The organism is Streptomyces marokkonensis (genome assembly GCF_008312835.1).
Taxonomy (GTDB): Bacteria; Actinomycetota; Actinomycetes; order Streptomycetales; family Streptomycetaceae; genus Streptomyces; species Streptomyces marokkonensis_A.
Genome location: NZ_VSKS01000026.1, coordinates 57526 through 102535 on the forward strand (window position 1 = coordinate 57526; position 45010 = coordinate 102535).

Annotated in this window: 40 protein-coding genes, 4 tRNA genes and 2 pseudogenes (1 of these 46 cut by a window edge); 33 read left to right on the forward strand and 13 right to left on the reverse strand. The window is 70.8% G+C overall.

Annotated elements, in window-relative coordinates; all coding sequences use genetic code 11:
* The 4 genes from F1615_RS31730 to F1615_RS31745 all read right to left on the reverse strand — a co-directional run.
* On the reverse strand, positions 1-1558 hold the 5' portion of the coding sequence (locus tag F1615_RS31730) for a 2-oxoacid:acceptor oxidoreductase subunit alpha (protein WP_149552490.1). The gene continues 374 nt to the left of window position 1, outside the view; the window shows 1558 of its 1932 coding nt (coding positions 1-1558); it begins with the start codon at positions 1556-1558; its stop codon lies beyond the left edge, outside the window.
* Between the two features lie 131 nt (positions 1559-1689).
* Positions 1690-2349: a response regulator transcription factor gene (locus tag F1615_RS31735; RefSeq protein WP_280118915.1), complete on the reverse strand. Its 660-nt coding sequence runs from the start codon at positions 2347-2349 to the stop codon at positions 1690-1692.
* A 262-nt stretch (positions 2350-2611) separates the two neighbouring features.
* On the reverse strand, positions 2612-3976 hold the full coding sequence (locus tag F1615_RS31740; RefSeq protein ID WP_149552492.1) for a sensor histidine kinase: 1365 nt from the start codon (positions 3974-3976) through the stop codon (positions 2612-2614).
* A 108-nt stretch (positions 3977-4084) separates the two neighbouring features.
* Positions 4085-5344 carry a sensor histidine kinase gene (locus tag F1615_RS31745; protein WP_149552493.1) on the reverse strand — a complete coding sequence of 420 codons (1260 nt, stop codon included), beginning with the start codon at positions 5342-5344 and terminating at the stop codon, positions 4085-4087.
* 240 nt (positions 5345-5584) lie between these two features.
* Here F1615_RS31745 and F1615_RS31750 point away from each other — a divergent pair, with 240 nt between their 5' ends.
* From F1615_RS31750 to F1615_RS31810, 13 genes and pseudogenes are all read left to right on the forward strand, one after another.
* Positions 5585-5977 (forward strand): NADH-quinone oxidoreductase subunit A, encoded by a 393-nt coding sequence (locus F1615_RS31750; protein WP_037929428.1) that lies wholly within the window; start codon positions 5585-5587, stop codon positions 5975-5977.
* Positions 5968-6627 (forward strand): NADH-quinone oxidoreductase subunit B, encoded by a 660-nt coding sequence (locus F1615_RS31755; RefSeq protein ID WP_149552494.1) that lies wholly within the window; start codon positions 5968-5970, stop codon positions 6625-6627. Before F1615_RS31750 ends, F1615_RS31755 begins: the two co-directional genes overlap by 10 nt.
* Positions 6624-8231: an NADH-quinone oxidoreductase subunit C gene (locus tag F1615_RS31760; RefSeq protein WP_149552495.1), complete on the forward strand. Its 1608-nt coding sequence runs from the start codon at positions 6624-6626 to the stop codon at positions 8229-8231. The genes F1615_RS31755 and F1615_RS31760 overlap by 4 nt, the downstream gene beginning before the upstream one ends.
* On the forward strand, positions 8228-9196 hold the full coding sequence (locus F1615_RS31765) for a complex I subunit 1/NuoH family protein (RefSeq protein ID WP_149552496.1): 969 nt from the start codon (positions 8228-8230) through the stop codon (positions 9194-9196). Before F1615_RS31760 ends, F1615_RS31765 begins: the two co-directional genes overlap by 4 nt.
* Positions 9196-9747 (forward strand): NuoI/complex I 23 kDa subunit family protein, encoded by a 552-nt coding sequence (locus F1615_RS31770; RefSeq protein ID WP_149552497.1) that lies wholly within the window; start codon positions 9196-9198, stop codon positions 9745-9747. The genes F1615_RS31765 and F1615_RS31770 overlap by 1 nt, the downstream gene beginning before the upstream one ends.
* The gene (locus F1615_RS31775; protein ID WP_149552498.1) at positions 9744-10379 is read left to right on the forward strand and encodes an NADH-quinone oxidoreductase subunit J family protein; all 636 of its coding nucleotides are present in this window, start codon (positions 9744-9746) and stop codon (positions 10377-10379) included. The genes F1615_RS31770 and F1615_RS31775 overlap by 4 nt, the downstream gene beginning before the upstream one ends.
* Positions 10379-10786, forward strand: coding sequence for an NADH-quinone oxidoreductase subunit NuoK (nuoK, locus tag F1615_RS31780; protein WP_149552499.1), 408 nt, complete (start codon positions 10379-10381; stop codon positions 10784-10786). The genes F1615_RS31775 and nuoK overlap by 1 nt, the downstream gene beginning before the upstream one ends.
* Positions 10783-12780, forward strand: coding sequence for an NADH-quinone oxidoreductase subunit L (locus F1615_RS31785; protein ID WP_149552500.1), 1998 nt, complete (start codon positions 10783-10785; stop codon positions 12778-12780). The genes nuoK and F1615_RS31785 overlap by 4 nt, the downstream gene beginning before the upstream one ends.
* A gap of 6 nt (positions 12781-12786) precedes the next feature.
* Positions 12787-14361 carry a complex I subunit 4 family protein gene (locus tag F1615_RS31790; protein ID WP_149552501.1) on the forward strand — a complete coding sequence of 525 codons (1575 nt, stop codon included), beginning with the start codon at positions 12787-12789 and terminating at the stop codon, positions 14359-14361.
* Positions 14358-15857 carry an NADH-quinone oxidoreductase subunit N gene (locus F1615_RS31795; RefSeq protein ID WP_149552502.1) on the forward strand — a complete coding sequence of 500 codons (1500 nt, stop codon included), beginning with the start codon at positions 14358-14360 and terminating at the stop codon, positions 15855-15857. Before F1615_RS31790 ends, F1615_RS31795 begins: the two co-directional genes overlap by 4 nt.
* A gap of 275 nt (positions 15858-16132) precedes the next feature.
* The gene (gene htpX, locus F1615_RS31800; protein ID WP_149552503.1) at positions 16133-16996 is read left to right on the forward strand and encodes a zinc metalloprotease HtpX; all 864 of its coding nucleotides are present in this window, start codon (positions 16133-16135) and stop codon (positions 16994-16996) included.
* On the forward strand, positions 16993-17388 hold the full coding sequence (locus tag F1615_RS31805; protein ID WP_149552504.1) for a YccF domain-containing protein: 396 nt from the start codon (positions 16993-16995) through the stop codon (positions 17386-17388). Before htpX ends, F1615_RS31805 begins: the two co-directional genes overlap by 4 nt.
* Before the next feature lie 127 nt (positions 17389-17515).
* Positions 17516-18089, forward strand: a pseudogene (locus F1615_RS31810) (SMI1/KNR4 family protein).
* A 20-nt stretch (positions 18090-18109) separates the two neighbouring features.
* Here F1615_RS31810 and F1615_RS31815 read toward each other — a convergent pair.
* On the reverse strand, positions 18110-19357 hold the full coding sequence (locus F1615_RS31815) for an APC family permease (RefSeq protein WP_149552505.1): 1248 nt from the start codon (positions 19355-19357) through the stop codon (positions 18110-18112).
* Between the two features lie 93 nt (positions 19358-19450).
* On the opposite strand from F1615_RS31815, the gene F1615_RS31820 reads away from it, so the two are divergent.
* Positions 19451-19717 (forward strand): GlsB/YeaQ/YmgE family stress response membrane protein, encoded by a 267-nt coding sequence (locus tag F1615_RS31820; RefSeq protein WP_149552506.1) that lies wholly within the window; start codon positions 19451-19453, stop codon positions 19715-19717.
* Between the two features lie 53 nt (positions 19718-19770).
* On the opposite strand, the gene F1615_RS31825 is transcribed toward F1615_RS31820, so the two are convergent.
* Positions 19771-20259: a YajQ family cyclic di-GMP-binding protein gene (locus F1615_RS31825; protein ID WP_024883143.1), complete on the reverse strand. Its 489-nt coding sequence runs from the start codon at positions 20257-20259 to the stop codon at positions 19771-19773.
* A gap of 233 nt (positions 20260-20492) precedes the next feature.
* Here F1615_RS31825 and F1615_RS31830 point away from each other — a divergent pair.
* Positions 20493-20574 (forward strand) — tRNA-Tyr (locus F1615_RS31830).
* A 108-nt stretch (positions 20575-20682) separates the two neighbouring features.
* Positions 20683-20895 (forward strand): hypothetical protein, encoded by a 213-nt coding sequence (locus F1615_RS31835; RefSeq protein WP_149552507.1) that lies wholly within the window; start codon positions 20683-20685, stop codon positions 20893-20895.
* A gap of 16 nt (positions 20896-20911) precedes the next feature.
* On the opposite strand, the gene F1615_RS31840 is transcribed toward F1615_RS31835, so the two are convergent.
* A complete protein-coding gene (locus F1615_RS31840) occupies positions 20912-21568 on the reverse strand; it encodes an SDR family oxidoreductase (RefSeq protein ID WP_149552508.1) in 657 nt (218 codons plus the stop codon).
* A gap of 101 nt (positions 21569-21669) precedes the next feature.
* Positions 21670-22932 (reverse strand): amidohydrolase family protein, encoded by a 1263-nt coding sequence (locus F1615_RS31845; RefSeq protein ID WP_149552509.1) that lies wholly within the window; start codon positions 22930-22932, stop codon positions 21670-21672.
* A 204-nt stretch (positions 22933-23136) separates the two neighbouring features.
* Between F1615_RS31845 and F1615_RS31850 the strand changes: the two genes are divergently transcribed.
* From F1615_RS31850 to F1615_RS31875, 6 genes are all read left to right on the forward strand, one after another.
* A tRNA-Thr gene (locus F1615_RS31850) sits at positions 23137-23209 on the forward strand.
* A gap of 46 nt (positions 23210-23255) precedes the next feature.
* Positions 23256-23328, forward strand: a tRNA-Met gene (locus tag F1615_RS31855).
* An 88-nt stretch (positions 23329-23416) separates the two neighbouring features.
* Positions 23417-23581: a 50S ribosomal protein L33 gene (gene rpmG / locus F1615_RS31860; RefSeq protein ID WP_003948671.1), complete on the forward strand. Its 165-nt coding sequence runs from the start codon at positions 23417-23419 to the stop codon at positions 23579-23581.
* A gap of 83 nt (positions 23582-23664) precedes the next feature.
* Entirely contained in the window at positions 23665-24117 is a 453-nt protein-coding gene (locus tag F1615_RS31865; RefSeq protein WP_149552510.1) for a MaoC family dehydratase N-terminal domain-containing protein, read from the forward strand.
* A gap of 8 nt (positions 24118-24125) precedes the next feature.
* Positions 24126-24554, forward strand: coding sequence for a MaoC family dehydratase (locus F1615_RS31870; RefSeq protein ID WP_149552528.1), 429 nt, complete (start codon positions 24126-24128; stop codon positions 24552-24554).
* Positions 24555-24607: 53 nt separating this feature from the next.
* Positions 24608-25663 carry a UDP-N-acetylmuramate dehydrogenase gene (locus tag F1615_RS31875; RefSeq protein ID WP_149552511.1) on the forward strand — a complete coding sequence of 352 codons (1056 nt, stop codon included), beginning with the start codon at positions 24608-24610 and terminating at the stop codon, positions 25661-25663.
* A 242-nt stretch (positions 25664-25905) separates the two neighbouring features.
* On the opposite strand, the gene F1615_RS31880 is transcribed toward F1615_RS31875, so the two are convergent.
* Both F1615_RS31880 and F1615_RS31885 read right to left on the reverse strand, forming a co-directional pair.
* The gene (locus F1615_RS31880; protein ID WP_149552512.1) at positions 25906-26979 is read right to left on the reverse strand and encodes an adenosine deaminase; all 1074 of its coding nucleotides are present in this window, start codon (positions 26977-26979) and stop codon (positions 25906-25908) included.
* A gap of 128 nt (positions 26980-27107) precedes the next feature.
* Positions 27108-28334 carry a pyridoxal phosphate-dependent aminotransferase gene (locus F1615_RS31885; protein WP_149552513.1) on the reverse strand — a complete coding sequence of 409 codons (1227 nt, stop codon included), beginning with the start codon at positions 28332-28334 and terminating at the stop codon, positions 27108-27110.
* A gap of 283 nt (positions 28335-28617) precedes the next feature.
* Here F1615_RS31885 and F1615_RS31890 point away from each other — a divergent pair.
* From F1615_RS31890 to F1615_RS31945, 11 genes are all read left to right on the forward strand, one after another.
* A tRNA-Trp gene (locus tag F1615_RS31890) sits at positions 28618-28690 on the forward strand.
* A gap of 109 nt (positions 28691-28799) precedes the next feature.
* Positions 28800-29084 (forward strand): preprotein translocase subunit SecE, encoded by a 285-nt coding sequence (gene secE / locus F1615_RS31895; RefSeq protein ID WP_149552514.1) that lies wholly within the window; start codon positions 28800-28802, stop codon positions 29082-29084.
* A gap of 80 nt (positions 29085-29164) precedes the next feature.
* Positions 29165-30016, forward strand: coding sequence for a transcription termination/antitermination protein NusG (nusG, locus tag F1615_RS31900; protein WP_149552515.1), 852 nt, complete (start codon positions 29165-29167; stop codon positions 30014-30016).
* A gap of 168 nt (positions 30017-30184) precedes the next feature.
* Positions 30185-30619, forward strand: coding sequence for a 50S ribosomal protein L11 (gene rplK / locus F1615_RS31905; RefSeq protein WP_006130605.1), 435 nt, complete (start codon positions 30185-30187; stop codon positions 30617-30619).
* An 82-nt stretch (positions 30620-30701) separates the two neighbouring features.
* On the forward strand, positions 30702-31427 hold the full coding sequence (gene rplA / locus F1615_RS31910) for a 50S ribosomal protein L1 (protein ID WP_037929493.1): 726 nt from the start codon (positions 30702-30704) through the stop codon (positions 31425-31427).
* A gap of 162 nt (positions 31428-31589) precedes the next feature.
* On the forward strand, positions 31590-32537 hold the full coding sequence (locus F1615_RS31915) for a hypothetical protein (RefSeq protein WP_149552516.1): 948 nt from the start codon (positions 31590-31592) through the stop codon (positions 32535-32537).
* A gap of 303 nt (positions 32538-32840) precedes the next feature.
* The gene (gene rplJ, locus F1615_RS31920) at positions 32841-33371 is read left to right on the forward strand and encodes a 50S ribosomal protein L10 (protein WP_037929502.1); all 531 of its coding nucleotides are present in this window, start codon (positions 32841-32843) and stop codon (positions 33369-33371) included.
* A gap of 114 nt (positions 33372-33485) precedes the next feature.
* On the forward strand, positions 33486-33869 hold the full coding sequence (rplL, locus tag F1615_RS31925) for a 50S ribosomal protein L7/L12 (RefSeq protein WP_149552517.1): 384 nt from the start codon (positions 33486-33488) through the stop codon (positions 33867-33869).
* Between the two features lie 598 nt (positions 33870-34467).
* The gene (gene rpoB / locus F1615_RS31935) at positions 34468-37953 is read left to right on the forward strand and encodes a DNA-directed RNA polymerase subunit beta (protein ID WP_149552518.1); all 3486 of its coding nucleotides are present in this window, start codon (positions 34468-34470) and stop codon (positions 37951-37953) included.
* Between the two features lie 95 nt (positions 37954-38048).
* Positions 38049-41948 (forward strand): DNA-directed RNA polymerase subunit beta', encoded by a 3900-nt coding sequence (locus F1615_RS31940; RefSeq protein WP_149552519.1) that lies wholly within the window; start codon positions 38049-38051, stop codon positions 41946-41948.
* Between the two features lie 177 nt (positions 41949-42125).
* Positions 42126-42656 carry a DUF1707 and DUF4190 domain-containing protein gene (locus F1615_RS31945; RefSeq protein ID WP_149552520.1) on the forward strand — a complete coding sequence of 177 codons (531 nt, stop codon included), beginning with the start codon at positions 42126-42128 and terminating at the stop codon, positions 42654-42656.
* A 65-nt stretch (positions 42657-42721) separates the two neighbouring features.
* On the opposite strand, the gene F1615_RS36910 is transcribed toward F1615_RS31945, so the two are convergent.
* The 3 genes and pseudogenes from F1615_RS36910 to F1615_RS36020 form a co-directional block, all read right to left on the reverse strand.
* A complete protein-coding gene (locus tag F1615_RS36910; protein ID WP_149552521.1) occupies positions 42722-44083 on the reverse strand; it encodes a M48 family metalloprotease in 1362 nt (453 codons plus the stop codon).
* A gap of 42 nt (positions 44084-44125) precedes the next feature.
* Positions 44126-44710, reverse strand: a complete 585-nt coding sequence (locus F1615_RS31955; protein ID WP_244328927.1) for a Pycsar system effector family protein — start codon at positions 44708-44710, stop codon at positions 44126-44128.
* Positions 44707-45010, reverse strand: a pseudogene (locus F1615_RS36020) (2-oxoglutarate dehydrogenase, E2 component, dihydrolipoamide succinyltransferase); the annotation flags it as partial. The pseudogene F1615_RS36020 and the gene F1615_RS31955, both read right to left, overlap by 4 nt.

A 45010-nucleotide genomic window follows, 5' to 3' on the forward strand; every position in this document is an offset into this window, starting at 1 on the left:
TGCGCACCATGAAGTCGTGGTTGGCGGGGTCGTACGAGATGTTGCCGGTGCCGTCCTGCTTCTCGATGCCGCCGATGCGGTGCTCCAGACCCGGCGTGCCGGGGACCGCCCACGGCCGGGCCAGAGTCTGCGGATCGCGCTTGTAGGGCCAGAACACCTCGGTGCCGTCGTCCAGGGCGTGATTGGGGCCCTGCGCGAACTGCACCCTCAGATCGGGCAGCTCCTCCAGGTCCGGGATCCGCCACGGCTCGCTGCCGTTGGCCAGGTAGCCGTCGGACAGGAGGAAGACGGGGGTGCGGTAGGACAGCGCGATCCGGGCCGCCTCCATGGCCGCGTCGAAGCAGTCGGCCGGGGTGCGCGGGGCGACGACCGGGACCGGGGCCTCGCCGTTGCGGCCGTACATCGCCTGCAGCAGATCCGCCTGCTCCGTCTTGGTCGGCAGACCCGTGGACGGCCCGCCGCGCTGGATGTCCACGATCAGCAGCGGCAGCTCCAGCGACACCGCGAGACCGATCGTCTCCGACTTCAGCGCCACCCCCGGTCCCGAGGTCGTCGTCACCGCGAGCGAGCCGCCGAAGGCCGCCCCGAGCGCGGCACCGATGCCGGCGATCTCGTCCTCGGCCTGGAAGGTGCGCACACCGAAGTTCTTGTGCCGGCTCAGCTCGTGCAGGATGTCCGAGGCCGGAGTGATCGGATACGAGCCCAGGAACAGCGGGAGGTCCGCCTGCCGGGAGGCGGCGACCAGCCCGTAGGACAGGGCCAGGTTCCCGGAGATGTTGCGGTAGACACCCGGCGGGAACGCCGTCGCCGCCGGCGCCACCTCGTAGGAGACCGCGAAGTCCTCCGTCGTCTCACCGAAGTTCCAGCCCGCCCGGAAGGCCGCGATGTTCGCCTCCGCGATGTCGGGCTTCTTGGCGAACTTCGACCGCAGGAACTTCTCCGTGCCCTCGGTGGGCCGGTGGTACATCCAGCTCAGCAGGCCGAGCGCGAACATGTTCTTGCTGCGCTCGGCCTCCTTGCGGCTGAGGTCGAAGTCCTTGAGCGCCTCCACCGTCAGCGTCGTCAGCGGCACCGGGTGCAGGTGGTAGCCGTCCAGCGAGCCGTCCTCCAGGGGGCTGCTGTCGTAGCCGACCTTCTGCATCGCCCGCCGGGTGAACTCGTCGGTGTTGACGATGATCTCCGCACCGCGCGGCAGGTCGCCGATGTTGGCCTTCAGCGCGGCCGGGTTCATCGCCACCAGCACGTTCGGCGCGTCGCCCGGGGTGAGGATGTCGTGGTCGGCGAAGTGGAGCTGGAAGGAAGAGACACCGGGCAGGGTTCCGGCGGGGGCGCGGATCTCGGCCGGGAAGTTCGGCAGCGTGGAGAGGTCGTTGCCGAACGACGCGGTCTCCGAGGTGAAACGGTCCCCGGTGAGCTGCATCCCGTCACCCGAGTCCCCCGCGAACCGGATGATCACCCGGTCGAGCCGGCGGACGTCCTTTGTGCCCGCCGCTGTGCGCTGCTCTCCCACGACTGCTCCGTCGGCATGCTCCGCTGTGCTGCTGACCTGGCTGGTCACTGAACTGGACCTCCTCGAGGGCGGCTGTCCGGGACGGCCTTCCCGCAGGCCCTCCCCGGATCAACCCTACGTCCGTAAGGGTCGCCTTCCTTGGGTCATTCGCATGTTGGACACGACTTCGAGACGTCCCACTAGGAGTTGAGGTAGGTGAGAACCGCCAGGACCCGCCGGTGATCGCCGTCGCTCGGGGAGAGCCCCAGCTTCAGGAAGATGTTGCTGACGTGCTTCTCCACGGCGCCGTCGCTGACCACCAGCTGCCTGGCGATCGCCGAGTTCGTCCGCCCCTCGGCCATCAGCCCCAGGACCTCACGCTCACGCGGGGTGAGCCCGGCGAGCACGTCCTGCTTGCGGCTGCGCCCCAGCAGCTGCGCGACCACCTCCGGGTCCAGCGCGGTCCCGCCCCCGGCCACCCGCACCACCGCGTCCACGAACTCGCGCACCTCGGCCACCCGGTCCTTCAGCAGGTAGCCGACGCCCCGGCTGGACCCGGCGAGCAGTTCCGTGGCGTAGCGCTCCTCCACGTACTGCGACAGCACCAGCACCCCGACACCCGGATGCGCCTTGCGCAGCTGCACCGCGGCCCGCACGCCCTCGTCCGTGTGCGTCGGCGGCATCCGTACGTCGGCCACCACGACGTCCGGGAGCAGGTTCTGCCCGTCCAGCTCGGTGATGGTCTTGATCAGCGCCTCTCCGTCGCCGACACCGGCCACGACCTCGTGCCCCCGGTCGGTCAGCAGCCGGGTCAGGCCCTCCCGCAGCAGCACCGAATCCTCGGCGATGACCACCCGCACCCTGTCCTCCACGCTCTTCGGCCCCCCACGCCTGTTCCGGGCCCGCCCTCCTGGCGGGCCCGGTCGTCAACAGGTCCAGCATTCCAGCATTCGCCGGGGGATGGGCCGGGGCTACGCGATCGGGGGTGTCGCCGCGGGTCGCCGTCCGTGTGTGCGTCCCGTGGCTCCGCTCCGCACGCGACCGGCGCGCGGACGGGCGGGTGCGGGCTCCTGGCCCCGCACCCGCCCGTCCGCGGCCCGGTCTCCCGGTCTCACCACGTGGTCACCGGGTGCGCTCCGCGCGCCACGGCAGTTCGGCGGTCACCCGGGTCGGGCCGCCGGCCGGTGAGTCGACCACCAGGATCCCGTCCACCGCGTCCAGCCGCTCCGTCAGACCCGACAGTCCCGAACCCCGGGAGGTGTCGGCGCCGCCCACCCCGTTGTCCGTGACCTGGAGCATCAGCCGGTTCTCCGACCGCCACACCTCCACGGCCGCCCAGGTCGCCCGCGCGTGCTTGCTGACGTTCTGCAGCAGCTCCGAGGCCGTGAAGTAGGCGATGCCCTCGATGGCCGGCGCGGGCCGCTCCGTCAGGTCCACCTCCACCTGCACCGGGACCGTGCACCGGGAGGCGACCGAGGACAGGGCCGCGTCCAGGCCCCGGTCGGTCAGGACCGCCGGATGGATGCCGCGCGCCAGGTCCCGCAGCTCCTGCAGCGCCGTCTTCACCTCGCCGTGCGCCTCGTCCACCATCCGCGCCGCGACCCGCGGGTCCTCCCGCAGCTTCTCCTTCGCCAGCCCCAGGTCCATGGCCAGCGCCACCAGCCGGGCCTGCGCCCCGTCGTGCAGGTCGCGCTCGATGCGCCGCAGGTCCGCCGCCGCCGTGTCCACCACGACGCCGCGGTCCGACTCCAGCTCCACCACCCGCGTGGCCAGCCGGGACGGTCCGAGCAGCCCGTGCACCATCAGCCGGTCCACCATCGTCAGCGCCCGCACGATCCACGGCGTGGCGAGCGTGAACAGCAGGCCCACCCCCGCGGTCACCGAGATCTCGAAGGCGTTGTCCAGATAGATCCGGTGCTGCTCGTCGCCGTACAGCTGTATGCCGTCCTGCCCGGCGTACGCGGGGAAGACCCAGAACCACAGCGGGTACGTCAGCAGCGACCAGCCCAGCGTCCACAGGGTCACGGTGACGGCGAAGGAGAGCACCGCCCACGGCAGCTGGATCACCGCGTACAGCAGCGACCGCCAGGACGCGCCGCTCTTGAGCACGGCACCGACCCACCCCATGAGCCCGTGCCGCTTCGTCCGCAACGGCTCCGGCTCGCCCACCTCCAGGCCCAGCAGCCCCCGCGCCCGCGCCCGCTCCACCGACCCGAGGCCCCGGCAGCCGGCGAGCGCCGCCGCCAGCACCGGGACGCCGAGGAACGTCACCAGCAGGCCCGCCCCCAGCGACACCATGGTGACCGCGTACGTGAAGAGCAGGATGCTGATCGGCAGGCTCAGCAGCACGTACCCCAGCTCGCGCCAGGTGCGTCCCTCGACCGGCGCCCGCAGCGCGGCCGGCATCCGGTGCCGCCGTCCCTCGGCGTTCCCGGTGTGTCCGGGCCCCGCGTGGAGCCCGTAGCCCTGTCCGTACTCCGTGGCCATCGGCGTCGTCCTTCTTCTCGTCCGGAGCTGTGCTGTCCTTTCCCCAGACTGCTCCGCCGCAGGTCGGCGGACCATGGAGGCCGTCGCAGTCTTGGGCGGGGGTTTTCCCTACCTCCGGCCGCGGACGGACGCCCCCTTGGCCGTCCGCGCGTCCGGGGCGAGGACACCGGAACGGTCCCGCCACGGCAGCTCCGCCGTCACGGTCGTCGGACCGCCCTCCGGCGAGTCCACGACGAACAGTCCGTCCACCGCGCCCAGCCGGTCGGCGAGGCCCCGCATGCCCGTCCCGCCCTCCAGGCTCGCGCCACCGCGCCCGTCGTCCCGGACCTGGAGGAACAGCCGGCCCTCCGACCGCCATGCCTCGACCGCGGCCGACCGGGCCCCGCTGTGCTTGCTGACGTTCTGCAGCAGCTCCGAGACGGTGAAGTAGGCGATGCCCTCGATGGCGGCGGCCGGGCGCTCGTCCAGGTCGACGGTCACCGTCACCGGCACCGTGCAGCGCGAGGCGACCGAGGACAGGGCGGCGTCCAGGCCCCGGTCGGTCAGCACCGCGGGATGGATGCCGCGCGCCAGGTCCCGCAGCTCCTGCAGGGCCAGCTTCACCTCGCCGTGCGCCTCCTCCACCATGGACGCCGCGGCGTCGGGGTCCTCCAGGAGCTTCTCCTTGGCCAGGCCCAGCCCCATCGCCAGATTGACCAGCCGGGCCTGCGCCCCGTCGTGCAGATCGCGCTCGATGCGCCGCAGGTCCGCCGCCGCCGTGTCGACCACCACGCCCCGGTCGGACTCCAGCTCGGCGATGCGCTGCTCCAGTTCGTCGGAGGGGGACAGCAGGCCGCGCACCATCGCCCGGTCCGCGTTGGTCAGGGCCCGCACGACGAACGGCAGCACAGGCCACAGCACGAACAGGCCGGTCAGCGTGACGACGAAGGTGAGGATCCCCCACGGCAGCCGGATCAGCTCGTACAGGACCGTGCGCCAGCCCACCGGGTCCTTCAGCGCCATCCACAGCTGAGGCCAGAACCCCCCGGGCCCGCGCAGGGGCAGCCGGCTCGGCTCCTCCACCCGCACCCCGAGCAGCTTCCTGGCCCGCGCCCGCTCCAGCCTGCCCAGCAGCCGCGCGCCCATCAGTCCGACGGCGAGCAGCGGGAACCCGATCACCGTGACGGTCAGTCCGAGACCGGTGGACAGCATGGTCACCGTGTAGACGAAGCCCACCAGCGACACCGGGAGGTTCGCCAGGAGATGGGCGATCTCCTTCCAGGTGTGCGCGTCGTAGGCGAAACGGGCCGGCGGCGGGCGGTCGCCGTGCCCTGCCGGTTCCGGCACTGCCGTGACGGGCGTGCCCGGGGGCGCGAAACGTTCGGTCATGTGGCACAGCCTGCCCGGAGCCGGGAGGCCGGCGCCATGGAGCGGACCGCCAGGGCGCACTGAGGAAAACCCTACCCCCGCGTGCGGAGCGGTGACGGGCTGCTTACTGTGCCTTTATCAGGGCCTAGACTCCCGTGCGTACAGATCGTCGAACCATGGCGTTCGGCGTTCACCGGCACGGATCGAGGGCACGGGACAGGCATGGGCCCGGGCGCCGATCCGAGGGAGTGAGGGGCGGACGTGCGGGAATCGACCGTCGTCGCGGCGGACTACTTCCAGTCCTACTCGGTCGTCGGACTGCTCGCCGTCGTCGGCCTGCTCTTCGTCGCCGTGGCCTTCGGGGCGGGACGCCTGCTGCGGCCGGTGGTCCCCACGCCCGAGAAACTCATGACGTACGAGTGCGGAGTCGACCCCGTCGGTGAGGGCTGGGCCCACACCCAGGTCCGCTACTACGTCTACGCCTTCCTCTACGTGATCTTCGCCGTCGACTCGATCTTCCTCTTCCCCTGGGCCACGGTCTTCGCCGCCGACGGCTACGGTGCGACCACCCTCGTGGAGATGTTCATCTTCCTCGGCTTCCTCGCCGTGGGTCTGCTGTACGCATACAAGAAGGGCGTCCTGACATGGACGTGACCCCGTCCGCCCCCGAGCCGGTCCTGCTTCCGGAACCGAAGAGGCTCGGCGCGCTCGCCCGGCTGGCGCCCGAGCCGATGAAGGTGGTCCTCAACTGGGGCCGCCGCTACTCGCTCTGGGTCTTCAACTTCGGCCTCGCCTGCTGCGCGATCGAGTTCATCGCCGCGTCGATGGCCCGGCACGACTTCATCCGCCTCGGCGTCATCCCGTTCGCCCCGGGACCGCGACAGGCCGACCTGATGGTGGTGTCGGGCACGGTCACGGACAAGATGGCGCCCGCGGTGAAGCGCCTGTACGAGCAGATGCCCGAGCCGAAGTACGTCATCTCCTTCGGCGCGTGCAGCAACTGCGGCGGCCCGTACTGGGACTCCTACTCCGTGACCAAGGGCGTGGACCAGATCATCCCGGTCGACGTCTACGTCCCCGGCTGCCCGCCCCGGCCCGAGGCGCTGCTCCAGGGGGTCCTGAAGCTCCAGGAGAAGATCGCACGGGAGTCGCTGGGGGAGCGGTACGGCACCCCGGCGCCCGGTGCCGCCTCCGCCGCGGGGCGGCCCTCGGCGGCGGCGCTGCGGAGCGGGCTGGTCGCGCCGCCTGCGCCGCCCGCGCCGTCCGGTGAGACCGGTGAGACCGGTGACAGGGGGGAACGATGACCGCGGTCGGCTGGCTCCCCGCCGGCGCCGAGGAACTCTTCGGTGCGGAGGCCACGGCGGAGGAGTCGTACGGCGTCCTGACCGTCGACGTACCGCCCGCCTCCTGGATCGACGCCCTGAGGGCCGCGCGCGACCGTGTCGGCTGCACCTTCTTCGACTGGCTGAGCGCGGTCGACGAACCCGGCACCGGATTCCGCGTCACGGCGCACGTCGCCGCCCTGGCTCCGGTACGGCGCCTGCTGCTGCGCACCACGGTGCCGCACGAGGCCCCGACGCTGCCGTCCGCCGTGGACGTCTACGCGGGCGCCGCCTGGCACGAACGCGAGACGCACGAGATGTTCGGCGTCGACTTCACGGGCCACCCCGGCCTGGACCACCTGCTCCTGCCGGACACCTTCGAGGGCCACCCCCTGCGCAAGGACTTCGTCCTCGCGGCCCGGGTCGCCAAGGCCTGGCCCGGCGCGAAGGAACCCGGGGAGCCTGCGGCGGGCGCGGCGCACGGTGGCCCCAAGCGCCGCCAGATGCTTCCCCCCGGCGTCCCCGACCCGAACGAGTGGGGTCCCCTGAAGGGCCAGCTCCCCCCGGCCCCCGCCCGCCCGGCCCGGGGCGCGGGCAGGCCGGCGGCAGCCGGGGCACGAACCCCCGGCGACCGCCCGCCGCGCCGTACCCGTACGGCGTCGGAGGGCTCGGCGAGCCAGGCGGCCACCACTGAGCCTTCCGCCCAGCCTCCGGCCTCCCCGCGCCGTGCCCGTACGGCGGCTGAGGGCTCGGCGAGCCAGGCGGGCGGTCCGGAGGCTCCGGCGCGTCGGGCGCGGAGCGCGAGTGAGGGGTCGGCGTCGCAGCGTTCGGATACGCCCGCCGCCGGCGGCCCCCGCCGGGCGCGCACCGCGTCCGAGGGGTCGGTGAGCCGGCGTGCCGCGGCGGACGGAGCGGCGGCAGCGGGTGAGGAAGCCGCCCCCACCGAGGGCAGGCCCGACCACAGGCCCCCCGCCGCCCCGCGCAGCCCTGACGCCCCCTGGCACCACGCCCGCCCGGCCTTCACCGAACCGGAACCGGAACGCAACCCGCAGCCCGGCGCCGCCCCCCAGTCCGGGACCGGCACCGAGCCCGGGACCGGCACCGAGCCCGGGACCGGGCCGCCCACCGAGCGCGAGCCCGAGTCCGGGCCCGGCACCGGAACTCAGGCCGGGTCTCCCACCGAGCCCGAGGCCGGGTCTCCCAGCGAGCGCGAGGCCGGGCGGCCCGAGCGTGAGCCTGAGGCCGGGTCTCCCAGCGAGCGCGAGGCCGGGCGGCCCGAGCGTGAGCCTGAGGCCGGGTCTCCCAGCGAGCGCGAGGCCGGGCGGCCCGAGCGTGAGCCTGAGGCCGGGTCTCCCAGCGAGCGCGAGGCCGGGCGGCCCGAGCGTGAGCCCGGTACCGAGCCCCAGGGTCGGCCGCCCACCGAGCGCGGGGCCGAACCCGGCGCCGATCCGGACCGCGCTTCCGTCGCCGAACCGGAGCCCGGGACCGACGGCGGATCCCGAGCCGCCGCCGACACCCGCCCGGGGACCGGTGGCGGCGACCCCGAGACCACCACCCCCGAAGACCCGTCAGGAGGCCCGCGGTGAACGACGTGCTCGACGTCGCCCTGCGACTCCTGGTCGTGTTCGTCGTCTTCCTCACCTTCCCCCTGATCGTGGGTCAGACCGAGCACAAGGTGATGGCCCACATGCAGGGCCGCCTCGGCCCGATGTACGCCGGTGGCTTCCACGGCTGGGCCCAGCTCATCGCCGACGGCGTGAAGTTCGCGCAGAAGGAGGACGTGGTCCCGGCCGGCGCGGACCGCCGCATCTTCCAGCTCGCCCCCGCCGTCGCCCTCCTGCCGTACCTCCTCGTCCTGCTCGCCATCCCGATCGGCCCGGGCGAGGGCGCGGTCGGCCAGGTGCTGGACGCCGGCGTGTTCTTCGTGCTCGCCGTCATGGGCGTCGGCGTCCTCGGCTCGCTCATGGCGGGCTGGGCCTCCGCCAACAAGTTCTCCCTCCTCGGCGGCCTGCGCACCGCGGCCCAGCTCCTCGCGTACGAACTCCCGATGCTGCTCACCGCCGCCTCCGTGGCGATGGCGGCCGGCACGGTCTCCCTCGTCGGCATCCTCGACGCCTTCGAGTGGTGGTGGCTGCCCTGGCAGATCACCGGCGCGCTCGTCTTCTTCGTCGCCGGCCTCGCCGAACTCCAGCGGCCCCCCTTCGACATGCCCGTCGCCGACTCCGAGATCATCTTCGGCGCGTACACCGAGTACACCGGTCTGCGCTTCGCCCTCTTCCTCCTCGCCGAGTACGCGGGGATCGTCGTCCTGTGCGGACTGACCACCGTTCTGTTCCTGGGCGGCTGGCACGGCCCCTGGGGCGCCGACGGACTCGGCTGGGCCTGGACCCTGCTCAAGACCGCGGTCCTCGCCTTCGTCGTCATCTGGCTCCGCGTCACCTACCCCCGGCTGCGCGAGGACCAGCTCCAGAAGCTCTCCTGGACCCTCCTCGTCCCCCTGTCCCTCGCTCAGATCGCCCTCACCGGCATCGTCAAGGTGGTGTTCCTCTAGTGGCCCCGATCCCCGGCTCCGGCCTGGCCAAGGGCCTGGCCGTCACCCTGCGGACGATGACGAGGAAATCCGTCACCGCCCCGTACCCGGACACCCAGCCCGACCTCCCGCCCCGCACCCGCGGCGTGATCGGCCTGTTCGAGGAGAACTGCACGGTCTGCATGCTGTGCGCCCGCGAGTGCCCGGACTGGTGCATCTACATCGACTCCCACAAGGAGACGGTCCCGGCGGCGACCCCCGGCGGCCGCGAACGCAGCCGCAACGTCCTCGACCGCTTCGCCATCGACTTCTCCCTGTGCATGTACTGCGGCATCTGCATCGAGGTCTGTCCTTTCGACGCCCTGTTCTGGTCCCCGGAGTTCGAGTACGCCGAGACCGACATCCGCGACCTCACCCACGAACGCGACAAGCTCCGCGAGTGGATGTGGACCGTCCCGGCCCCGCCCGCCCTCGACCCCGGCGCCGAGGAGCCGAAGGAACTCGCCGCCGCCCGCAAGACCGCCGACAAGCTCGCCGCCGCCCAGGCCGAACCGCAGGAGGAGGAGTCGTGACCCTCGCCGCAGCCGCAGGAACGGCCGCGCACGCCACGACCGCCACCGCCGCCGAGACGCACGGCTTCCTCTCCCCGACCGGGGTGGAGATCGCCTTCCTCCTCGTCGGCCTGGTCACCCTCGGGGCCGCCGTCATCACCGTCACCACCCGGCAGCTGGTGCACGCCGCCCTGTGGCTGGTGGTGGCCCTCGGTGGCCTCGCCGTCGAATACCTGCTGCTCACCGCGGAGTTCATCGCCTGGGTGCAGGTCCTCATCTACGTCGGTTCCGTCGTCGTCCTCCTCCTGTTCGGGCTGATGCTCACCCGGGCCCCCATCGGCCGCTCACCGGACGCCGACTCCGGCAACCGGTGGGTCGCCCTCGCCGTGTCCGTCGCCGCCGCGGCCGCCCTGGTGTGGGTGGTCGTGGACGCCTTCCGGACCACCTGGATCGACCTGGACGGCGCCCCCGCCGGCTCCACCGAGGTGACCGGCGCGAGCCTCTTCCAGCACTGGGTCCTCCCCTTCGAGGCCCTCTCCGTCCTCCTGCTCGCCGCCCTCGTCGGCGCGATCGTCCTGTCCCGCAAGGCGAAGGCCGACGCCGCGACGGCCCCCACCACGGGCACCCGGCGCGACACGGAAGGGGCCCGCTGATGCACCTCGCCTATCCCGCCGTGCTGTCCGCCCTCCTCTTCTGCACGGGCCTGTACGGCGTCCTCGCCCGCCGCAACGCGATCCTGGTCCTGATGTCCGTCGAGCTGATGCTCAACGCCGTCAACCTGAACCTGGTCGCCTTCGACGTCTGGCTCAGCCGGGCCGCCGAGGAAACCCTGCACTCCGGCCAGGCCCTGGCGCTGTTCACCATCGCCATCGCCGCCGCCGAGATCGGCATCGGCCTGGCGATCGTCCTCGCCGTGTACCGCAACCGCGGCACCTCGGACATCGACAGGCTCCGCGACACCGCCGAGGGCCACGGAGGCGACGGCCCCGACGGCGACGTACCCGGCGGCGACGCCGCCGCGACCCGGGCGGCCGCCGAGAAGGCTGAGGCCACCGCGTGACCACGACCACCCTCGCCGTCCTCGTCCCCCTCCTTCCCTTCCTCGGCGCGATCGCCGGACTGCTCCTGGGCCGCACCGCTCCCGGATTCGTCCGTCCGCTCGCCGTCCTGCCCACGTTCGTCTCGCTCGCGCTCGCCGCCGTGGTCGCCGCGCGCCAGGGCGGCGACGGGGCCGTCGACGCCGCCACCGAGCTCACTCCCACCGGCTCGGTCCCCGTCGAACTCGCCCTGCACGTCGACGGTTTCGCCGCGCTGACCGCCGTCCTGGTCACCCTCGTCGCCGGCTGTGTGCAGATCTACTCGACGGGCTACCTGCGCGACGACCCCCGCTACCCCTCCTACGCCGCCCTCGTCTCCCTGTTCACCTCCGCGATGCTCCTGGTCGTCTACTCCGGCGACCTGATGGTCCTGCTGGTCGGCTGGGAAGTCATGGGCATCTGCTCCTACTTCCTCGTCGGCCACTACTGGGAGACCCCCGAGGCGCGCGCCGCCTCCCTCAAGGCCTTCCTGGTCACCAAGCTCGGCGACGTCCCCTTCCTCATCGGCCTGTTCGCGCTGGCCACCGACGCCGGGTCCTTCCGCATCACCCGGATCCTCGGCGCCGTCGCGAACGGCGGCATCGAACACCCCACCCTGATCGCCCTGCTGCTCCTGGCGGGCGTGGCCGGCAAGTCGGCGCAGTTCCCGCTGCACACCTGGCTGCCCGACGCGATGGCGGGCCCGACCCCCGTCTCCGCGCTGATCCACGCCGCGACCATGGTCGCCGCCGGTGTCTACTTCGTCGCGCGTCTCCTCCCGCTCTTCGAGGCCTCGCGGGCCGCGATGGTCGTCCTCGCCGTCATGGCCGCCGTGACCATGGCCGGCTCCGCGCTCGCCGCCCTCGCCCAGGACGACATCAAACGCGTCCTCGCCTACTCGACGATCGGCCAGCTCGGCTACATGACCGGCGCCCTCGCCGTCGCCGACCGCGGCGCCGCCGTCTTCCACCTCCTGTCCCACGGCGCCTTCAAGGCGCTGCTGTTCCTCGCCGCCGGCGTGATCATCCACGCGGCCGGCACCAACTCACTGGCCGCCATGTCCCGCATGGGCCACCTGCGCGACCGCGTCCCCGACGCCTACTGGACGATGACCGTGGCGCTCCTCGCGCTCGCCGCGATCCCGCCGTTCAGCGGCTTCTTCTCCAAGGAGGCCGTCCTCGGGGTCGCCGAGCACGTCGTCACCGGCCACACCGAGCACGCCCCCGCGGCGGCGGGCTGGATCGTCCTGCTCGCCGGCCTCGTCACGGCCCTATTCACCGCGGCGTACGCGACGCGCCTGTGGCTGCTGGCCTTCCGCGGGCAGGGCACCGAGGCGCCCGACCACGGCAGGCAGCCGCTGACGATGACGGTGGTGCTGTGGGTGCTCGCCGTCCCGTCCCTCGCGTTCGGCGGTCTGGCCTTCCGCGTGCTGCCCGACTGGTTCGACGGCCAGGACCTGACCCCGACGCTCACCACCTCCGTGCTCGGCACGGGCGTGGCCCTGGTCGGCGGCATCATCACCTACGCCACCTGGCGGCACACCACCGCGCACGCGGCGTCCCGCGTCCCCCTCGGGGCGGTCGCCGCCCACCCCGAGGGCGACGCCGGACTGGTCGAGGCGGAGGCCATCGCGAGCCACGAGGCGGCCTACGGAGACATCGCGTCCGCGGCTGACCCGTCGGACCCCGGCCGGCTGCTGCTCGGCCCGCTGCACCGGCACGCGGCCGCCGGCTTTCACCTGGACGCCGTGTACACGGCCCTCTTCGTCCGCCCGGTCCGGGCCGGCGCGAGCCTCGTGCGGTTCCTCGACCGCGAGGTCGTCGAGACCTACGTACGCGGCGCGGGCGCGCTGCCCCGCTGGCTCGGTGCCGCCGTGCGACGGGCCCAGACCGGCAATCTGCAGACCTATGTGAGCGCGCTGCTCGCCGGCACCGTCGTCCTCGCGGTCGCCGTCGTCCTCGTCGCCACGGGAGCGTGAGCAGGCGTGATCGATATCAACGAGTCCGTGATGCAGTTCCTTCTTGCGTTCCTCGTCGTCGGCCCGCTCCTCGGCGCCGCCGCCGCCCTCCTGCCGGCTCCGCCCGGACTGAAGGGGAAGTCACCCGAGCAGGCCGTGCTCCGCCACGGCGTGACCGTCACCGGGGCGATCCTCCTCGCGGCGCTCGTCCTCGCGCTCGGCTTCGACCACGACCAGCCGTCGACGATGCAGGCCACGACCGACATCAGCTGGATCCCCGCGCTCGACGTGCGCATCCACCTCGGCACCGACGGCATCTCCCTCCCCCTCCTGGTCCTGACCGCGCTGCTGACCTTCCTCAGCGCCCTCCACTCGTACTTCAAGCCGCCCACGGGCCCGTCCCCGAAGGCCTTCGTCGCCCTGCTGCTCGTCCTCGAGTCCGGCACCCTGGCGACCTTCGCCGTCCTCGACCTGATCCTGTTCTTCGTCGCCTTCGAGATGGTCCTCATCCCGATGTACTTCCTCATCGCCCGCTGGGGCGGCGAGGGCCGGGCCGAGGCCGCCTGGAAGTTCATCCTCTACACGCTGCTCGGCTCCGTGGTCATGCTGCTCGGCCTGCTCCTGATCGGGATCGAGGCGGGCACATTCGACATGGTGGCACTCGCCACTGACAACGGCCGGTCCCTGACCACGTCCGTGCAGGTCATCGCCGTTCTGGCGATCGGGATCGGGCTCGCGGTCAAGACCCCGATGTGGCCACTGCACAGCTGGCTGCCCGACGCCCACACCGCCGCGCCGACCGTCGGCTCTGTCCTGCTGGCCGGCGTCCTGCTGAAGATGGGCACGTACGGATTCGTCCGGATCCTGCTGCCCGCGGCGCCGGACGGCTTCCGCACCTTCGCGCCCTACCTCGCCGCGTTCGCCGTCGTCGGGATCATCTACGGATCCCTCGCCTGCCTGGCCCTCGCCGGACGCGGAGCCAAGGGCGACCTCAAACGCCTCATCGCCTACTCCTCCGTCGGCCACATGGGCTTCGTCCTCCTCGGCATCGCGACCATGACCCCCACCGGCGTCAACGGCGCCCTCTTCGCCAACGTCGCCCACGGCCTCATCACCGGCCTGCTGTTCTTCCTGGTCGGCGGCCTCAAGGACCGCACCGGCAGCACCGACCTCGACACCCTCGCCCGGGAGACCGGCGCCGCCCTCTACGGCAGGGCCCCGCGCCTCGGCGGCCTGCTCGCCTTCGCCGCCGTCGCCTCCCTCGGCCTGCCCGGCCTCGCCGGATTCTGGGGCGAGATGCTCGCCCTCTTCGGCGCCTTCGACCCCGCCGAGGGACTCAGCCGCCCCGCCTTCCTGACGTTCATGGCGATCGGCGCGTTCGGCACCCTGCTGACGGCCGCCTACCTGCTGATCGTGGTCCGCCGGGTCTGCATGGGCGCCGTCCCGCAGGACGCCCCGCACCTCACCGACGTGCGCTCCTACGAGTTCGCGGCCTGGACCCCGCTCGTCGTCCTCACCGTCGTCGCCGGGCTGTGGCCGGGGGCCCTCCTCGGACTGACCGATCCGGCCGTGCAGCAGCTCCTCCCAGGAGGCACCCGATGAGCTCCCTCGTCCAGTCCGTCGACTGGCTGGCCATCGCGCCGCCCACCATCGCGGCGGTCGTCGGACTCGTCGTCCTCGTCGCCGACCTGTTCGTCGGCGAGAGCCGGAAACCGCTGCTCGGCTGGGTCTCGGTGGCAGGACTCGCCGCCGCCACGCTCATGCTGCTGCCCCTCCTCGACGCCGACCGCGGCACCTTCTGCCTGGTCGGCGAGACCGGCGTGTGCAGCTACACCGCGGACCGCTTCACCCTCGTCATCCAGTTCCTGGTGCTCGGCGGCGCCCTCCTGGCCGCCCTGCTGTCGGTCACCGCCCTGAAGGACGAGGGCAAACGGCTGCCCGAGGGGGAGTACTGGTTCCTGTTCCTCTCCTCCGCGGCCGGTGCCGCCCTGCTGCCCGCCTCCCGCGACCTGGCGACCCTCGTCGTGGCCCTCGAGGTCGCCTCCCTGCCCGCCTTCGCCCTGGTGGGCCTGCGGCACGGTGACCGGAAGTCCTCCGAAGCGGCCCTGAAGTTCTTCCTGTCCTCCGTCACCGCCACCGCGGTCAGCCTGCTCGGCATCAGCTTCGTCTACGCGGCCACCGGAACCCTCCACCTCACCCTGGTCGCCGAGCGGATCCAGACCGTCGACGGACAGCTCCACACGCTCGCCCAGACCGGCGTCGTCCTCACCCTCGTCGGCTTCGCCTTCAAGACGGCCGCCGTCCCCTTCCACTTCTGGGTCCCCGACACCTACGTGGGCGCCCCCCTGCCGATCGCCGCGTACCTGTCGGTCATCGGCAAGGCGGTCGGCTTCTCCGGTCTGATCCTCGTCACCGTCGTCGCCCTGCCGTCCTACGCCGACGTGTGGGGCCCCGCCCTCGCCGCGCTGGCCGCCCTCACCATGACCGTCGGCAACGTCGGCGCCCTCCGGCAGCGCGCCACGCGCGCGTACAGCGCGGTGCGCCTCCTCGCCTGGTCGTCCGTCGGCCAGGCCGGCTACCTCCTGGTGCCGATCGCCGCCGCCGCGTACTCCGACGACGCCGAGAAGTCGATCGGATCCACCCTCGCCTACGCCCTCATGTACGGCGTTGTGAACCTGGGCGCGTTCGCGGTGGCCGCCCTCGTGGGCCGCGCGCACCGTCTCAACCGCGTCGCCGACTACCGGGGCCTGTACGCCTCCAGCCCTCTCACCGCGCTCCTCCTGGGCTTCTTCCTGCTCTGCCTCGCCGGGCTCCCGCCGGGCATCATCGGCCTCTTCGCCAAGGTCACCGTGTTCGCGGCGGCCGTCGACGCCGGACTCGGCTGGCTCGCCGTCGTCATGGCCGTCAACGTCGTCATCGCGCTGGTCTACTACCTCCAGTGGACGGCCCTGCTGTTCCGCGCCCCCGAGGGCGAGCCGGCCCGGCACCGCCTCCCCGCCCCCCTCACCGCCGCGATCGCCCTGACCGGCGTCGCCGGCATCGCCCTGTCGGGCGCACCCCAACTGGTCCTCCGCTTCACCGACACCGGACTCTTCTGAGCACACCGGGCCGCCTCCCGCACGCGCGCGTCAGGCCACCCGACGCCCACGCGCGCGTGCCGGCCGGGGCGCCCTCCGGGGCCGCCCGGGACGGCCGTCACCCGGACGGTTTACACGCGCCACCGCGCGCACAAGGGAACTAGTGCCCCTCGCCTGGCGTTGACCGGTACGGGAGGGTCCACTGGACGTGACACCGCGAGACCAGTGGGCAGCGCAGGTCAGAAGGAAGATCAGCAAGCGAGGTTCCCCCTGCCGCACGATTTGGAGGGCGTACCGTGCACCGCCGGCACAACGGGCTCAGGACCGCAGTCCTCCTCGGGGGACTGTCCGCACTCATCATCGTCATCGGCAGCTTCTTCGGCCGTACGGGGCTCGTCGTCGCCGTCCTGATCGCGCTGGGCACCAACGCGTACGCGTACTGGAACAGCGACAAGCTGGCCCTGCGGGCGATGCGCGCCCGCCCGGTGAGCGAGTTCGAGGCCCCGGGGCTGTACCGGATGGTCCGTGAGCTCTCCACGCAGGCCCGCCAGCCCATGCCCCGCCTGTACATCTCCCCGACGGAGGCACCCAACGCCTTCGCCACCGGCCGCAACCCGCGCAACGCGGCGGTGTGCTGCACCGAGGGCATCCTGCGCCTGCTCGACGAGCGGGAACTGCGCGGCGTCATCGGCCACGAGCTCAGTCATGTCTACAACCGCGACATCCTGATCTCCTCGGTCGCCGGTGCCCTCGCCTCCGTGATCATGTTCCTGGTCAACTTCGCCTGGCTGATCCCCATCGGCCGCTCGGACGACGACGACGGCCCCGGTCTGCTCGGCATGCTGCTGATCATGATCCTCGGCCCGCTCGCCGCGTCCCTCATCCAACTGGCCATCAGCCGCTCCCGGGAGTACGAGGCCGACGCCTCGGGCGCGCAGCTGACCGGCGATCCACTCGCCCTCGCCCGCGCCCTGCGCAAACTGGAACGCGGCACCAAGCAGCTTCCGCTGCCCCCCGAGCCCCGCATCGAGACGGCCAGCCACATGATGATCGCCAACCCGTTCCGTCCGGGGCAGGGGCTTGCGAAGATGTTCTCCACCCACCCGCCGATGGCGGAACGCATCGCCCGGCTCGAGAAAATGGCAGGTCCCCACCAGTGAAGACCATCCTGAATCTCATATGGCTCGTCTTCAGCGGCTTCTGGCTGTTCCTCGGCTACCTGCTCGCGGGCGTGCTGCTCTGCATCACGATCATCGGCATCCCCTTCGGCGTCGCCGCGTTCCGCATCGGTGTCTACGCCCTGTGGCCCTTCGGGTACACGACGGTCGAGCGCCGGGACGCGGGCGCCCCTTCCTTCCTCGTCAACGTGCTGTGGCTGCTCCTGGCCGGCTGGTGGCTGGCGCTCGGTCACATCGTCACCGGCATCGCGCTGTGCGTGACGATCATCGGAATCCCGCTCGGCCTCGCCAACTTCAAGCTGATCCCGGTCTCACTGTTCCCGCTGGGCCGTGAGATCGTGCGCACCGACCGGGCGTTCACAGAGCGCTGGTAGGGCAACAGAGCGCTGGTAGGGCAGGGGACCCACTCGCAGGTCCCCGGCCCGGCCCGGGAGTTGTCCACAACCCCGAGGTTGTCCACAGGCCCGCACGGCTGTCAGTGGCGGCGCCCATCATGAACCCATGGCCGAGCACGAGCAGTTGCTGACACAGGTGGCGGACAAGGCCCGCAACACCCGCCCGTGGGGCCGGCCTTCCCTCCCTGAGCCCATCGACGCGGCCACGCCGGCGCGCGCCGAGGCCACCCTGGGTTTCTCCCTGCCCCCGCTGCTCGTGCAGCTCCATCTGCGGACAGCGGACAGCGGACGGCGGCTTCGGCCCCGAGTACGGTCTGCTGCCCCTCCTGGACAGCGCGCCCTCCGGCGAACCCGCCGCCGTGGCCCAGTACCTGGCCCGCCGCGAGAGCGGCCGGGAGGACCCGGACCGGTCCTGGCCCGAGGGCGTGCTGCCGATGTCCCACCGGGGCTGCGGCATGTACGCCTGCGTCGACTGCCGCTCGCCCCGGGCCACCGTCCTCCTCTTCGGACCCAACCCGGGCGACCCGGACCACGCCTGGTTCCTCGACTCCCCGGACCTCACGGACCGGCTCCACTCCTGGCTCCGGGGCACGGGCTGGTACGAGGAGGAGAACGAGGACACGGACCTGGCGCCGTGGACCGGTTTCCCCGGCCCCGCGACGGCGGCGCGGACGCCCTGACCGAGCCCCGTACGCGTCGGCTACCGCCGGCCGCTCAGCCCGCGCACGCCGTACACCACCACGCCGGCCACCAGGACCCCCGCGCCCGTGACCACCGAGACCCAAGGCAGCGAGAACGCCAGTACCAGACACCCGGCCAGCCCCACCGCCGGCACCACCCGCGCCACCACCCTCGCGTCGAGCGTCCAGGCCGAGGCGTTGGCCACCGCGTAGTACGTCAGCACGCCGAAGGAGGAGAAACCGATCGCACCCCGCACATCCACCGTGGCGGCCAGCACGGCGACCACGAGCCCCACCGCCAGCTCCGCCCGGTGCGGCACCCGGAACCGCGGATGCGCGGCGGCCAGGGCGCCCGGAAGATGCCGGTCCCGGGCCATCGCCAGCGTCGTCCGCGAGACCCCCAGGATCAGGGCGAGCAGCGAACCCAGCGCGGCCACCGCCGCGCCCACCCGCACCACCGGCGCGAGCCCGGGAACGCCCGCGGCCCGCACCGCGTCGGCGAGCGGCGCGGTGGCGTCGCCCAGCCCTTTCGGCCCCAGGACCGAGAGGACGGCCACGGCGACGGCCGCGTACACGACCAGCGCGATGCCGAGCGCCAGGGGGATCGCCCGGGGGATGGTGCGTGCCGGATCCCTGACCTCCTCACCGAGCGTCGCGATACGGGCGTACCCGGCGAAGGCGAAGAACAGCAGACCGCCCGCCTGGAGCACCCCGCCCGCCCCGCCCGACACCCCGATGTCCAGCCGCCCGGCATCGGCCTCTCCCGACGTCAGACACACGACCACCACGGAGGCGAGGACCGCCAGGACCACACCCACGATCGCCCGCGTCAGCCACGCGGACTTCTGGACACCGCCGTAGTTCACCGCGGTCAGCAGCACCACGGCGGCGACCGCCACGGCGTGCGCCTGCTCCGGCCAGACGTACGCGCCCACGGTGAGCGCCATCGCCGCACAGGAGGCCGTCTTGCCCACCACGAACGCCCAGCCCGCGAGGTAACCCCAGAAGTCCCCGAGCCTCTCGCGCCCGTACACGTACGTGCCGCCCGAAGCGGGGTACAGGGCGGCGAGGCGCGCGGACGAGGTGGCGTTGCAGTAGGCGACCACGGCGGCGACGGCCAGACCCAGGAGCAACCCGGAACCGGCCGCGTGCGCGGCGGGCGCCAGGGCGGCGAAGATCCCGGCTCCCACCATCGAGCCGAGACCGATGATGACGGCGTCACCGACACCGAGCGTGCGGCGCAGTTGGGGGCCGGACGTGTCTGTCACAGGACCGCACCTTACTGATCAGGTGCAACCGCCACATGTACGGGTGGCGTCTTCCAGGGTGCGAGGGCGACGGGAAAGGGGCAGGTGTACGGCATGACGATCATCAGCTGGATCATCCTGGGGCTGCTGGCCGGAGCGATCGCGAAGTTCCTGCTCCCCGGCCGCGACCCGGGCGGCCTCATCGGCACCACCCTGATCGGCGTCGCCGGCGCGTTCATCGGCGGCTGGATGTCGGCCCGTTGGTTCGACCACCCGATCACCAAGGACTTCTACGACGGCACCACCTGGGTCGCCGCGATCGGCGGCTCGCTGGTCCTCCTGATCGCCTACCGCATCCTGTTCGGCCACTCACGCGACTGACGCGGGGTGGGCACCGTGCGGGTGCCCACCCCTCTCAGCCGCGCCCGGCGGCCCTACCGGTAGTTCACGAACTGCAGCGCGAAGTCGAAGTCCTTGCCCTTGAGGAGGGCGATGACGGCCTGGAGGTCGTCCCGGCTCTTGGAGCTCACCCGCAGCTCGTCGCCCTGCACCTGGGCCTTCACGCCCTTCGGGCCCTCATCCCGGATGATCTTCGCGACCTTCTTCGCGTTGTCCTGGGAGATGCCCTCCTCGATGGACGCGAAGATCTTGTATTCCTTGCCCGAGAGCTGCGGCTCGCCCGCGTCGAGGGCCTTCAGGGAGATGCCCCGCTTGATCAGCTTGGACTGGAAGACGTCGAGGACAGCCTTCACCCGGTCCTCGGAGTTCGCCTCCATGAGGATCTTCTCCCCGGACCACGAGATCGAGGCGCCCACGCCCTTGAAGTCGTAGCGCTGCGAGATCTCCTTGGCGGTCTGGTTGAGGGCGTTGTCGACCTCCTGCCGCTCGACCTTCGAGACGATGTCGAAACTGGAGTCGGCCATGTCCTGTGGCTCCTTGAATCGGGGTGCGTATCGGCTGCGCACCGAATGCGTACCGGCGTACGTGAGGCGGCCCCGAGCCCGGCATCGGCCCCGGACCGCATCCGGTCCAGCCTAGTCACCCGCCGGCCCCCGGGTGGCGATCAATCGGGTGGCGGAGCACCCCTGTCCATCGGGTATTGTTTACGTCGTTGCCACGGAGCACCGCCGCAAGGCGGTTCGAGGGCAGCAACCCCGGCGGTGTGCCCGAGCGGCCAAAGGGAGCAGACTGTAAATCTGCCGGCTCAGCCTTCCCAGGTTCGAATCCTGGCGCCGCCACACTGGGGTAAACCCCCTCCGGACTGCGGAAACGCAGACCGGAGGGGGTTTCTCGTGTTCGGGGGCGGTTCGGGTCCGCGGGCGGGAGCCTCGGGGCACACTGGCTGCATGTCGTCCCGTCGCCGTTCCTGCCCCGAGTGCCGTCGCGAGATCGCCGTGGTCGCCGGGCGGTACGCGCGGCACGACCCGCCCGGCGCCCGGGGGAGCGGGGAGCTGACCTCGTGCCCCGGATCGCGCAGGCACGCCCCGCCCGGGGCGGAGCAGCCGTCACTGGACGGGCATGTGGTGCCCGAGTTCCCGGGGCAGATGTCCCTCTTCTAGCGCCTTCCCGTGACGCTCAGTTGCCCGCCACCGACTTGACGGCCACCGACACCGGCGCGGATCCGCTGATGAGCTCCAGGGTCAGTCCGGCCGTCGCCGGCGTGTCCACCAGTTCCGCCAGGACGGCGGCCACGTCGTCGCGCGGGACCGGACCGCGGCCCGTGTGGGCCTCCAGGCGGACCAGGCCGGTGCCGGCGTCGTCGGTGAGCTGGCCGGGGCGCAGGATCGTCCAGTCCAGGCCGTCCAGGCCGCGGACGTACGCGTCCGCCTCGCCCTTGGCGCGCAGGTACACGTCGAAGACCTCGTCGCCCCGGTGCGCCGCGTCCGCGCCCATGGACGACACGATCACGAAGCGCCGCACTCCCGCGCGGACGGCCGCGTCCGCGAAGAGGACCGCCGCCGCCTTGTCCACCGTCTCCTTGCGGTCCACCCCGCTGCCCGGACCTGCGCCCGCCGCGAACACCGCCGCGTCCGCGCCCTCCAGCCGCTGCGCGACCTCCTCCACCGAGGCCGACTCCAGGTCGAGGACGACCGGTTCGGCACCCAATTGCCTTAGTTCGTCAGCCTGTTGGGGTTTGCGGATGATGCCCGCCACCTCGTCCCCGCGCGCGGCGAGCAGCCGCTCCAGCCGCAGCGCGATCTGACCATGACCACCAGCGATGACAATGCGCATGTCTTCGACCGTACGCCGGGGCGGCCGCATCCGCCGAGCGACGCCCACGGGGCGCCCGCCACCACCGCACGAATCCGCGCGCCACGCGCCAACTCCCCCGCCTACGCGGACCCGCGCCCCTGCCGAGGCAGTCCCGGCCCCACCGTGCCCGACGAATCGCAGTACTCCCGCACCGCGCTCGTCCGCGCCACCACCCGGCCCCCGTGCACCACGATGCGGCTGTACGCCAGTGACAGCGCGCCCGGGAGCCCGTCCCCGCGGACCGCGAGCAACTCGGCGGGGAAACCCGCCTCCACGCGCACCTCGGGCAGCCCCAGAACCGCCCGCGCCGACGTGCTCACCGCGGCATAGGCGTCCCCGGCGGCCAGACCCTGGTGCGTGGCCAGCAGATAGGCGGCCTCCAGCGGGTCACCGCGGCCCACCGGGTTGGACACGTCCCGCAGGGCACCGCTCCCGGCGGCCACCCGCACCCCCGCCGAGCGCAACAGCCGTACCGGTGCCGCGCCCCGGCCGTCCGCGGCACCGCAGCCGCCCTGCGGGACACACACCACCGTCACCCCGGCCGCGGCGAGCCGGTCCGCGGTCCGGGCGGCCAGTTCGGCCGGCAGTCCGGCGAGACCGCCGCAGGGGCCGAGGGCGACCCCCGGCCGCAGCCCGCCCGCCATCGCCGCGAACCGGGCCAGCCGGGCGGGATCGGCCGCGTCCGTGTGCAGGTCGACGGGGCAGCCGTGCTCGGCTGCGACCTCCAGGACCGCCTCCACATAGCCCGTGGGATCGGGGTCGAGGTCCGGACAGCCGCCCACCACGGAGGCACCCATCTTCAGCGCGTCCCGCAGCACCGCGAGCCCGTCCGCCCCGGCCACCCCCGTCAGCACCCGCGGCATCGCCACCGTCGTCAGCTCGGCCAGCCCACGCAGTGAGCGCCCCGCCCGCAGGACGGCGGTCAGCGCGCCGAGTCCGGCCAGGCCGCCCACGCGCACATGGGCCCGCAGCGCCGTCGCGCCGTGCCCGAGCTGGAGCAGCGCCGCCTCGGTCGCCCGCCGCTGGACGTCCCGGGGCTCGTACGAGACGGGGCCGTCGTCTGCGGACAGGGCGGTGTCCGCGTGGGCGTGGGGTTCGGCGGGGGCCGGCAGGAGCAGGTAGCCGGTGAGGTCGACCCGGGTGCCGCACGCGCGCGTGCCGTCCGCCGCCAGGCTGCCGGCCGTACCGACCGCCTCGATGCGCCCGCCGCCCAGCCGTACGTCGACGGTGCGGCCGTCGGTGAGCCGCGCGCCGCACAGCAGGAGCGGGGCCGGGTCGGCCGCACCCGGACCCGGGAGCGAGGGCCACGGGTCGGACGGTGGCTGCGGCTGGCTTTCGGGCATCGCGCTCCTGGGGCTCGGGCTGCGCACGAGGTCGCACGTCACGCTGAGACAAGATCACGCAGAGTGAGTCGAGCCTAGGATGACCGCCCGCCGCTCGCCGGGAGGAGCGCAATAGTCGTACCGGCGTGGTCCGCACAGGACAGGTCGGGGGGTCGAAACGGATTTGGGCGAACGGCGGCGGACCGTGTAATGTCTTCATCGCTCGCCCCAATAGCTCAGTCGGCAGAGCGTCTCCATGGTAAGGAGAAGGTCAACGGTTCGATTCCGTTTTGGGGCTCTGGTGTGTGAGGTTCCCGTCGCGAGGCGGGGCCGGATCGCATCAAAGCGGTGTAGCTCAGTCGGTAGAGCAAGCGGCTCATAATCGCTGTGTCACCGGTTCAAGTCCGGTCACCGCTACAGACAGTAGCCGATTGCGGGGTCGGTCCTTCGATCGGCTACTCTTCTTGCGTTAATACAGTCAATCCGTTCGTCAAGGAGCACTCACGTGGCTGCCACCGACGTCCGCCCGAAGATCACGCTGGCCTGCGTGGAGTGCAAGGAGCGGAACTACATCACCAAGAAGAACCGGCGTAACAACCCGGACCGTCTTGAGATGAAGAAGCACTGCCCGCGTTGCAATGCGCACACCGCGCATCGCGAGACGCGATAAAACAGGCTCGTACACGAGGCCGTCTCCCCACTCGGGGGGCGGCCTCGTGTCGTTTCGGTTCAGATACAGGAGGTGCCGCGCGCATGGCGCTCGACCAGTCCTTCGTGGGGCGGAGCTACCCGCCCACCGAGCCCTACGAGGTGGGCCGGGAGAAGATCCGTGAGTTCGCCGAGGCTGTGGGGGACGCCAACCCGGCGTACACGGACACGGAAGCCGCCAAGGCGCTCGGTCACCCCGATGTGATCGCCCCGCCGACCTTCGTGTTCTCGATCACTTTCAAGGCCGCCGGCCAGGTCGTCGCCGACCCGCAGCTCGGCCTCGACTACAGCCGTGTGGTGCACGGCGACCAGAAGTTCGCGTACAACCGCCCGGTGCGCGCCGGTGACCGGCTGACCGTGACCTCGACCATCGAGAAGATCAGGTCGATGGCCGGCAACGAGGTGCTGGACATCCGTGGCGAGGTGCACGACCAGGCCGGCGAACACGTCGTGACCGCCTGGACCAAGCTGGTGGCCCGCCCGGCCGAGGAGGGGTGAACAACACCATGACGGCGAAGATCTCCTACGCCGACGTCGAGGTCGGCACCGAGCTGCCCGCACAGACGTTCCCCGTGACCCGGGCCACCCTCGTCCAGTACGCGGGCGCCTCCGGCGACTTCAACCCCATCCACTGGAACGAGAAGTTCGCCAAGGAGGTCGGCCTGCCCGACGTGATCGCGCACGGCATGTTCACCATGGCCGAGGCGATCCGCGTGGTGACCGACTGGGTGGGCGACCCGGGCGCGGTCGTCGAGTACGGCGTCCGCTTCACCCGTCCGGTCGTCGTGCCCAACGACGACCGGGGCACCGTCATCGAGGTCAGCGGCAAGGTCGCCGCCAAGCTCGACGACAACACGGTCCGCGTGGACCTCACCGCGACCAACGCCGGACAGAAGGTCCTGGGGATGTCGCGGGCGGTCGTCCGGCTGGGCTGACCGGAGCGGTCGGGGGAGCGGGGCTGTCGGTGCCGTCTCGTAGTCTTGAGCCCGTGCAGGAACTCCACGACGCCCCCCTCGCCCCGCTGACCACCTTCCGGCTGGGCGGCCCCGCGACCCGGCTGGTCACCGCGACGACCGACGACGAGGTGATCGCCGTCGTCCGGGACGCCGACGACAGCGGCACACCGCTGCTGATCATCGGCGGCGGATCCAACCTGGTCATCGGCGACAAGGGCTTCGACGGCACCGCCCTCGTCGTCGCCACCCGCGGCTTCACCCTGGACGGCACCAGCCTGGAGCTGGCGGCCGGCGAGGTGTGGACGGACGCCGTCGCCCGCGCCGTGGAGGCGGGCCTCGCCGGTGTCGAGTGCCTGGCCGGCATTCCCGGCTCCGCGGGTGCCACCCCGATCCAGAACGTCGGGGCGTACGGCCAGGAGGTCTCCTCCACCATCACCGAGGTCGTCGCCTACGACCGCCGGGCCCGGGAGACCGTCACCCTGAGCAACGAGGAGTGTGCCTTCTCGTACCGCCACAGCCGCTTCAAGTCCGACCCCGAGCGCTACGTGGTCCTGCGCGTGCGCTTCGCGCTGGAGGACGCCGGCGGCCTGTCCGGTCCCGTCAGGTACGCCGAGACGGCCCGCGTCCTCGGCGTCGCGCCGGGCGACCGGGTGCCGCTGGCCACGGCACGCGAGACGGTCCTGGCGCTCCGGGCGGGCAAGGGCATGGTCCTGGACCCCGACGACCACGACACCTGGTCGGCCGGTTCGTTCTTCACCAACCCGATCCTCGACGACGAGACGTTCGCCGCATTCCGCACGCGCGTGCGGGAGCGGCTCGGCGACGGCGTCGAGGCCCCCGCCTACCCCGCGGGCGAGGGCCGCACCAAGACCTCCGCGGCCTGGCTGATCGACAAGGCCGGCTTCGCCAAGGGGTACGGCCACGGCCCGGCCCGCATCTCCACCAAGCACACCCTCGCCCTCACCAACAGGGGCGAGGCGACCACCGAGGACCTGCTGGCGCTCGCCCGCGAGGTGGTCGCGGGGGTCCGGGACGCGTTCGGGATCACCCTCGTCAACGAGCCGGTCACGGTGGGCGTCAGCCTCTGATCCGGCCCGGGTGAGGGCGGTATCCCGGTTGCCGGTGCCCCGGCGCGGCGATTGCCCCTTGGTCCATGAGGCAGCTTCTGTGCGGCTGAGGGCCGGCGAATTCAGGCCGCGCGCCGGCCGGTACGCCTTCCGGGTGGTCCAGCCGCGCCTCGCGGCGCGGCACACCACGCTCCTGCCCCTGACCCGGGGGCAGGGGCAGGAGCCGGGCAGCGGCTTCCGGGCGTACCCGCCCCACCAGCACTTCAGGCCACCGGGGCGGCCAGCCAGTCGTCGATCCCCGAGAGCAACTTCTCCGTGACGTCCTCCGGGGCCGCCGAGCCGCGCACCGACTGGCGGGCCACCTCCGCGAGCTCCGCGTCCGTGAACCCGTGGTGGACCCGCGCGATCTCGTACTGCGCGGCCAGCCGGGAGCCGAACAGCAGCGGGTCGTCCGCGCCCAGCGCCAGCGGCACTCCCGCCTCGAACAGGGTGCGCAGCGGTACGTCCTCGGGCTTCTCGTAGACCCCCAGCGCCACGTTCGACGCCGGGCACACCTCGCACGTCACCTGACGGTCGGCGAGCCGCTGCATCAGCCGCGGGTCGTCCGCCGCCCGCACCCCGTGCCCGATCCGGTGCGCCTCCAGGTCGTCCAGGCAGTCCCGGACCGACGCCGCTCCCGCGAGCTCGCCGCCGTGCGGCGCGGACAGCAGCCCGCCGTCCCGTGCGATCGCGAACGCCCGGTCGAAGTCGCGGGCCATTCCGCGCCGCTCGTCGTTGGACAGCCCGAACCCGACCACTCCCCGGTCCGCGTACCGCACCGCCAGCCGGGCCAGCGTGCGCGCGTCCAGCGGATGCCTCATCCGGTTGGCGGCCACCAGCACCCGCATCCCGATCCCGGTGTCCCGCATCGCCGAGTCCACGGCGTCCAGGATGATCTCCAGCGCCGGGATCAGCCCGCCCAGCCGGGGCGCGTACGACGTCGGGTCCACCTGGATCTCCAGCCAGCCCGAGCCGTCCCGCAGGTCCTCCTCCGCGGCCTCCCGCACCAGCCGCTGGATGTCCTCCGGCTCCCGCAGACACGAGCGCGCCGCGTCGTACAGCCGCTGGAAACGGAACCAGCCGCGTTCGTCCGTGGCCCGCAGGCTCGGCGGCTCCCCGCTGGTCAGCGCGTCGGTCAGCGCCTCGGGCAGACGCACCCCGTACTTGTCGGCCAGCTCCAGCAGGGTGGCGGGCCGCATCGACCCGGTGAAGTGCAGGTGGAGATGGGCTTTCGGCAGCTCAGAGACATCACGTACACGCGGGGGGTTCGGGGGGTGCCCCCCTGAAAAGCTCAGCATTCCAGGATCCTGCCGCACGCCCCGTCCGTCCCGGTAGGGCTTTCCCCTTTCGTGGTCTTGCTCGCACAAACGAACAGGGGCGCCCGGGGTGAGTCCGGGCGCCCCTGTGGCGGAGGGAGGAGGGGAGGTCAGTCCCGCGCCTCCGCGAGCAGCTTCTGGATCCGGCTCACGCCCTCGACGAGGTCCTCGTCGCCCAGCGCGTACGACAGCCGCAGATAGCCCGGGGTGCCGAACGCCTCACCCGGGACCACCGCGACCTCGGCCTCCTCCAGGATGAGCGCGGCCAGCTCGACCGAGTCCCGCGGCCGCTTGCCCCGGATCTCCTTGCCGATCAGCGCCTTCACCGAGGGGTAGGCGTAGAAGGCCCCCTCGGGCTCCGGGCAGACCACGCCGTCGATCTCGTTGAGCATCCGCACGATGGTCTTCCGTCGCCGGTCGAAGGCCTCGCGCATGGTCGCGACCGCGTCCAGGTCGCCGGAGACGGCGGCGAGGGCGGCCGCCTGGGCGACGTTGGAGACGTTGGACGTGGCGTGCGACTGGAGGTTGGTCGCGGCCTTCACCACGTCCTTCGGGCCGATGACCCAGCCGACCCGCCAGCCCGTCATCGCGTACGTCTTCGCGACGCCGTTGACCACGATGCACTTGTCGCGCAGCTCGGGCAGCAGCGCCGGCAGGGACACGGACACGGCGTCGCCGTAGACCAGGTGCTCGTAGATCTCGTCCGTCAGCACCCACAGCCCGTGCTCCACGGCCCAGCGGCCGATGGCCTCGGTCTCGGCCTCGCTGTAGACCGCGCCGGTCGGGTTCGACGGGGAGACGAAGAGGACGACCTTCGTCTTCTCGGTGCGGGCGGCCTCCAGCTGCTCCACGCTCACGCGGTAGCCCGTGGTCTCGTCGGCGACGACCTCGACCGGCACACCGCCGGCCAGCCGGATCGACTCCGGGTACGTCGTCCAGTACGGAGCCGGGACGATGACCTCGTCGCCCGGGTCGAGGATCGCGGCGAAGGCCTCGTAGATGGCCTGCTTGCCGCCGTTGGTGACGAGGATCTGGGACGGGTCGACCTCGTAGCCGGAGTCGCGCAGCGTCTTGGCGGCGATCGCGGACTTCAGCTCGGGCAGACCGCCGGCCGGCGTGTAGCGGTGGTACTTCGGGTTCTTGCAGGCCTCGATCGCGGCCTCGACGATGTAGTCCGGCGTCGGGAAGTCGGGCTCACCGGCGCCGAAGCCGATCACCGGTCGCCCGGCGGCCTTGAGGGCCTTGGCCTTGGCGTCCACGGCGAGGGTGGCGGACTCGGAGATCGCGCCGACTCGGGCGGAGACCCGGCGCTCGGTGGGAGGGGTTGCAGCGCTCATGGGTCCATCGTTCCAGACCGGAAACCTGCGGGGCACGGGGGTTTCACGGACTGAACATGACCGGGCAAACCACTGGACACCAGTCCGGATCCACCCCGTCGTGACCGCGTGGCCAGGACGATCTTCCGCCAGGACGCCGCCCGGGCGGTCCGTCCCGGGCACTTTCTGTTCGACGCCCGGCCCAGGAACACGTACACTCTCACCTCGTTGGCCATCAGCGGCCCGCGCTCAGCCGGTGCACACCAAGCATCCGGTCGGATGCGGTACGTTGGGGGACACACAAAGGGTCGTAGCTCAATTGGTAGAGCACTGGTCTCCAAAACCAGCGGTTGGGGGTTCAAGTCCCTCCGGCCCTGCTACACACACCATCGCCAGGATGTGTGCGCATGTACGTACAGCAATGCACCGCCGTGCGGGCTCGGACCGGGCGCGGCACGGCCACGACCCGGAATCAGGTGAGGACGAGTGACGGACGCCGTGGGCTCCATCGACATGCCTGATGCCGAGGACGAGGCGCCGGACTCCAAGAAGACCCGCAAGGGCGGCAAGCGGGCCAAGAAGGGTCCGCTGAGGCGCCTCGCGCTCTTCTACCGCCAGATCGTGGCGGAGCTGCGCAAGGTCGTCTGGCCGACCCGCAACCAGCTGACGTCGTACACCACCGCAGTGATCATCTTCGTGGTCGTGATGATCGGCCTGATCACCCTGATCGACTATGGCCTCAGCAACGCCGCCAAGTACGTCTTCGGCTGATCCCCGAGCGAAGAGCGCCGAGGTACCCGGCGCTCCTTTCGCATGTTCCACCCCTATGTATCCAGGAAGAAGCAGCCACCGTGTCTGACCCGAACGTGAACGACGCCGTTGAGCCGTACGGCGAAGGGGCCGAGTCCGCCGAGGACGCGCGCGCCGCCGTCGAGGGCGCGGACGTCGAGGACACCGAGGCCTCCGCCGAGGCCGAGGCTGCCGGCACCACCGCGGACGAGACCGCCGAGGCGGACGAGACCGCCGAGGCCGATGAGACCGAGGCCGTCGAAGCGGCCGAGGAGGCCGAAGAGCCCCAGGACGACCGCGACCCGGTCGAGAAGCTCCGCGATGAACTGCGGACCCTCCCCGGCGAGTGGTACGTCATCCACACGTACGCGGGCTACGAGAACCGGGTGAAGACCAACCTGGAGCAGCGCGCCGTCTCGCTGAATGTCGAGGACTACATCTTCCAGGCCGAGGTGCCGCAGGAAGAGGTCGTCCAGATCAAGAACGGCGACCGCAAGACGATCAAGCAGAACAAGCTCCCGGGCTACGTCCTGGTCCGCATGGACCTGACGAACGAGTCCTGGGGCGTCGTCCGCAACACCCCCGGTGTCACCGGCTTCGTGGGCAACGCCTACGACCCGTACCCGCTGACGCTGGACGAGATCGTGAAGATGCTCGCCCCGGAGGCCGAGGAGAAGGCCGCCCGCGAGGCCGCCGAGGCCGAGGGCAAGCCGGCGCCGCAGCGCAAGGTCGAGGTCCAGGTGCTGGACTTCGAGGTCGGCGACTCGGTCACCGTCACCGACGGCCCGTTCGCCACGCTCCAGGCGACCATCAACGAGATCAACCCCGACTCCAAGAAGGTCAAGGGCCTGGTGGAGATCTTCGGCCGCGAGACGCCGGTCGAGCTCTCCTTCGACCAGATCCAGAAGAACTAGTTCTTCTGGCACACAGCTTCCGAGCAGGTCAGGCGAGCGCTCGCGCACTCGGCTGACCTGCTCGGTTTTTGGCCGCGCATCTATACCCGTTATCGTTGTGCGGTATGCCTGCGTCCGGGTTGTCCCCATGACGTGGGCAGGACCCGAATCGAAAGGACCCGGAGAGCCATGCCTCCCAAGAAGAAGAAGGTCACGGGGCTCATCAAGCTCCAGATCCAGGCCGGTGCCGCCAACCCGGCCCCGCCGGTCGGCCCCGCGCTGGGCCAGCACGGCGTCAACATCATGGAGTTCTGCAAGGCCTACAACGCCGCGACCGAGTCGCAGCGCGGTTGGGTCATCCCGGTGGAGATCACGGTCTACGAGGACCGTTCCTTCACCTTCATCACGAAGACCCCGCCGGCCGCCAAGATGATCCTCAAGGCCGCGGGCGTGGAGAAGGGCTCCGGCGAGCCGCACAAGACCAAGGTCGCGAAGATCACGCGCGACCAGGTCCGTGAGATCGCCACCACCAAGATGCCCGACCTCAACGCCAACGACCTGGACGCCGCCGAGAAGATCATCGCCGGCACCGCCCGTTCCATGGGCGTCACGGTCGAGGGCTGACCTCCACCCCCGTAAGCCAAGCAGTAGTGGCAGGGCCTGCTCGGCCCGGACCACGACTCCTCAGATTCCACAGGAGCTTTCAGTGAGCAAGCGCAGCAAGTCTCTCCGCGCTGCGGACGCCAAGATCGACCGGGAGAAGCTGTACGCCCCGCTCGAGGCCGTCCGTCTCGCCAAGGAGACGTCCACGACCAAGTTCGACGGCACCGTCGAGGTCGCCTTCCGCCTGGGTGTCGACCCGCGCAAGGCCGACCAGATGGTCCGTGGCACCGTGAACCTCCCGCACGGCACCGGCAAGACCGCCCGGGTCCTGGTCTTCGCGACCGGTGACCGTGCCGAGGCCGCGCGTGCCGCGGGCGCCGACATCGTCGGCGCCGACGAACTGATCGACGAGGTGTCGAAGGGCCGTCTGGACTTCGACGCCGTCGTCGCCACCCCGGACCTCATGGGCAAGGTCGGCCGCCTCGGCCGTGTGCTCGGTCCCCGTGGTCTGATGCCGAACCCGAAGACCGGCACCGTGACCCCGGACGTCACCAAGGCTGTCAACGACATCAAGGGTGGCAAGATCGAGTTCCGTGTCGACAAGCACGCGAACCTGCACTTCATCATCGGCAAGTCGTCCTTCGACGACACCAAGCTGGTGGAGAACTACGGCGCCGCGCTGGAGGAGATCCTCCGTCTGAAGCCGTCCGCCGCCAAGGGCCGTTACATCAAGAAGGCCGCCATCAGCACCACGATGGGCCCCGGCATCCCGCTCGACCCGAACCGCACCCGCAACCTCCTCGTCGAGGAGGACCCGGCCGCGGTCTGAGCCGGGTGGGCCGACCGGGCCCGCGCGCTGTGAAGAAGCCCGTCCCCGCGCCTCGTTGAGGCGCGGGGACGGGCTTTTCCGTACGACAGTGTCAGCCCGGTGGGTTACCGTTCCTTTGACTTCACAGACGTAGCACAGCGAAACAACTCAGGGGTGGGATTCATGGGCATGGCCGTTTGGAAGCGCGCGGGAGCCTGTCTGGCGGCCGTGGCCGTCGTTACCGGTGCCGCAGGGTGCGGTAACGGTGACGACGGCGGCAAGAAGGCCGCGGACTCGGCACAGTCCGAGGTCCAGACGCAGAACCAGATGACGAAGGTCCTCCAGGCCGCCTTCAAGAAGACCTCGGAGGCCAAGTCCTCCAAGGTGCGGATGACCATGACGATGCCGGCGGCCATGAGCGGCGGTGGCACCATGGAGATGTCCGGCGTGCAGGGCTGGGACCCGACCGTCCTGGACGTCACCATGAAGGGCTCCGCGCTCACGGCGGGCGACCCGGACGCCCCCGAGCAGGTGCGCATGATCATGCTGGACGACGCCATGTACATGGACATGGGCGCGAAGCAGGCCGCCGAGATGGACGGCAAGCGCTGGATGAAGATGGACTTCGGCGCCATCGCCGAGGCGTCCGGTGACCCGGCCCTGCAGCAGCAGATGACCGGCGGCATGGAGAACATGAACCAGGACCCGGCCCAGCAGCTCGCCCTGCTCCTGGAGTCGCCGAACCTGAAGCACGTGGGCTCGGAGAAGGTCGACGGCGTCCAGACGCAGCACTACAAGGGCACGCTGAGCTTCGAGGAGATGCTCGACGCCAACAAGTCCCTCGACATGCTCTCCGAGAAGGAGCGCGAGGAGCTCGTCGCCGGCGTGAAGAAGTCGGGCCTGAAGGGGTACGACACCGAGTTCTGGGTCAACGAGGACAACTACCCGGCCAAGATGGTCGTCGGCATGAAGTTCCCCCAGGGCACGATGAACATGACGGCCCACTACTCCGACTACGGCGCCGCGGCCGAGGTGGAGGCCCCGCCGGCGAAGGACACCTTCGACTTCATGGAGATGATGAAGGAGCTGGAGGACCTGGGTGCCGGCTCCGAGGCCGGTGCCGGCTCCTGAGGCTCTTGGTGCCCCCGATCGGCGGATTTGCCTGACGCCGATCCGTTCGCGTACTCTTCCACAGAAGCCAAAGACCGCTGGTCGTTGCCGTGCGCTCATCCGAGGGTGCGGTGGCCGAAGGATCCGCTGAACTGCGGACGACCCGCGCAGGTGTCAGTGGAAGAGTTCCCGGAGTTCGCCGCCTCGAGCAGGCGAGTGCCGGTTGAGCTACGCCCCGTGCGCCTGCGCCCGGGGCGTTTCGTTTTCCCCAGTCCTCCTTCGGGTCCGCGCGGTCCGAATCACCCGGAAGGAGGCCGAGGCTCTATGGCGAGGCCCGACAAGGCTGCCGCGGTTGCCGAGTTGACGGACCAGTTCCGCAACTCCAGCGCTGCCGTGCTGACCGAGTACCGCGGTCTCACCGTGGCCCAGCTCAAGCAGCTGCGCCGTTCGCTCGGTGAGAACGCCCAGTACGCCGTGGTGAAGAACACGCTGACCAAGATTGCGGCCAACGAGGCCGGGATCACGACGCTGGACGACCTGTTCAACGGTCCGACGGCAGTCGCCTTCGTCACCGGTGACCCGGTGGAGTCGGCGAAGGGTCTTCGTGACTTCGCCAAGGACAACCCGAATCTCGTCATCAAGGGCGGTGTCCTTGACGGCAAGGCGATGTCCGCCGACGAGATCAAGAAGCTTGCGGACCTCGAGTCCCGCGAGGTTCTGCTCGCCAAGCTGGCGGGCGCTTTCAAGGGCAAGCAGACGCAGACTGCACAGCTCTTCCAGGCGCTCCCCTCGAAGCTCGTCCGCACCGTGGACGCGCTCCGTGCCAAGCAGGACGAGCAGGGCGGTGCCGAGTAATTCGGCTCGCTTTCCGATCCTCGCCGCCTGAGGCGAGGGTCGATGCGGGCCCGACGTACGCCCGCCTCACCCCGTACATCCGGCACCTGCCGAATTAGTGGAAGGACCGCCATCATGGCGAAGCTCAGCCAGGAAGACCTGCTCGCCCAGTTCGAGGAGATGACCCTCATCGAGCTCTCCGAGTTCGTGAAGGCCTTCGAGGAGAAGTTCGACGTCACCGCCGCCGCCGCGGTCGCCGTCGCCGGTCCGGCCGGTCCGGCCGCCCCGACCGAGGCCGCCGAGGAGAAGGACGAGTTCGACGTCATCCTCACCGGTGCCGGCGACAAGAAGATCCAGGTCATCAAGGTCGTGCGTGAGCTGACCTCCCTGGGTCTGAAGGAGGCCAAGGACCTCGTGGACGGCGCCCCGAAGCCCGTTCTCGAGAAGGTCGCCAAGGACGCCGCCGAGAAGGCCGCCGAGTCCCTCAAGGGCGCCGGCGCCTCCGTCGAGGTCAAGTAACACCTCGCGGGTCCGGCAGGATCCGCACCGCGTCCCACGGGACGTGTAACGCTCAAGCGCCGAGGAGCGATCATCCATCCGGGTGGTCGCTCCTCGGCGTATCGGGGGGTCCGGCAGCGGCTGCCTTGCACCCGGGACGGCGGGGGGTAGGGTGATCTTCGTTGTGCCTCCACAGCCCGCGAAGAATCGCCTCGTGGCAGGCGATCGTGGCAAGGGGGGCCTTGACGAACCGCACGCAGCGCGCAATTCTCAGGACGCGTCGTCACAAGGATCCGAATCCGAGGCATGGATCGACGGCAAAGAGGGCAGTATCACGGTGCGTTGAGGGCAGCGCCTTGTCGCAGGAGTTGAGTACAACGAGGGCCTCTACCCGGTCTCGTACACCGAACTGGACATCAGTGTGCCAAGTGGCTACACTGACCCTTTGCGCTGCCTGTTAGCTGTCCCCTGCCCGTCACCAGGGGCATGCCCTCACTCGAGCACGACGACCAGATGATCTCCGACCTGGGCTTTTGTCCACATCGGCGGAATCTGTCCCCGTGCACAGTGGGGGGCCGGTACGCGCGTAGTGAGTCCGAGCCCTCGGAAGGACCCCCTCTTGGCCGCCTCGCGCAACGCCTCGACCGCGAATACGAACAACGGCGCCAGCACCGCCCCGCTGCGCATCTCCTTTGCAAAGATCAAGGAGCCTCTCGAGGTTCCGAACCTGCTCGCGCTGCAGACCGAGAGCTTCGACTGGCTGCTCGGAAACACCGCCTGGCAGAGTCGGGTCGAGGAGGCTCTCGAGAACGGGCAGGACGTCCCCACCAAGTCCGGTCTGGAGGAGATCTTCGAAGAGATCTCCCCGATCGAGGACTTCTCCGGGTCGATGTCGCTGACCTTCCGCGACCACCGCTTCGAGCCGCCGAAGAACTCCATCGACGAGTGCAAGGAGCGCGACTTCACGTACGCCGCCCCGCTCTTCGTCACGGCTGAGTTCACCAACAACGAGACCGGCGAGATCAAGTCCCAGACCGTCTTCATGGGCGACTTCCCGCTCATGACGAACAAGGGCACCTTCGTCATCAACGGCACCGAGCGTGTCGTGGTGTCCCAGCTGGTCCGCTCGCCCGGCGTCTACTTCGACTCGTCCATCGACAAGACGTCCGACAAGGACATCTTCTCCGCCAAGATCATCCCGTCCCGGGGTGCCTGGCTGGAGATGGAGATCGACAAGCGCGACATGGTCGGTGTGCGCATCGACCGCAAGCGCAAGCAGTCCGTCACCGTCCTCCTGAAGGCGCTCGGCTGGACCACCGAGCAGATCCTCGAGGAGTTCGGCGAGTACGAGTCCATGCGCGCCACCCTGGAGAAGGACCACACCCAGGGCCAGGACGACGCGCTGCTCGACATCTACCGCAAGCTGCGTCCGGGCGAGCCCCCCACGCGTGAGGCCGCGCAGACGCTGCTCGAGAACCTGTACTTCAACCCCAAGCGCTACGACCTCGCCAAGGTCGGCCGCTACAAGGTGAACAAGAAGCTCGGCGGGGACGAGCCGCTGGACGCCGGCGTGCTCACCACCGACGACATCATCGCCACCATCAAGTACCTGGTGAAGCTGCACGCCGGTGAGACCGAGACGGTCGGCGAGTCCGGTCGCTCGATCATCGTCGAGACCGACGACATCGACCACTTCGGCAACCGTCGTATCCGCAACGTCGGCGAGCTGATCCAGAACCAGGTCCGTACGGGTCTCGCCCGTATGGAGCGCGTCGTGCGCGAGCGCATGACCACCCAGGACGTCGAGGCGATCACGCCGCAGACGCTGATCAACATCCGGCCGGTCGTCGCCTCCATCAAGGAGTTCTTCGGCACCAGCCAGCTGTCCCAGTTCATGGACCAGAACAACCCGCTGTCGGGGCTGACGCACAAGCGTCGTCTGAACGCCCTCGGCCCGGGTGGTCTCTCCCGTGAGCGGGCCGGCTTCGAGGTCCGTGACGTGCACCCGTCGCACTACGGCCGCATGTGCCCGATCGAGACGCCGGAAGGCCCGAACATCGGTCTGATCGGTTCGCTCGCCTCCTACGGGCGGATCAACCCGTTCGGCTTCATCGAGACGCCGTACCGCAAGGTCGTCGACGGCCAGGTCACCGACGAGGTGGACTACCTGACCGCCGACGAGGAGGACCGCTTCGTCATCGCGCAGGCCAACGCGCCGCTCAACGACGAGATGCGCTTCGTCGAGAACCGCATCCTGGTCCGCCGCCGCGGCGGCGAGGTCGACTACGTCCCCGGCGACGACGTCGACTACATGGACGTCTCGCCGCGCCAGATGGTGTCGGTCGCGACCGCCATGATCCCGTTCCTCGAGCACGACGACGCCAACCGTGCCCTCATGGGCGCGAACATGATGCGCCAGGCCGTGCCGCTCATCAAGAGCGAGTCCCCGCTCGTCGGCACCGGCATGGAGTACCGCTCCGCCGTCGACGCCGGCGACGTGGTCAAGGCCGAGAAGGCGGGTGTGGTCCAGGAGGTCTCCGCGGACTACATCACCACCGCCAACGACGACGGCACGTACATCACGTACCGCCTCGCCAAGTTCTCCCGGTCCAACCAGGGGACCTCGGTCAACCAGAAGGTCATCGTCGCCGAGGGCGACCGGATCATCGAGGGCCAGGTCCTCGCCGACGGTCCGGCCACCCAGAACGGCGAGATGGCGCTCGGCAAGAACCTGCTGGTCGCGTTCATGCCGTGGGAGGGTCACAACTACGAGGACGCGATCATCCTGTCGCAGCGCCTCGTGCAGGACGACGTCCTCTCCTCGATCCACATCGAGGAGCACGAGGTCGACGCCCGTGACACCAAGCTCGGCCCCGAGGAGATCACCCGGGACATCCCGAACGTCTCCGAGGAGGTCCTCGCCGACCTCGACGAGCGCGGCATCATCCGCATCGGTGCCGAGGTCATCGCCGGTGACATCCTCGTCGGCAAGGTCACGCCCAAGGGTGAGACCGAGCTGACCCCCGAGGAGCGTCTGCTGCGCGCGATCTTCGGTGAGAAGGCCCGTGAGGTCCGTGACACCTCGCTGAAGGTGCCGCACGGCGAGACCGGCAAGGTCATCGGCGTGCGCGTCTTCGACCGCGAGGAGGGCGACGAGCTTCCCCCCGGTGTGAACCAGCTGGTGCGCGTCTACGTCGCGCAGAAGCGCAAGATCACCGACGGTGACAAGCTCGCCGGCCGGCACGGCAACAAGGGCGTCATCTCCAAGATCCTGCCCATCGAGGACATGCCGTTCCTCGAGGACGGGACCCCGGTCGACATCATCCTCAACCCGCTGGGCGTGCCGTCCCGGATGAACCCGGGACAGGTCCTGGAGATCCACCTCGGCTGGCTCGCCAGCCAGGGCTGGGACGTCTCCGGCCTCGCGGACGAGTGGGCGCAGCGCCTCCAGGCGATCGGCGCGGACCAGGTCGAGCCCCGTACCAACGTGGCCACCCCGGTCTTCGACGGTGCCCGCGAGGACGAGCTCGCCGGTCTGCTGGAGCACACCATCCCCAACCGCGACGGCGACCGCATGGTCCTCCCGTCCGGCAAGGCGCGGCTGTTCGACGGCCGCTCGGGTGAGCCGTTCCCGGACCCGATCTCGGTCGGCTACATGTACATCCTGAAGCTGCACCACCTGGTCGACGACAAGCTGCACGCGCGTTCGACCGGTCCGTACTCCATGATCACCCAGCAGCCGCTGGGCGGTAAGGCTCAGTTCGGTGGCCAGCGGTTCGGCGAGATGGAGGTGTGGGCACTCGAGGCGTACGGCGCCGCCTACGCGCTCCAGGAGCTGCTGACCATCAAGTCCGACGACGTCACCGGCCGCGTGAAGGTCTACGAGGCCATCGTCAAGGGCGAGAACATCCCCGAGCCCGGCATCCCCGAGTCCTTCAAGGTCCTCATCAAGGAGATGCAGTCCCTGTGCCTGAACGTGGAGGTGCTGTCCAGCGACGGTATGTCCATCGAGATGCGTGACACCGACGAGGACGTCTTCCGCGCTGCGGAGGAGCTCGGCATCGACCTGTCCCGGCGCGAGCCGAGCAGCGTCGAAGAGGTCTGACGGGAGTGGGGCGGCCTGACGAACATCGGGCCGCCCGCCCCAGGACCCCCGTATCAGACCCCAAGACTTACAACCCTGAGAGGGATTGACGCATAGTGCTCGACGTCAACTTCTTCGACGAGCTCCGGATCGGCCTGGCCACCGCTGACGACATCCGTCAGTGGAGCCACGGCGAGGTCAAGAAGCCCGAGACCATCAACTACCGCACCCTCAAGCCCGAGAAGGACGGACTCTTCTGCGAGAAGATCTTCGGTCCGACCCGGGACTGGGAGTGCTACTGCGGCAAGTACAAGCGCGTCCGCTTCAAGGGCATCATCTGCGAGCGCTGTGGCGTCGAGGTCACGCGCGCCAAGGTGCGCCGTGAGCGCATGGGCCACATCGAGCTGGCGGCGCCCGTCACGCACATCTGGTACTTCAAGGGTGTTCCGTCGCGACTGGGCTACCTGCTCGACCTCGCCCCGAAGGACCTGGAGAAGGTCATCTACTTCGCGGCGTACATGATCACGTACGTCGACGAGGAGCGCCGCACCCGCGACCTGCCCTCGCTGGAGGCCCACGTCTCCGTCGAGCGCCAGCAGATCGAGAACCGCCGCGACGCCGACCTCGAGGCCCGCGCCAAGAAGCTCGAGACCGACCTGGCCGAGCTCGAGGCCGAGGGCGCCAAGGCCGACGTGCGCCGCAAGGTGCGCGAGGGTGCCGAGCGTGAGATGAAGCAGCTGCGCGACCGCGCGCAGCGCGAGATCGACCGCCTCGACGAGGTGTGGAGCCGGTTCAAGAACCTCAAGGTCCAGGACCTCGAGGGCGACGAGCTGCTCTACCGCGAGCTGCGCGACCGCTTCGGCACGTACTTCGACGGTTCGATGGGTGCCGCGGCGCTGCAGAAGCGCCTGGAGTCCTTCGACCTCGACGAGGAGGCCGAGAAGCTCCGCGAGATCATCCGCACCGGCAAGGGCCAGAAGAAGACCCGTGCGCTCAAGCGCCTGAAGGTCGTCTCCGCGTTCCTGCAGACGTCCAACAGCCCCAAGGGCATGGTGCTCGACTGCGTGCCGGTCATCCCGCCGGACCTGCGTCCGATGGTGCAGCTGGACGGTGGCCGCTTCGCGACCTCCGACCTGAACGACCTGTACCGCCGCGTCATCAACCGCAACAACCGCCTGAAGCGGCTTCTCGACCTCGGTGCGCCCGAGATCATCGTGAACAACGAGAAGCGCATGCTCCAGGAGGCCGTCGACGCGCTCTTCGACAACGGCCGTCGCGGCCGCCCGGTGACGGGCCCCGGCAACCGTCCGCTGAAGTCGCTGTCCGACATGCTCAAGGGCAAGCAGGGCCGCTTCCGTCAGAACCTCCTCGGCAAGCGTGTCGACTACTCGGCGCGTTCCGTGATCGTCGTCGGCCCGCAGCTGAAGCTGCACCAGTGCGGTCTGCCGAAGGCGATGGCGCTTGAGCTGTTCAAGCCGTTCGTGATGAAGCGCCTGGTCGACCTGAACCACGCGCAGAACATCAAGTCGGCCAAGCGCATGGTCGAGCGCGGCCGCACCGTGGTGTACGACGTCCTCGAAGAGGTCATCGCCGAGCACCCGGTGCTGCTGAACCGTGCGCCCACGCTGCACCGCCTCGGTATCCAGGCCTTCGAGCCGCAGCTGGTCGAGGGCAAGGCCATCCAGATCCACCCGCTCGTCTGCACCGCGTTCAACGCGGACTTCGACGGTGACCAGATGGCCGTGCACCTGCCGCTGTCCGCGGAGGCGCAGGCCGAGGCCCGCATCCTGATGCTGTCCTCGAACAACATCCTCAAGCCGGCCGACGGCCGTCCGGTGACGATGCCGACCCAGGACATGGTCCTCGGTCTGTTCTTCCTCACCACCGACGGCGAGATGCGCGACCTCAAGGGCGAGGGCCGTTCCTTCGCCTCGGTCGCGGAGGCGATCATGGCCTTCGACGCGGGCGAGCTGTCGCTCCAGTCGAAGATCGACGTCCGCTTCCCGGTCGGCACCATCCCGCCGCGCGGCTGGACCCCGCCGGCGCGCGAGGAGGGCGAGCCCGAGTGGCAGCAGGGTGACAGCTTCCGGCTGAACACCACCCTGGGCCGCGCGCTCTTCAACGAGCTGCTGCCCGAGGACTACCCGTTCGTCGACTACGAGGTCGGCAAGAAGCAGCTCTCCGAGATCGTCAACGACCTCGCCGAGCGCTACCCGAAGGTCATCGTGGCGGCGACGCTCGACAACCTGAAGGCGTCCGGCTTCTACTGGGCCACCCGTTCCGGCGTCACCGTCGCCATCTCCGACGTCGTCGTTCCCGAGGCGAAGAAGGAGATCGTCCGCGGGTACGAGGCGCAGGACGAGAAGGTCCAGAAGCAGTACGAGCGCGGTCTGATCACCAAGGACGAGCGCACGCAGGAGCTCATCGCGATCTGGACCAAGGCGACCAACGAGGTCGCCGAGGCGATGAACGACAACTTCCCGAAGACCAACCCGATCTTCATGATGGTGAACTCGGGTGCACGAGGCAACATGATGCAGATGCGTCAGATCGCCGGTATGCGTGGTCTGGTGTCGAACGCGAAGAACGAGACGATCCCGCGGCCCATCAAGGCCTCGTTCCGTGAGGGTCTGTCCGTGCTGGAGTACTTCATCTCCACGCACGGTGCCCGTAAGGGTCTGGCGGACACCGCTCTGCGTACCGCCGACTCGGGTTACCTCACCCGTCGTCTGGTCGACGTCTCCCAGGACGTCATCATTCGCGAGGAGGACTGCGGCACCGACCGCGGTCTGCGTCTCAAGATCGCGAGCCGGGGCGCGGACGGCGTCCTGCGCAAGGAAGGCGACGTCGAGACGTCCGTGTACGCGCGCTGCCTCGCCGAGGACATCGTGGTCGACGGCCAGGTGCTTGGCCCGGCCGGCACCGACCTGGGCGACGTCCTCATCGAGGAGCTCGTCTCCCGCGGTGTCGAGGAGGTCAAGACCCGCTCGGTCCTGACCTGCGAGTCCGCCGTCGGCACCTGCGCGATGTGCTACGGCCGCTCGCTGGCCACGGGCAAGCTGGTCGACATCGGTGAGGCGGTCGGCATCATCGCCGCCCAGTCCATCGGTGAGCCCGGTACCCAGCTGACGATGCGTACCTTCCACACCGGTGGTGTGGCCGGTGACGACATCACCCAGGGTCTGCCCCGTGTCGTCGAGCTCTTCGAGGCCCGTACGCCGAAGGGTGTCGCCCCGATCTCCGAGGCCTCCGGCCGCGTGCGGATCGAGGAGACCGAGAAGACCAAGAAGCTCGTGGTCACCCCGGACGACGGCAGCGACGAGACGGCGTTCCCGATCTCCAAGCGTGCCAAGGTCCTGGTCTCCGAGGGCGAGCACGTCGAGGTGGGCCAGCAGCTCACCGTGGGTGCCACCAACCCGCACGACGTGCTGCGCATCCTGGGTCAGCGTGCCGTCCAGGTCCACCTGGTCGGCGAGGTCCAGAAGGTCTACAACTCGCAGGGTGTGTCGATCCACGACAAGCACATCGAGATCATCATCCGGCAGATGCTGCGCCGTGTGACGATCATCGAGTCGGGCGACGCCGAGCTGCTGCCCGGCGAGCTGGTCGAGCGCTCGAAGTTCGAGACCGAGAACCGTCGTGTGGTCCAGGAGGGCGGTCACCCGGCCTCCGGTCGTCCGCAGCTGATGGGTATCACCAAGGCCTCGCTGGCGACGGAGTCCTGGCTGTCGGCCGCCTCCTTCCAGGAGACGACCCGAGTCCTGACGGACGCGGCGATCAACGCCAAGTCCGACAGCCTCATCGGCCTCAAGGAGAACGTCATCATCGGTAAGCTCATCCCGGCCGGTACGGGCCTGTCCCGCTACCGCAACATCCGGGTCGAGCCGACCGAGGAGGCCAAGGCCGCGATGTACTCGGCCGTCGGCTACGACGACATCGACTACTCGCCGTTCGGCACGGGCTCCGGCCAGGCCGTTCCGCTGGAGGACTACGACTACGGTCCGTACAACCAGTAAGCGAGCCGCTTGATCCGAGGGGCGGTCACTCCGTACGGGGTGGCCGCCCTTCGGCGTGCCGGGCCGCGAGTCCGCGCGCCGCGCGAGGGGCCGGTGGAACCAAACTCCCGGTACGGTGCGTTCAAGTGGGTGAAGTGGCTATTCAGGGTTATCTGTCCGGCCCCCCGGGAGGCAGCCGTGTCGTACCCGACTCCGTGGCAGGGCAACCCGTTGCAGGGCCCCGGTGCCCCGTCGATGCTGGCCTCGCACGCCGAGCGCGAGCGTGCGGTGGACGTCCTGCGCGCCGGGTACGGCGAGGGCAGGCTGGACCACCCCGAGTTCGAGAAGCGCGTCGCCCGGGCCTACTCGGCCCGCACCGTGGCGGAGCTGTCGCTGCTGGTCGCCGATCTGCCGCAGGGCCCGCTGCCCCAGCCGGTGGCGGCCGCCGGGCCGGTGCCGGCGACCTTCCTGCCCCGGCCGCAGCCGAGGACCAACGGCAAGGCGATCGCCTCGATGATCTGCGGCGTCCTGTGCGTGGCCACCGGCGGGCTCACGGGACTTCCGGCCGTGATCCTCGGCCACATGGCGCAGTCGGAGATACGCAGCACCGGCGAGGGCGGTGACGGCTTCGCCCTGACGGGACTGGTGCTCGGCTGGCTGTCGGTCGCGGGCTGGGCGGCGTTCCTGAGCCTGATCGGCCTGCTGGCCGTGCTGGCGGGGTCGTCCTGACCGGCTGACCGGCTGACCGGCTGACCGGCTGACCGGCCGACGGCAGGCGGCGCGGGTCGGCGCCGTCAGCGGGTGGGCTGGAGGTACGGCTGCAGGTGGTGCAGCCGGGTGTGGTAGTCCGGGTGTGAGGACAGCAGCGTGCTCACCGGGGTCTCGGTGACCGGCGCGCCTCCGTTTGCCGCGGTGAGCGCGGCGACCTGCTGCTGCTCCTGGTGGTGCAGCTTCTCCAGTACGGCGGCCAGCATCGGGGCGAAGCCGAGCGCTGCGGCGTGCTGGTCGGCGCGCAGCTCGGACCGGCGGCCGACGGCGGCGAGCGCGTACGGCATGGCGAGGATCAGCAGCGGCAGGCCGTACAGGGTGCTGATCGTGGCGAGTGCGATGCCGCCGACGAACAGGCCGAAGAACAGCACGCCGAAGCAGGAGAACACCCGGGACACCCGGAACATGAAAGCGGTGACCGCGCGCAGCACCCGCCAGGCGATGCGGCCGGGCAGCGCGTACCAGTACCCGAGCAGTCCGGACCAGGCGTGACCGCCGACGTGGTGGCCCAGCTCGTGGGCCATGACGGCGGCCAGCTCGCCGTTGGGCAGCTGGTTCATGGCGAACCGGGTGACGCCGACGATGTGCCCGGCCGCGGCGACCGCGTTGAGGCTGTCGCTGTCCTCGACCCACAGCTCGTAGTTCCGGCCCTCGACGCCCGCGCGGGCGGTGACCTCGCGCCAGACCGGCTCGATTTTGGCTCTTTCCTGCGGGGTGGGGTAGCGCAGACGGAGCAGATGGCGCGCGAGGGCGCTTTCCGTCGGCCGGTGGAACACGAGTGCGCCGCTGGCCAGCCAGGCCAGGACGACCAGGACGCCGAATCCGCCGAGGGGGAGCGAGATCAGGGCGACGACCACGAGGCTGCACAGGAAGTTCGGCAGGTGGAGGAGCAGATTGCCGAAGGCCGTGGCGTCGGTGCGGCGCTGCTGCCCGGCGATGTGGACCCGGCCGCGGTCGGTGCTGATGTGGTGCGGGTGCAGCGGGGAGTCGGGCGCGGGCGGCGCGGGAGGCGCGGCGGCCTGCGGGTGGGGAGGCTGCGGGGCGGTCGCGCCCTGGGGGTACTGCGGGGCGGTCGGGTACTGCGAGGCCTGCGGGTACTGCGGGGCCTGTGGGGTGCTCGGGTACTGCGGCGCCTGGGGGTACTGCGGGGGGACGTGGGGCTGGGGCGGCGGGGCCTGCGGGGCGGTCTGCTGGGCGTGGGGCGGCGGGTACTGCGGTGTGTGCGGGAACTGCGGAGGGATGAAGGGCTGGGCCCCGGGCGGGGTCTGGGGCGCGGCCTGCTGGGGGTGGGGCCCCGGGTACTGCGGGGGGACCTGCGCGGCCTGCGGCTCATGTGGCCGGCCGGTCGGCTCGGGGTACTCCGGCGGGGGCGGCGGGGGCTGGGTCATGGTGCTTCCTTCGCTTTCACGTGAGCGGGGCCGGCCCGTGGGTCAGCCGATCAGCAGGGAGGCGGGCAGCAGGAGCGTTCCGGTGCAGAAGGCGATCAGGCCGGTGCGGATCCACTGGTGCTTGCGCCAGGCGATCCGGCTCGTCTCCGTGAGTGCCGCCGTCAGACCGGCCACCGGGTCGGCCTCGGTGTCGGCGAGCGCGGTGTCCAGCCGGCCCGCCCGCACGGCCCGCTGGATGTCCCCGAAGTACGACAGCGGCTGCCCCTGGACCCACGTCCCGCTGCGGTAGCGGGGCAGTACGGCCAGGAGCAGCGCGAACAGGGAGAGGGCGAGGGCCGACGTCCCGGCCCACCACACCGCGGCGCCGGCCGCCGACAGGGTGTCCGGGGACCAGTTCCGGCCGGCGAGCAGTCCGCTGAAGACACCCGCGGTGATGCCGAGGGCGGCGACCAGGACGGCTGCCTTGCTGTCGGCGCGGGCGATCTCGGTACGCAGGTCCGCCAACAGCCGCTCGCACAACTGTGCGCGGGCCGCCGTGGGCGGTGAGGGCGCGCGCGTGGGGGCCCGAGCGGGATCGGGGGTGTCCGCGGTCGTCGTCGGGGCGGGCACCGGGCCGGTGGCCGTCATGGGCCTTCCTCCTGAGCGGTGTCGCCCCGCGACGGCCCCGTCTCCGCGCCGGCCTCGGTGGCGCGGCCGGCGGGTGCGGGGGCCGCGGGGGCTGCGGCGGGCGGGGCGGACTGGTCGGGCGGTGCGGTGGGCGTGGTGCCGTAGCCCGGCGGCGGCTGCCACGCGGGCGCGGGCGGCGCTCCCGGCGTGTACGGGGGCGGGTACGGGGCGAAGGGGGCCGGGGCCGTATGGGGCGGGGTGGCGGGTGCTCCCGGGGTGGGGGGGCCGGGGGCCGGGTGGGGTGGCGGGGGTGTGTGGCCC

What these genes read in the sequence shown, in the direction of transcription:
- F1615_RS31740 (WP_149552492.1), bottom strand. Translation starts at nt 3,976, where the DNA reads ATGGCCACGGAGTACGGACAGGGCTACGGGCTCCACGCGGGGCCCGGA.
- F1615_RS31745 (WP_149552493.1), bottom strand. Translation starts at nt 5,344, where the DNA reads ATGACCGAACGTTTCGCGCCCCCGGGCACGCCCGTCACGGCAGTGCCG.
- F1615_RS31755 (WP_149552494.1), top strand. Translation starts at nt 5,968, where the DNA reads ATGGACGTGACCCCGTCCGCCCCCGAGCCGGTCCTGCTTCCGGAACCG.
- F1615_RS31760 (WP_149552495.1), top strand. Translation starts at nt 6,624, where the DNA reads ATGACCGCGGTCGGCTGGCTCCCCGCCGGCGCCGAGGAACTCTTCGGT.
- nuoK (WP_149552499.1), top strand. Translation starts at nt 10,379, where the DNA reads ATGCACCTCGCCTATCCCGCCGTGCTGTCCGCCCTCCTCTTCTGCACG.
- F1615_RS31795 (WP_149552502.1), top strand. Translation starts at nt 14,358, where the DNA reads ATGAGCTCCCTCGTCCAGTCCGTCGACTGGCTGGCCATCGCGCCGCCC.
- F1615_RS31820 (WP_149552506.1), top strand. Translation starts at nt 19,451, where the DNA reads ATGACGATCATCAGCTGGATCATCCTGGGGCTGCTGGCCGGAGCGATC.
- F1615_RS31825 (WP_024883143.1), bottom strand. Translation starts at nt 20,259, where the DNA reads ATGGCCGACTCCAGTTTCGACATCGTCTCGAAGGTCGAGCGGCAGGAG.
- F1615_RS31835 (WP_149552507.1), top strand. Translation starts at nt 20,683, where the DNA reads ATGTCGTCCCGTCGCCGTTCCTGCCCCGAGTGCCGTCGCGAGATCGCC.
- F1615_RS31840 (WP_149552508.1), bottom strand. Translation starts at nt 21,568, where the DNA reads ATGCGCATTGTCATCGCTGGTGGTCATGGTCAGATCGCGCTGCGGCTG.
- F1615_RS31845 (WP_149552509.1), bottom strand. Translation starts at nt 22,932, where the DNA reads ATGCCCGAAAGCCAGCCGCAGCCACCGTCCGACCCGTGGCCCTCGCTC.
- F1615_RS31865 (WP_149552510.1), top strand. Translation starts at nt 23,665, where the DNA reads ATGGCGCTCGACCAGTCCTTCGTGGGGCGGAGCTACCCGCCCACCGAG.
- F1615_RS31870 (WP_149552528.1), top strand. Translation starts at nt 24,126, where the DNA reads ATGACGGCGAAGATCTCCTACGCCGACGTCGAGGTCGGCACCGAGCTG.
- F1615_RS31880 (WP_149552512.1), bottom strand. Translation starts at nt 26,979, where the DNA reads ATGCTGAGCTTTTCAGGGGGGCACCCCCCGAACCCCCCGCGTGTACGT.
- F1615_RS31885 (WP_149552513.1), bottom strand. Translation starts at nt 28,334, where the DNA reads ATGAGCGCTGCAACCCCTCCCACCGAGCGCCGGGTCTCCGCCCGAGTC.
- rplK (WP_006130605.1), top strand. Translation starts at nt 30,185, where the DNA reads ATGCCTCCCAAGAAGAAGAAGGTCACGGGGCTCATCAAGCTCCAGATC.
- F1615_RS31915 (WP_149552516.1), top strand. Translation starts at nt 31,590, where the DNA reads ATGGGCATGGCCGTTTGGAAGCGCGCGGGAGCCTGTCTGGCGGCCGTG.
- rplJ (WP_037929502.1), top strand. Translation starts at nt 32,841, where the DNA reads ATGGCGAGGCCCGACAAGGCTGCCGCGGTTGCCGAGTTGACGGACCAG.
- rplL (WP_149552517.1), top strand. Translation starts at nt 33,486, where the DNA reads ATGGCGAAGCTCAGCCAGGAAGACCTGCTCGCCCAGTTCGAGGAGATG.
- F1615_RS36910 (WP_149552521.1), bottom strand. Translation starts at nt 44,083, where the DNA reads ATGACCCAGCCCCCGCCGCCCCCGCCGGAGTACCCCGAGCCGACCGGC.
- F1615_RS31955 (WP_244328927.1), bottom strand. Translation starts at nt 44,710, where the DNA reads ATGACGGCCACCGGCCCGGTGCCCGCCCCGACGACGACCGCGGACACC.